The sequence below is a fragment of the Aquitalea sp. LB_tupeE genome, assembly GCF_013391415.1.
Lineage (GTDB): Bacteria > Pseudomonadota > Gammaproteobacteria > Burkholderiales > Chromobacteriaceae > Aquitalea.
In genome coordinates this window covers 170,831-223,270 of sequence record NZ_JACAXB010000020.1, presented here as the reverse complement: position 1 = coordinate 223,270, position 52,440 = coordinate 170,831, and the positions used below count along the sequence as shown (strand labels likewise).

At 58.7% G+C, this 52,440-nt stretch carries 48 protein-coding genes (1 of these 48 running past the window's edge); 29 read left to right on the top strand and 19 right to left on the bottom strand.

The genetic code is table 11. From position 1 onward, the window contains the following. The first annotated feature begins 68 nt into the window (after positions 1 to 68). Genes cheZ through HWX34_RS12380 form a run of 6 tightly spaced genes read left to right on the top strand, consistent with a single transcriptional unit; the run spans position 69 to position 5,985 of the window. A complete protein-coding gene (gene cheZ, locus HWX34_RS12405; RefSeq protein ID WP_178972530.1) occupies positions 69 to 809 on the top strand; it encodes a protein phosphatase CheZ in 741 nt (246 codons plus the stop codon). A gap of 43 nt (positions 810 to 852) precedes the next feature. Then, entirely contained in the window at positions 853 to 2,754 is a 1,902-nt protein-coding gene (locus HWX34_RS12400; RefSeq protein ID WP_178972529.1) for a chemotaxis protein CheA, read from the top strand. A 24-nt stretch (positions 2,755 to 2,778) separates the two neighbouring features. Next, on the top strand, positions 2,779 to 4,002 hold the full coding sequence (locus HWX34_RS12395) for an EAL and HDOD domain-containing protein (protein WP_178972528.1): 1,224 nt from the start codon (positions 2,779 to 2,781) through the stop codon (positions 4,000 to 4,002). A 32-nt stretch (positions 4,003 to 4,034) separates the two neighbouring features. Continuing rightward, positions 4,035 to 4,703 (top strand): tRNA (adenosine(37)-N6)-threonylcarbamoyltransferase complex dimerization subunit type 1 TsaB, encoded by a 669-nt coding sequence (tsaB, locus tag HWX34_RS12390; protein WP_178972527.1) that lies wholly within the window; start codon positions 4,035 to 4,037, stop codon positions 4,701 to 4,703. After that, positions 4,700 to 5,137: a ribosomal protein S18-alanine N-acetyltransferase gene (rimI, locus tag HWX34_RS12385; protein ID WP_178972526.1), complete on the top strand. Its 438-nt coding sequence runs from the start codon at positions 4,700 to 4,702 to the stop codon at positions 5,135 to 5,137. Before tsaB ends, rimI begins: the two co-directional genes overlap by 4 nt. After that, positions 5,134 to 5,985, top strand: a complete 852-nt coding sequence (locus HWX34_RS12380) for a uracil-DNA glycosylase family protein (RefSeq protein ID WP_178972525.1) — start codon at positions 5,134 to 5,136, stop codon at positions 5,983 to 5,985. The genes rimI and HWX34_RS12380 overlap by 4 nt, the downstream gene beginning before the upstream one ends. Positions 5,986 to 6,001: 16 nt before the next feature. Here HWX34_RS12380 and HWX34_RS12375 read toward each other — a convergent pair whose 3' ends face one another. The 3 genes from HWX34_RS12375 to rpmB all read right to left on the bottom strand — a co-directional run bounded on the left by HWX34_RS12375 (position 6,002) and on the right by rpmB (position 7,356). Continuing rightward, positions 6,002 to 6,715 carry a type 1 glutamine amidotransferase gene (locus HWX34_RS12375; protein ID WP_178972524.1) on the bottom strand — a complete coding sequence of 238 codons (714 nt, stop codon included), beginning with the start codon at positions 6,713 to 6,715 and terminating at the stop codon, positions 6,002 to 6,004. Between the two features lie 217 nt (positions 6,716 to 6,932). Beyond that, a complete protein-coding gene (rpmG, locus tag HWX34_RS12370) occupies positions 6,933 to 7,088 on the bottom strand; it encodes a 50S ribosomal protein L33 (protein WP_028453358.1) in 156 nt (51 codons plus the stop codon). Between the two features lie 34 nt (positions 7,089 to 7,122). Then, positions 7,123 to 7,356 carry a 50S ribosomal protein L28 gene (gene rpmB, locus HWX34_RS12365; protein ID WP_011137003.1) on the bottom strand — a complete coding sequence of 78 codons (234 nt, stop codon included), beginning with the start codon at positions 7,354 to 7,356 and terminating at the stop codon, positions 7,123 to 7,125. 268 nt (positions 7,357 to 7,624) lie between these two features. On the opposite strand from rpmB, the gene HWX34_RS12360 reads away from it, so the two are divergent. From HWX34_RS12360 to HWX34_RS12340, 5 genes are all read left to right on the top strand, one after another. Next, positions 7,625 to 9,265 carry a CTP synthase gene (locus HWX34_RS12360; RefSeq protein WP_045847410.1) on the top strand — a complete coding sequence of 547 codons (1,641 nt, stop codon included), beginning with the start codon at positions 7,625 to 7,627 and terminating at the stop codon, positions 9,263 to 9,265. A 2-nt stretch (positions 9,266 to 9,267) separates the two neighbouring features. Then, the gene (gene kdsA / locus HWX34_RS12355) at positions 9,268 to 10,119 is read left to right on the top strand and encodes a 3-deoxy-8-phosphooctulonate synthase (protein WP_178972523.1); all 852 of its coding nucleotides are present in this window, start codon (positions 9,268 to 9,270) and stop codon (positions 10,117 to 10,119) included. Between the two features lie 105 nt (positions 10,120 to 10,224). Further along, entirely contained in the window at positions 10,225 to 11,508 is a 1,284-nt protein-coding gene (eno, locus tag HWX34_RS12350; protein ID WP_045847412.1) for a phosphopyruvate hydratase, read from the top strand. A 10-nt stretch (positions 11,509 to 11,518) separates the two neighbouring features. After that, positions 11,519 to 11,809, top strand: coding sequence for a cell division protein FtsB (gene ftsB, locus HWX34_RS12345; protein ID WP_045847413.1), 291 nt, complete (start codon positions 11,519 to 11,521; stop codon positions 11,807 to 11,809). 76 nt (positions 11,810 to 11,885) lie between these two features. Beyond that, on the top strand, positions 11,886 to 13,679 hold the full coding sequence (locus HWX34_RS12340; RefSeq protein ID WP_178972522.1) for a GGDEF domain-containing protein: 1,794 nt from the start codon (positions 11,886 to 11,888) through the stop codon (positions 13,677 to 13,679). Positions 13,680 to 13,716: 37 nt separating this feature from the next. Here the strand turns inward: HWX34_RS12340 and HWX34_RS12335 are convergent, their stop codons facing one another. Both HWX34_RS12335 and HWX34_RS12330 read right to left on the bottom strand, forming a co-directional pair. Beyond that, a complete protein-coding gene (locus HWX34_RS12335; protein ID WP_178972521.1) occupies positions 13,717 to 14,022 on the bottom strand; it encodes an RnfH family protein in 306 nt (101 codons plus the stop codon). Continuing rightward, positions 14,015 to 14,452 carry a type II toxin-antitoxin system RatA family toxin gene (locus HWX34_RS12330; RefSeq protein ID WP_178972520.1) on the bottom strand — a complete coding sequence of 146 codons (438 nt, stop codon included), beginning with the start codon at positions 14,450 to 14,452 and terminating at the stop codon, positions 14,015 to 14,017. Before HWX34_RS12330 ends, HWX34_RS12335 begins: the two co-directional genes overlap by 8 nt. A 178-nt stretch (positions 14,453 to 14,630) precedes the next feature. On the opposite strand from HWX34_RS12330, the gene smpB reads away from it, so the two are divergent. The 4 genes from smpB (at position 14,631) to HWX34_RS12310 (ending at position 17,683) form a co-directional block, all read left to right on the top strand. Continuing rightward, the gene (gene smpB / locus HWX34_RS12325; RefSeq protein WP_045847417.1) at positions 14,631 to 15,086 is read left to right on the top strand and encodes an SsrA-binding protein SmpB; all 456 of its coding nucleotides are present in this window, start codon (positions 14,631 to 14,633) and stop codon (positions 15,084 to 15,086) included. After that, the gene (locus HWX34_RS12320; protein ID WP_178972519.1) at positions 15,083 to 15,439 is read left to right on the top strand and encodes a hypothetical protein; all 357 of its coding nucleotides are present in this window, start codon (positions 15,083 to 15,085) and stop codon (positions 15,437 to 15,439) included. The genes smpB and HWX34_RS12320 overlap by 4 nt, the downstream gene beginning before the upstream one ends. Positions 15,440 to 15,504: 65 nt before the next feature. Continuing rightward, positions 15,505 to 17,082 (top strand): glutamine-hydrolyzing GMP synthase, encoded by a 1,578-nt coding sequence (gene guaA / locus HWX34_RS12315; RefSeq protein WP_178972518.1) that lies wholly within the window; start codon positions 15,505 to 15,507, stop codon positions 17,080 to 17,082. A 232-nt stretch (positions 17,083 to 17,314) separates the two neighbouring features. Then, on the top strand, positions 17,315 to 17,683 hold the full coding sequence (locus HWX34_RS12310) for a 50S ribosome-binding protein YggL (RefSeq protein ID WP_178972517.1): 369 nt from the start codon (positions 17,315 to 17,317) through the stop codon (positions 17,681 to 17,683). Between the two features lie 87 nt (positions 17,684 to 17,770). Here HWX34_RS12310 and HWX34_RS12305 read toward each other — a convergent pair whose 3' ends face one another. After that, positions 17,771 to 18,538 (bottom strand): glycosyltransferase family 2 protein, encoded by a 768-nt coding sequence (locus HWX34_RS12305; protein WP_178972516.1) that lies wholly within the window; start codon positions 18,536 to 18,538, stop codon positions 17,771 to 17,773. Between the two features lie 433 nt (positions 18,539 to 18,971). Here HWX34_RS12305 and HWX34_RS12300 point away from each other — a divergent pair, with 433 nt between their 5' ends. From HWX34_RS12300 to HWX34_RS12290, 3 genes are read left to right on the top strand one after another with little or no spacing between them, the layout of a single operon-like run. Next, positions 18,972 to 19,286 carry a YqjD family protein gene (locus HWX34_RS12300; RefSeq protein ID WP_045847507.1) on the top strand — a complete coding sequence of 105 codons (315 nt, stop codon included), beginning with the start codon at positions 18,972 to 18,974 and terminating at the stop codon, positions 19,284 to 19,286. Between the two features lie 15 nt (positions 19,287 to 19,301). After that, complete coding sequence (locus HWX34_RS12295; protein ID WP_178972515.1) at positions 19,302 to 19,688, top strand: phage holin family protein; 387 nt, start codon at positions 19,302 to 19,304, stop codon at positions 19,686 to 19,688. A 1-nt stretch (position 19,689) separates the two neighbouring features. Next, complete coding sequence (locus HWX34_RS12290) at positions 19,690 to 19,968, top strand: hypothetical protein (RefSeq protein WP_178972514.1); 279 nt, start codon at positions 19,690 to 19,692, stop codon at positions 19,966 to 19,968. A 40-nt stretch (positions 19,969 to 20,008) separates the two neighbouring features. On the opposite strand, the gene HWX34_RS12285 is transcribed toward HWX34_RS12290, so the two are convergent. Next, positions 20,009 to 20,923, bottom strand: coding sequence for a hypothetical protein (locus HWX34_RS12285; protein ID WP_178972513.1), 915 nt, complete (start codon positions 20,921 to 20,923; stop codon positions 20,009 to 20,011). A gap of 127 nt (positions 20,924 to 21,050) precedes the next feature. On the opposite strand from HWX34_RS12285, the gene tadA reads away from it, so the two are divergent. From tadA to HWX34_RS12270, 3 genes are read left to right on the top strand one after another with little or no spacing between them, the layout of a single operon-like run. Next, positions 21,051 to 21,797, top strand: coding sequence for a tRNA adenosine(34) deaminase TadA (gene tadA, locus HWX34_RS12280; RefSeq protein ID WP_178972512.1), 747 nt, complete (start codon positions 21,051 to 21,053; stop codon positions 21,795 to 21,797). 34 nt (positions 21,798 to 21,831) lie between these two features. Next, the gene (locus HWX34_RS12275) at positions 21,832 to 22,449 is read left to right on the top strand and encodes a L,D-transpeptidase (RefSeq protein ID WP_255496696.1); all 618 of its coding nucleotides are present in this window, start codon (positions 21,832 to 21,834) and stop codon (positions 22,447 to 22,449) included. Between the two features lie 5 nt (positions 22,450 to 22,454). After that, positions 22,455 to 22,871: a DUF2721 domain-containing protein gene (locus HWX34_RS12270; protein ID WP_178972510.1), complete on the top strand. Its 417-nt coding sequence runs from the start codon at positions 22,455 to 22,457 to the stop codon at positions 22,869 to 22,871. A 45-nt stretch (positions 22,872 to 22,916) separates the two neighbouring features. Here HWX34_RS12270 and HWX34_RS12265 read toward each other — a convergent pair whose 3' ends face one another. Together HWX34_RS12265 and HWX34_RS12260 are read right to left on the bottom strand one after the other, a co-directional pair. After that, positions 22,917 to 23,669, bottom strand: a complete 753-nt coding sequence (locus tag HWX34_RS12265) for a class I SAM-dependent methyltransferase (RefSeq protein WP_178972509.1) — start codon at positions 23,667 to 23,669, stop codon at positions 22,917 to 22,919. A gap of 275 nt (positions 23,670 to 23,944) precedes the next feature. Then, entirely contained in the window at positions 23,945 to 24,397 is a 453-nt protein-coding gene (locus tag HWX34_RS12260) for a YaiI/YqxD family protein (RefSeq protein WP_178972508.1), read from the bottom strand. A 198-nt stretch (positions 24,398 to 24,595) separates the two neighbouring features. Here HWX34_RS12260 and HWX34_RS12255 point away from each other — a divergent pair, with 198 nt between their 5' ends. Further along, positions 24,596 to 25,744, top strand: a complete 1,149-nt coding sequence (locus HWX34_RS12255) for a PP2C family protein-serine/threonine phosphatase (RefSeq protein ID WP_178972507.1) — start codon at positions 24,596 to 24,598, stop codon at positions 25,742 to 25,744. 30 nt (positions 25,745 to 25,774) lie between these two features. Here the strand turns inward: HWX34_RS12255 and HWX34_RS12250 are convergent, their stop codons facing one another. From HWX34_RS12250 to HWX34_RS12240, 3 genes are all read right to left on the bottom strand, one after another. Beyond that, positions 25,775 to 26,470, bottom strand: a complete 696-nt coding sequence (locus tag HWX34_RS12250; RefSeq protein WP_178972506.1) for a DsbA family protein — start codon at positions 26,468 to 26,470, stop codon at positions 25,775 to 25,777. After that, entirely contained in the window at positions 26,464 to 27,342 is an 879-nt protein-coding gene (locus HWX34_RS12245) for an MBL fold metallo-hydrolase (protein WP_178972505.1), read from the bottom strand. The genes HWX34_RS12250 and HWX34_RS12245 overlap by 7 nt, the downstream gene beginning before the upstream one ends. Before the next feature lie 159 nt (positions 27,343 to 27,501). Further along, a complete protein-coding gene (locus HWX34_RS12240) occupies positions 27,502 to 28,725 on the bottom strand; it encodes a diguanylate cyclase (RefSeq protein ID WP_178972504.1) in 1,224 nt (407 codons plus the stop codon). A 364-nt stretch (positions 28,726 to 29,089) separates the two neighbouring features. On the opposite strand from HWX34_RS12240, the gene HWX34_RS12235 reads away from it, so the two are divergent. Next, on the top strand, positions 29,090 to 29,980 hold the full coding sequence (locus HWX34_RS12235) for a LysR family transcriptional regulator (RefSeq protein WP_178972503.1): 891 nt from the start codon (positions 29,090 to 29,092) through the stop codon (positions 29,978 to 29,980). Here the strand turns inward: HWX34_RS12235 and HWX34_RS12230 are convergent, their stop codons facing one another. After that, positions 29,981 to 30,925, bottom strand: coding sequence for a helix-turn-helix domain-containing protein (locus tag HWX34_RS12230; RefSeq protein ID WP_178972502.1), 945 nt, complete (start codon positions 30,923 to 30,925; stop codon positions 29,981 to 29,983). A 120-nt stretch (positions 30,926 to 31,045) separates the two neighbouring features. Here HWX34_RS12230 and HWX34_RS12225 point away from each other — a divergent pair, with 120 nt between their 5' ends. Further along, positions 31,046 to 31,573: a cysteine hydrolase family protein gene (locus tag HWX34_RS12225; protein ID WP_178972501.1), complete on the top strand. Its 528-nt coding sequence runs from the start codon at positions 31,046 to 31,048 to the stop codon at positions 31,571 to 31,573. 265 nt (positions 31,574 to 31,838) lie between these two features. On the opposite strand, the gene HWX34_RS12220 is transcribed toward HWX34_RS12225, so the two are convergent. The 4 genes from HWX34_RS12220 to HWX34_RS12205 all read right to left on the bottom strand — a co-directional run bounded on the left by HWX34_RS12220 (position 31,839) and on the right by HWX34_RS12205 (position 37,526). Then, positions 31,839 to 33,365 carry a fumarate hydratase gene (locus HWX34_RS12220; RefSeq protein ID WP_178972500.1) on the bottom strand — a complete coding sequence of 509 codons (1,527 nt, stop codon included), beginning with the start codon at positions 33,363 to 33,365 and terminating at the stop codon, positions 31,839 to 31,841. Positions 33,366 to 33,451: 86 nt separating this feature from the next. Then, positions 33,452 to 34,714, bottom strand: a complete 1,263-nt coding sequence (locus HWX34_RS21585; RefSeq protein WP_178972499.1) for an Hpt domain-containing protein — start codon at positions 34,712 to 34,714, stop codon at positions 33,452 to 33,454. A gap of 47 nt (positions 34,715 to 34,761) precedes the next feature. After that, positions 34,762 to 36,486, bottom strand: coding sequence for a GGDEF domain-containing protein (locus tag HWX34_RS12210; protein ID WP_178972498.1), 1,725 nt, complete (start codon positions 36,484 to 36,486; stop codon positions 34,762 to 34,764). A gap of 2 nt (positions 36,487 to 36,488) precedes the next feature. After that, positions 36,489 to 37,526 carry an extracellular solute-binding protein gene (locus HWX34_RS12205; RefSeq protein WP_370459737.1) on the bottom strand — a complete coding sequence of 346 codons (1,038 nt, stop codon included), beginning with the start codon at positions 37,524 to 37,526 and terminating at the stop codon, positions 36,489 to 36,491. 708 nt (positions 37,527 to 38,234) lie between these two features. Between HWX34_RS12205 and HWX34_RS12200 the strand changes: the two genes are divergently transcribed. Together HWX34_RS12200 and HWX34_RS12195 are read left to right on the top strand one after the other, a co-directional pair. Next, a complete protein-coding gene (locus HWX34_RS12200; RefSeq protein ID WP_178972497.1) occupies positions 38,235 to 39,437 on the top strand; it encodes an ammonium transporter in 1,203 nt (400 codons plus the stop codon). A gap of 162 nt (positions 39,438 to 39,599) precedes the next feature. Next, the gene (locus HWX34_RS12195; RefSeq protein WP_178972496.1) at positions 39,600 to 42,797 is read left to right on the top strand and encodes an EAL domain-containing protein; all 3,198 of its coding nucleotides are present in this window, start codon (positions 39,600 to 39,602) and stop codon (positions 42,795 to 42,797) included. A 20-nt stretch (positions 42,798 to 42,817) separates the two neighbouring features. On the opposite strand, the gene HWX34_RS12190 is transcribed toward HWX34_RS12195, so the two are convergent. Beyond that, positions 42,818 to 45,958: a bifunctional diguanylate cyclase/phosphodiesterase gene (locus tag HWX34_RS12190; RefSeq protein WP_178972495.1), complete on the bottom strand. Its 3,141-nt coding sequence runs from the start codon at positions 45,956 to 45,958 to the stop codon at positions 42,818 to 42,820. A 221-nt stretch (positions 45,959 to 46,179) separates the two neighbouring features. Here HWX34_RS12190 and HWX34_RS12185 point away from each other — a divergent pair, with 221 nt between their 5' ends. Further along, positions 46,180 to 47,217, top strand: coding sequence for a nitronate monooxygenase family protein (locus HWX34_RS12185; RefSeq protein ID WP_178972494.1), 1,038 nt, complete (start codon positions 46,180 to 46,182; stop codon positions 47,215 to 47,217). 83 nt (positions 47,218 to 47,300) lie between these two features. Here HWX34_RS12185 and HWX34_RS12180 read toward each other — a convergent pair whose 3' ends face one another. Then, a complete protein-coding gene (locus tag HWX34_RS12180) occupies positions 47,301 to 48,323 on the bottom strand; it encodes an adenosine deaminase (RefSeq protein ID WP_178972493.1) in 1,023 nt (340 codons plus the stop codon). A 275-nt stretch (positions 48,324 to 48,598) separates the two neighbouring features. Between HWX34_RS12180 and HWX34_RS12175 the strand changes: the two genes are divergently transcribed. Beyond that, positions 48,599 to 51,913 (top strand): EAL domain-containing protein, encoded by a 3,315-nt coding sequence (locus HWX34_RS12175; RefSeq protein ID WP_178972492.1) that lies wholly within the window; start codon positions 48,599 to 48,601, stop codon positions 51,911 to 51,913. Between the two features lie 172 nt (positions 51,914 to 52,085). After that, a protein-coding gene (gene nfsB, locus HWX34_RS12170) for an oxygen-insensitive NAD(P)H nitroreductase (protein ID WP_178972491.1) crosses the window boundary here: on the top strand, positions 52,086 to 52,440 show its 5' portion. 299 nt of this gene lie beyond the right edge of the window; the window shows 355 of its 654 coding nt (coding positions 1–355); it begins with the start codon at positions 52,086 to 52,088; its stop codon lies beyond the right edge, outside the window.

Here is a 52,440-nt window from a genome sequence, read left to right as displayed (position 1 = left end):
ACATGAATAAGTAAAACCAACAAGCAGAGCAAACACACTTGCCTGGTCAGTACTGAGGAGAGGCTATCGTGCCGGATCACATTCTGGAAAGTGGAGATTCCCCGGATCTGGAAGCACTGTTCGACAGCATTGCCGCCAGTCAGCAAAAAGAAGCTGACAGCGCCAGCAGCCCAGCCGACACAGTGGTAAACGCTGCGGAACCGAGCCCTGCCGTGATGTATGAGCAGATTGGCCTGCTGACCCGCAAGATGCACGATGCCTTGCGCGATCTGGGCTATGACAAGTCACTGGAAAAGGTGGCTGATGCGATTCCTGATGCCAAGGATCGCCTGGGTTATATCGCTTCACTCACCGAGAGTGCTGCCGAACGCGTGCTGAATGCTACCGATCTGGCCAAGCCCTATCAGGACGAGATAGAAAGCCGGGCCCTGGCCTTGCAGGCCCGTTGGGAACAGCTGTACGCCAATAAACTGTCCATTGCCGAATTCAAGAATCTTGCCGAAGACACGCGCCAGTACCTTGGACAGGTGCCCAAACAGACGCAAGCCACCAATGCCCAGTTGCTGGAAATTGTGATGGCGCAAGACTTTCAGGATTTAACCGGCCAAGTCATCAAGAAAATGATGGACATGGTGCATATACTTGAACAGGAACTGGTAACCTTCCTGATCGAGTTCTCGCCGGACTCGAAAAAGGCAGGCCTGGACAATAACCTGCTCAATGGACCGGTAATCAATCCGGAAGGCAGGACAGACGTGGTTTCCAGCCAACAGCAGGTTGATGACCTGCTGGAAAGCCTGGGCTTCTGAACAATAGCGGTGAACGTGTAAGCGGCATAAGCGGGGTGAGAATATGAGCGATTTTGGCGGCATGGAAGAACTGCTACAAGACTTCCTGATGGAATCCACCGACCTCTTGTCCGACGTGGACAACAAGCTGGTGGAACTGGAAAAGCGTCCTGAAGACAAGGCATTGCTCAACGACATTTTCCGGGGATTTCATACCATCAAGGGTGGTGCCGGCTTTCTGAACGTCGGCCCCATGGTCAACCTGTGCCATCGCACGGAAAACCTGTTCGACAAACTGCGTAATGGCGAGCTGCACATCACGCCGGAAGTGATGGACGTCATTCTGGATGCCACAGGTATCGTGCGTGACATGTTCGGCACACTGGGCCAGGGACTGATGGTTGCCGAGGCAGATGCAGACGTGCTGAACGCCCTGGATGCCGTTCTGGCAGGCCAGACCCCGACCAAAGCAGGTGCAGAAGTGCCTGCCCCCGCGGCCGTCAGCAGCCCTGCCACTGCCGCACCGGTCGCAGCGGACGGTCCGGACTGGAATGCACTGCACCAGGCCATCGTGCCGCAAGCAGCCGCCGCCAGCACAAGTCCGGCGGCAGCACCTGCCGCGCCTGTGGCTGCAGCCCCCGCCGCCGCCCCGGCCCACGAACTGATGACCGCTGCCGAGCACCTGCCGGTGGCCAAGCCGGCAGCCAAACCGGTTGCCAACAAACAACCAAGCAGCGCAGGCAACAGCAGCGGCCCGCAAGAAAACACCATTCGTATTGACACGGTTCGACTGGACATGGTGTTGAACCTGTCCGGCGAAATCGGCCTGACCAAGAACCGCCTGACCACCCTGCGTACGGAAATCCTGCAGGGCAATCGCGACGGCAACACCCTGCGTTCGCTGGATGAAGCCATCAGCCAGCTGGACCTGCTGGTGGGCGACCTGCAAAACGCGGTGATGAAAACCCGCATGCAGCCTATTGGCCGCTTGTTCCAGAAATACCCGCGTTTGGCACGTGACCTGGCCCGCCAACTGGGCAAGGAAGTCGAACTGGTGCTGTCCGGTGAAGAAACCGAGCTGGACAAGACCATGATCGAAGACCTTAACGATCCGCTGGTTCACCTGGTGCGCAATGCGGTTGACCATGGTGTCGAGTCGCCGGAAGAACGTATTGCTGCGGGCAAGAAGCCGCAATCGCTGATCCAGCTGACTGCCGAACAGGTGGGCGATCACATCCAGATCGAAATCACCGACGACGGCAAAGGCATGAACCCTGACGCCCTGCGTCGCAAGGCCATCGAAAAAGGCCTGATTGATCAGGAAACCGCCAATGGTCTGGACGAGAAGCAATGCCTGCAGCTCATCTTCATGCCGGGCTTCTCCACCAAGGACCAGATCTCCAGCGTGTCCGGTCGTGGCGTGGGCATGGACGTGGTACGTACCAATATCCAGAAGCTCAATGGTCGCATCGACATCAATTCGCTGCCGGGCGAAGGCACCCGCATCAGCATTTCGCTGCCGCTGACGCTAGCCATTCTGCCGGTACTGGTGGTGCGTGCCTGCAACCAGCCGTTTGCCGTACCGCTGGCCATGGTGCGCGAAATCATCACCATCGACCCGAACGCCATCCAGGAAGTATCGGGCAAGCCCACCATCGTGGTGCGAGATGAAATCCTGCCGCTGCGTACTCTGGCTGGCCTGCTAGGCTGGGAACCTACCCAGAAGCCCTATTTTGGCGTACTGATGCAATCGGCCGAGAAGTCTTTCATCCTGGCCATCGACTCCTTTGTCGGTCGTGACGATGTGGTCATCAAGCCGCTGCAGAACATTCGTCCGAAGGGCGTGGCCGGTGCCACCCTGTCTGGCGATGGTTCGGTGGTTCTGGTGCTGGATATGGAAGACCTGCTAAGTTCCAGCGACGGCACCAATGGCCAAGTCAGAACCTCGGAGCTGATTTCCGTATAAAAAAACCAAGACTGGCAAGCTTTAATGACCACTCAATGCGCCTTCATCGGAAGGCAAACGGTTCTCAACCGCAACCAGCAGCTCATCGGGTATGAGCTGCTTTTTCGTGCAAGCAAGGAAGCCAGTTCCGTCGGCCCACACAGCGAGCTGCAAGCTGACACCGACGTGCTGGTCAATACCCTGAACAATATGGGTACCAGTTGGCTGATCGGCAACAAGCTGGCTTTCATCAATGTTGGCGAAGCCATGCTGACCAGCGATTTTCTGGAGTTGCTGCCACCACGGCGCATCATTCTGGACATCGCGCCGAATATTTCACCTTCCAGTGAACTGTTGTCGCGCGCCCGCCACTTGCGTTCGCTGGGTTTTGGCATTGCACTGGATGATTTCAGTTTTGAAGCACAATCCGCTGCGTTTCTGGAATTTGCCAACTACGTGAAGCTGGATATCCAGAATCGCGACCCCAACCACTTCCAGGTACTGGCTGCACGTTTGCGCAGCTATCCGGTGATTCGCATTGCCGAGCGCGTGGAAACCCATGAGCAATATCATCTGTGCAAAGAACTGGGCATGGATGGCTTCCAGGGTTATTACTTTGCCAAGCCGGAAACCCTGTCTGCCAAGGTGATTCACCCTACTTTCAGCAATGCGCTGGAGCTGCTTAACTTGCTGCGGATGGATGCCGACCTGCGACAGGTGGAACAAATCCTGAAGCGCGATGTTGCCCTGTCTTACAAGCTGCTGCGCTATGTCAATTCGGCGGCTGCCGGTCTGAACACAACCATCAGCTCCTTCTCTCACGCCGTCACGGTACTGGGTTACAAAAAGCTGTACCGCTGGCTCACCCTGTTGCTGGTGACCGCATCTGACGACGGTCGTGCACCACCGGCGCTGCAAAAGACAGCCGTCACGCGCGGCCGCCTGATGGAGCTGTTGGGTGCAGAGCTGGGCATGAGCCCGGATGACTGCGACAACCTGTTCATTGTCGGTATGTTCAGCCTGCTGGACGTGTTGTTTGACATGCCGATGAACGCCATTCTGGAACATCTGCAATTGCCGGTTTGCATCATTGAAGCCCTGGCCGCACACAAGGGCAGGATGGGCATATTGCTGCAACTGACCCAGTCTTGCGAAGATGGCCAGCTCAACGGTGTGGATGCGCTGTGTCAGCAATTGGGCCTGAGTCCGGAACAACTCAACCAGTCCCACGTTGCCGCACTCGCTTGGGTGGAGGATCTGGGCTTATAATTGCCAGCCCTTCAGCCGGTCAGCACATCGCGATGAAACTGTTAGCCATAGACACCTCCAGCAGTTATTTGTCTCTTGCCCTCAGCCTGGATAATCAGTTACTGAATTTCCATGAGGAGATGGGGCAAAAGCATGCAGAACGCACGCTGCCGGAAATCCAGCGACTGCTGCAACAGGCTGATATTGCGTTGACCGATCTGGATGCCATCGTCTATGGCCAGGGGCCGGGCTCCTTCACCGGCCTGCGCATTGCTTGCGGGCTGGCACAGGGGCTGGCATTTTCTGCCGGGCTACCACTCATCGGCATTCCGACACTGGATGCAGTGGCCCAGCAAAGCGCTGCTGACCAGGTGCTGGTTTGCCTGGATGCTCGCATGCAGCAGGTATACTGCGCCAGCTACCAGACTGGCCCTGCATGGCAGCGTCTGACCCCCATCACCCTGCAAGACCCGCAAGATGTCACCTTGCCAGATGGCATCACCCTGCTGGCAGGCGATGGCTTCACCAATTACCCGGCACTGTTGCCTGCACAGCGCGGCAGCACACGACACACCGGCATTCTACGTGCCGATGCCCGCGCGCATATTGAGCTTGCCCTGTCTGGTCGCTACCCGCAGCAACACCCCAGAGAAGCCGAGTTGCTGTACGTGCGTAACAAGGTGGCACTCACCTCGCTTGAACAACAGGCGTTGAAGGGATGAGCCAGGTGCTGCGCCAGCAAGCTGTCGATGCCGAACAGCTGGCACAACTGGAAGCGTCAGCCACGGCCCATGGCTGGAGCACACGCCATTACCAGGATTCCATCCAGGCAGGGCATGTGTTTTATGGCCTGGAGCAACAAGCCCTTGGCTGTGCCGTGGTCATGCCGCTGCTGGACGAAGCGGAGTTGCTCAATATCTTTATTGCGGCCGGGCAACAAGGCCGGGGATTGGGTTTTGTCCTGCTAAGCGGCCTGATGCAAGACCTGAAACAACATGGCTGCCACAAATTGTTTCTGGAAGTTCGCGCCAGCAATCACCCTGCCCGCAAACTGTATAGCAACTGCGGTTTTCAGGAGATCGGCGTGCGCAAAAACTACTACTCCAGCACCAATGGCGAACGCGAACATGCGATTCTGATGGAGGCCGTGCTATGAATCGCAGCCGTTTCATCCAGCAAGCCATTGGCCTTGGCCCCATCTGGGAATCGCGCGAGGGCTGGTTTGCCGATCATCCTGCTGAAATTTCCAGACAGGCGCTGATACAGGCCCACCACGACCAAGCCATTGCCGAGCTACACCAACCGGCAAGCACTGCAACAGCCACAGCCCCCGCAGTACAGCCTGCCGCACCGATCCTGGCGTCGGAGAAGGACAAGCCGCAGCCAGTATCACCAGCCACTACAGTACTCCCCGCTGTCGCCAGCCCGATCGGCCAAATTCCCAGCTGGGAGCAACTGGAACAAACCGTTGCCAATTGCGAACGCTGCACCCTGTGCCGCACGCGCACCCAGACCGTCTTTGGCCGTGGCAATCCCCAGGCGCGCTGGATGCTGATTGGCGAAGCACCGGGGGAACATGAGGACAGACAAGGCGAGCCCTTTGTCGGCAAGGCCGGACAACTGCTGGATAATATGCTGGCGGCCGCCGGACTGGACCGAGACCGTGATGTCTACATTGCCAATGTCCTTAAATGCCGCCCACCGGGTAACCGCAACCCGGCACCGGAAGAAATCCTGGCATGTCAGGGCTATCTGCAACAGCAGATTCAGCACGTACGACCGGTGCTGATTGTGGCCTTGGGGCGCTTTGCCGTTCAAACCCTGCTGCAAAGCGAACAGGCGATTGGCAAACTGCGCGGTCAGGTACACCAGTATCAAGGCATACCGCTGATTGCCACCTATCACCCTGCTTATCTGCTACGCAATCTGCCTGACAAGGCCAAGGCATGGCAGGACATGGTGCTGGCCAAGCAGCAGTTCTCCCGCCTGACCCAAACTGCCTGAGCCTGCCAGGTAGCATTCAGCCATACACTTCGCGCAGCCAGCGCCGATAGATGGCATCCGCCTGGGCGTGACTTTGCGTCATGCCTGCGTCCAGAGAAGCATCAATCGCGTCGACAGACATCACACTGGGCAAATCATGTCCGTCAATTTCCTGATACCCCACCTGCAACCATTTGCGAATCATCGGTGCTTTCACTTCACAGTGGAACTGCATGCCCAGATGCTTTCCGCCATACAAAAACGCCTGGTTGGGGCAGTAGGCGCTGCTGGCCAACAAACAGGCCCCCTCAGGCAAGGCAAAGGTATCGCTGTGCCACTGAAACACGCGCAGGACCTGTCTATCGCCAAACCACTCCCCGACAACATCCGCAGCCGCTGGCTGCAAATCTATCCAGCCGATTTCAGGAATCTCTGCCTTGCTGACCTCGGCACCGAGTGCCAATGCCAATAACTGCCCACCCAGACAGTGACCAATCACCGGAACGTCTGCCGCGACAGCGCCGCGTAAAAATTCAATCTCAGGCAGGATCCACGGATGATCCGCCACATCACGCACACTCATCGGCCCGCCAAAACTAGCCACACCGGCATAGTCACGGACATCCGGTGGCAAGGCATCACCGGCATAGACCCTGAAAATATGCGATGGGATATCAGAACGATTCAGATAATCAAGAAAATACTCGGGACCATCCAGCGCAACATGCTGAATGATGGCAATGGGCTTCATGGCTATTCCTTTGCACAATCTGGCTTGGATCCGTAAAAATGATCACAAAGCGATAGAGAAGGAAAATATAGCCCAACAATATCAAATTTTGTAAATTTATTTGATCAAAAAAAGAATAAAGCAGGAAGAGAAAAGCGGTTGTGCACAAAAGACAGGCAATAAAAAACCCTTCTCCGTGCACCAGAGAAGGGCTCTTCGACGTTACCGAAAATCAAGCTTACTTCAGCTTGGTTTCCTTGTAGATAACGTGTTTACGGGCAACGGGATCAAATTTTTTGATCTCCATTTTTTCCGGCATCGTGCGCTTGTTCTTCGTAGTAGTGTAGAAGTGGCCAGTGCCGGCGGTGGATTCAAGCTTGATTTTATCGCGCATTGTATTACCTATCTGTCGCTATCTAGAGGACCGCTTAGATCTCGCCACGAGCGCGCAGATCTGCCAGCACTACATCGATACCAACTTTATCGATAGTACGCAGTGCAGCGTTGGATACGCGCAGGCGCACCCAGCGGTTTTCGCTTTCTACCCAGAACTTGCGGTACTGCAAGTTCGGCAGGAAACGACGTTTCGTCTTGTTGTTGGCGTGGGAAACATTGTTCCCGGTCATCGGACGTTTGCCGGTGACTTTGCAAACACGCGCCATGTTAACACTCCCAAAACCGGTAAAAGCTGGCTTTATACCATGAAAAAAGCCAGCGATTCAAGCATGATGCGCACTTTCCGTGGAAAGCACGATCTCGTATATGAAACAGTCGGGGCGCATTGTAACGGAATTACCACAAACTGGCGAGTACAAGCTGAAATCAGACGAGACAAGTGTTGCATTCATTGTTGCAACAAGCCGTGCCATGGCGGTTCAAATCCAAGCGATTTCAGGTTAAAATCCCGGATTCCCATAGAGCCGTAATTCCATGACCAAGTATATCTTCGTAACCGGCGGTGTGGTGTCTTCCCTTGGGAAGGGCATTGCCGCTGCGTCCATTGCTGCCATTCTTGAGTCGCGCGGGCTGAAAGTCACCATGCTGAAGCTCGACCCGTACATCAACGTCGACCCGGGCACCATGAGCCCCTTCCAGCACGGTGAAGTATTCGTGACGGAAGACGGCGCCGAAACCGACCTCGACCTTGGCCACTATGAGCGCTTCATCAAATCCAAGATGAAGAAGAGCAACAACTTCACCACTGGTCAGGTTTACGAATCCGTGATCACCAAGGAGCGCCGTGGCGACTACCTGGGTGGTACCGTGCAGGTAATCCCGCACATCACCGACGAAATCAAGCACAAGGTTCATGAAGGCGCGGGCGATGCCGACGTGGCCATCGTCGAAATCGGCGGCACCGTGGGTGATATCGAATCCCTGCCCTTCCTGGAAGCCATCCGCCAGATGCGGTCCAACCTGGGCCGCAAGAACACCATGTACGTGCATTTGTCCTACGTACCGTTCATTGCCACCGCAGGTGAAATCAAGACCAAGCCGACTCAGCACTCGGTAAAAGAGCTGCGTGAAATCGGCATCCAGCCGGACATCTTGCTGTGCCGCATGGACCGCGAACTGCCGGCTGACGAAAAACGCAAGATCGCCCTGTTCTGTAATGTCGAAGAAAACGCCGTCATCGGCTGCTATGACTCGGACTCCATCTACAAGGTCCCGGCCATGCTGCACGAACAAGGCATTGACGACATCATCACCGAGCACATGCAGCTGGACATCCCGCCGGCTGACCTGTCGGTATGGGCTGGCATCATCGACGCCATCGAGCATCCGGAACAAACCGTCAACATCGCCATGGTAGGCAAGTATGTTGATCTGACCGAATCCTACAAGTCGCTGTCTGAAGCGCTGAAGCACGCCGGCATTCACACCCGCTCCGATGTCAACATCATCTACGTTGACTCCGAAGACATCGAGCGTGACGGCGCCGAATCGCTGAAGGACATGGACGCCATCCTGGTGCCAGGCGGCTTTGGCAAGCGCGGCGTGGAAGGCAAGATCAAGGCCGTGAAATTTGCCCGCGAGAACAACATCCCTTACATGGGTATCTGCCTGGGCATGCAGATTGCATTGATCGAATATGCGCGTGATGTGGCCGGCCTTGCCGGTGCCAACTCCACCGAATTCGACCTGGACACCGACTACCCGGTAGTGGCACTGATCGACGAATGGGTCAATCACGACGGCAAGATCGAAAAGCGCGACGAGAACTCCAATATGGGCGGCACCATGCGCCTGGGCGGTCAGCACTGTGATCTGGTAGAAGGCTCGCTGGCAGCACGTGTATATGGCTCTACCGACATCGTCGAGCGCCATCGTCACCGCTACGAAGTGAACAATTACTACGTACAACGCCTGGAAGCAGCCGGCCTGACCATTTCCGGCCGCTCCGCCGGTCATGAAAAGCTGGTGGAAACCATCGAGTTGAAAGACCACCGCTGGTTCTTCGCTTGCCAGTTCCACCCGGAATTCACCTCTACCCCGCGCGATGGCCATCCGTTGTTCAAGGCCTATGTGCAGGCAGCCATCGACTATAAGGCTGAAAAGCAAGGGAAATAAGCATGAAACTGTGCGGATTCGAAGTCGGCCTGAACCAGCCTCTGTTCCTGATTGCAGGCCCCTGCGTCATCGAAAGCGAACAGATGGCACTGGACACCGCTGGTCAGTTGAAGGAAATCACCAGCGAACTGGGCATCAACTTCATCTACAAGTCGAGCTACGACAAGGCCAACCGCTCCTCCGGCAACTCCTTCCGTGGTTTTGGCATTGATGAAGGCCTGCGCATTCTGGACGAAGTAAAACGCCAGATCGGCGTTCCGGTCTTGACCGATGTGCATGCCGAGAGTGAAATCGCCCAGGTTGCCAGCGTGGTGGATGTACTGCAGACACCAGCTTTCCTGTGCCGCCAGACTGACTTCATCCGCGCCGTGGCCCAATGCGGCAAGCCGGTCAACATCAAGAAGGGACAGTTTCTTGCCCCAGGCGATATGAAAAATGTCATCGACAAAGCCCGTGCAGCTGCCAAGGAAGCCGGCTTGGCCGAGGACAGTTTCATGGCCTGCGAACGTGGCGTATCGTTCGGCTACAACAATCTGGTATCCGACATGCGCTCGTTGATGATCATGCGCGAAACCAACTGTCCTGTTGTGTATGACGCCACCCACTCGGTGCAGCTGCCAGGTGGCCAGGGAAGCTCTTCTGGTGGTCAGCGCGAATTCGTACCGGTCCTGGCGCGTGCTGCCGTTGCCGCCGGTATCGCCGGTATTTTCATGGAAACCCACCCCAACCCGGCTTGCGCCAAGTCCGATGGCCCGAACGCCTGGCCGCTGGGGCGGATGAAAGAACTGCTGGCCACGCTGCAGCAGCTGGACCGTATGGTCAAGCAAGGCGGCTGGCCAGAGCATTCACTCTGAGTCTTGTTGCAGTCCGAGTTGTGGTAGCAAGCATTCTTCAGCCCGCCAACATGGCGGGCTGACAGTGATACGGTTAACCAAGCAATGCAATTGAAGGGGACAAGTATGAGTTCGATCATTGACGTAGTAGCCCGCGAGATTCTCGACTCCCGTGGTAATCCGACTGTTGAAGCCGATGTACTGCTGGAATCCGGCGTCATGGGCCGTGCAGCCGTACCGAGCGGTGCCTCCACCGGCGAGAAGGAAGCACTGGAACTGCGTGACGGCGACAAGAGCCGCTACCTGGGCAAGGGCGTGCTGAAAGCTGTTGAAAACATCAATACCGAAATCTGTGAAGCCATCATCGGCCTCGACGCCGCCGACCAGGCCTTCATCGACAAGACCCTGATCGAACTGGACGGCACCGAAACCAAGTCCCGCCTGGGTGCCAACGCCATGCTGGCCGTTTCCATGGCCGTTGCCCGCGCTGCTGCTGAAGATGCCGGCCTGCCGCTGTACCGCTACCTGGGTGGTGCCGGCCCGATGGCCCTGCCGCTTCCGATGATGAACGTGATCAACGGCGGTGCGCACGCCAACAACACCCTGGACATCCAGGAATTCATGATCATGCCGGTGGGCGCACAAACCTTCCGCGAAGCCCTGCGCTGTGGTGCCGAAGTGTTCCACAACCTGAAAAAGCTGTGCGATGCCAAGGGTTACGCCACCACCGTAGGTGATGAAGGTGGTTTTGCCCCGAACCTGGCCAGCCACGAAGATGCTATCAAGCTCATCCTGGAAGCCATCGACGCTGCCGGTTACGTACCGGGCCAGGACGTGATGCTGGCACTGGACTGCGCCTCCTCCGAATTCTACAAGGATGGCAAGTACCATCTGACCGCCGAAGGCCTGCAACTGACTTCCGAGCAGTTTGCCGACTACCTGGAAACCCTGGTCAACAACTACCCGATCATCTCCATCGAAGATGGCATGAGCGAGCACGACTGGGAAGGCTGGAAGATCCTGACCGACCGCCTGGGCAAGCGCATCCAGCTGGTGGGCGACGACGTATTCGTCACCAACCCGAAGATCCTGGCCAAGGGCATCGAAGCCGGTATCTGCAATTCGCTGCTGGTGAAGGTAAACCAGATCGGCACCCTGTCCGAAACCCTGAAAGCGGTTGACCTGGCCAAGCGCTCCAGCTATACCAGCGTCATGAGTCATCGTTCCGGCGAAACCGAAGACAGCACCATTGCCGACCTTGCCGTTGCCACCAACTGCATGCAGATCAAGACCGGCTCCCTGTCCCGCTCCGACCGCATGGCCAAGTACAACCAGCTGCTGCGTATCGAAGAAGAACTGGGTGATGCCGCCTGGTTCCCGGGTCGTGCCGCTTTCTACCATCTGAAGTAAGCTTGAATCCATGCGCTGGCTGACCCTGACACTGGTAACCCTGCTGATCGCCTTGCAATGGCCCTTGTGGTTTGGCAAGGGGAGCTGGCTCAGGGTCTGGCAGCTGGACAAGCAACTGCAGGAACAGCGGGCTGTCACCCAAAAGCTGATAGCCCGTAACGCAGCCCTGGATGCCGAAGTTCGTGACCTGAAGCAAGGAACCGATGCAATTGAAGAGAGAGCACGTAACGAACTTGGTATGATTCGCAATGGTGAGGTATTTTTCCAATTACTGGATCCGGCGACTGCGACAAAACATTGACTAAGCCAGTCCAAACCGTCACCTTCCTGAACTAAGAATAACTATGGCTGGCTACAAAACTTCCAGGGTTTGGTCAATGACAACACAAAATCCGATAGAGGTTGCACGGGAAACGCTCAAACAGCTGAGTCTGCGCAAACTGCTACCAACACCGGAAAATTTCGAGCGCGTCTACCACGAGCTCACGCAAACACCCATTGAGCGCGACAACAAGCTGGGCACCCAGCTATTGCGTGCGCTGGAAACCATTCCGGCCGAATCGCCCCAAACCAAGACACTGCTGCTGCGCATCAAGCAGGCCACCGACGAATCGCGTTGGGAACTGCTGCCGCAGCTGGCCATCGATTTTCTCAAGCTGGCACTCAGCCAGACCAACCTGTCCCAACCCTGGGGCAGCCTGATCCAGAACCTGATCCGCAGCTGGGACTTGCGCCTGCCTGATCTGCCCCAGCATCACAAGCAAGCGGCACTGGAACGGGTGCTGATCAACTTCGGCAATCAGCCGGAAGAACTCAATCTCAAGCTATCAGCCCTGGTACGCAACTGGAGTGCGCCCGCCAGTCAGCGCGACCCCATTGAGGTACTGGACGCGGGTGACGCTCTGACGGACTCCCCGGCCCAATCCACCAGCCAGCCAGCCAGCAACAGCAACAGCTGGCCGCTTTGGCAACGCACCCTGGCCTTTGCCCTCAAGCACGGCCTGGAACCGCGCCTGATCAGCATGCCGGAAATGTGTGAGTCACTGGAAGCACTGATTCGCGAGCTTGATCAGGTAAGTGATGATGCCAGCCTGAACATCTACATGCCCAAGCTGCGCAGCTTCATGCTGAAACTGGAACTGCAAACCCAGCAAGAAGGCCGTCTGGTATCCGGCCTGACCAACCTGCTGCGCCTGCTGCTGGACAATGTGGCTGAAATCAATCGCTCAGATGACTATCTGGTTGGCCAAGTCCATTCCTTGCAGGAAGTCCTGTCGCACCAGCCGCTGTCCATGCAGCAGGTTTATCAGCTGGAAACCAGCCTGAAGGAAGTGATCCGCAAACAAGGCATGCTCAAGAGCACACTGGATGAAGCCACCAGCTCTTTGCGCACCTTGCTTGACCACTTCATTTCGCGCCTGGCGCAGATGACGGACTCGACCGACGACTTCCACAGCAAGATCAGCAAACACAGTGAAAAGCTGAAAAATACCAGCAATGTGGAAGAACTTGGCAGTGTGGTAGCCGCGCTGATGGAAGACACTTCACTGATGCAGCTGGACCTCACCCGCTCCCGCGACGAACTGCTGTCGGCGCGTGAGCAGGTAGAAGCTGCCGAGCAACGCATCACCGAGCTGGAAAGCGCACTGGAAGCCGCCAGCGCCAAGGTCAAGGAAGACCAGTTGACCGGTGCCTACAACCGTCGTGGCCTGGCCGAACACTTCCAACGGGAAATCAGCCGTGCCGAACGCACCAACAGCGACCTGAGCGTCGCGCTGATCGACGTCGACAACTTCAAGCAACTGAACGACCGCTACGGCCACCTGACCGGGGATGATGCCCTGAAATACCTGGTGGACGTGATGAAGCACAATATGCGTCCTGCTGATATTGTCGCGCGTTTTGGCGGGGAAGAATTCGTCCTCCTGATGCCGGACACCCCGGTGGATGAAGCCATCGACACGGTACAACGTCTGCAGCGCGAGCTCACACGCACCTTCTTCATGGCCAATAACGACCGGCTGGTCATCACCTTTAGTGCCGGCATTGCCAAATGGCACCTGGGAGAACAGGACATCGAAGTAATCGAACGTGCCGACCAGGCCATGTATCAAGCCAAAATCAGCGGCAAGAACCGCGTCATCTCTGCCGAACCGGACAGGATGATCTGAACGATAACAAAAAACCGGGGCTATCCCCGGTTTTTTATCACTCTCCGCCCTTGCTCATCCCCTTGCCTGCTTCCGCCCGCTGCCGCCGTACAGCCTTCGGATCCGCCTGCAAGGGGCGATAAATCTCCACCCGGTCCCCGGCCCGCAGTACTGTCTCCGGCTTGATGGCCTTGCTGAAAATACCCAGCTTGAGATTGTTGCTGTCTATCATGGAAAACTGCGCCAGAATCCCGGATTGCTGCACCGCCTCGGCGGCGGTACACCCCGTATCCACCTCCAGCGACATGAGGCACTGCCGCTGCGGCAAGGCACAGGCTACCTCTACCGTAATCCGCTCAGTCATTGCCGTACACCTTGTCGGCATGTTTGATGAAAGCATCCACCAGCGTGCCGGAAATATGGCCAAACACCGGGCCGATCACTTTTTCCAGAATCTTGCTGGAAAATTCGTAACGCAAGCTGAACTCCACCTTGCAGCCGAAATCACCCAGCGGCGTAAACTGCCACAAACCCTGCAAATGCTGGAAAGGCCCTTCCACCAGTTCCATCAGGATACTTTCCCCGTCACGCAGGGTATTGCGCGTGGTGAAATGCTGGCGGATTTTCAGGTAATCAATATGCAGGCTGGCCACCTGCTGATCACCCTCGCGTGAGTGCTCCTCCGCCTTGGCACACCAGGGCAGGAAACGCGGGTAATTCTCCACCTTGTCCACCAGCGCAAACATTTGCGCCGGGGTATGGGCAACCAGAACTTTCTTTTCAACAACCTGCATGGGACAAGCGCACACTGTGCAAAATGGTTCAAGCCCCGCAGTTTACCAAAAGCCATCCTCCCTGTCCGGCCCAGCCTTCATGCAACAGACAAGCCGCTGATTTTCAGGAATTTTGGCCTGCGGCCAGCTTCTGTTAGAATAGCCGATTCCCATTCAATGCCACGGAAACCTCAGGCGCATGAGCATCATCCAGAACCGCAAAGCCTTCCATGACTACTTCATCGAGGAAGAACTCGAGGCCGGGCTTGTGCTGGAAGGGTGGGAGGTCAAGGCCATCCGTGCCGGACGCATCCAGCTGAAAGAAAGCTATATCGACTGGAAAAACGGCGCATTCTGGCTGATAGGCTGCCATATCACCGCCCTGCAGTCGGCCTCAACCCACGTCAAGCCAGACCCGGTCCGCCCGCGTAAACTCTTGATGTCGCAATCTGAAATCAACCGTTTCATCGGCAAGGTGGAGCGTGCCGGCTACACCATGATGGCGCTGGACCTGCATTACAGCAAAGGCAATATCAAGGCCCAGGTAGGACTGGCCAAGGGCAAGAAGCTGCACGACAAGCGTGACTCGGAAAAAGACCGCGAATGGCAGCGTGAGAAACAGCGCCTGATGAAAAACCAGCGAGGTGGTGCATGAAAAAAAGTGCGGCACTCCCCATCGCACTGATTTGCCTGGGTGCAGTCTGGTTTCTGAAAAGCACAGCGCTGCTGCCCAGCACCAGCACCTTGCTGGCACTCTTGCTCCTCATTGCTGGCGTGCTACTGGGCCTGCTGGACGGGCTGAACAAATCCACCCTGGTCAGCTGCCCGCTGCTGATCTATGCCGGCGTCGCCATCTACCTGCGTGACAATATGGGACTACACTTGAGTCATCTGTTGTCGCTGGGCATGGTACTGGCCGGTCTGCTGATGCTGCTGTCGCGTAGCGACCGAATACCGGAGCGCAGCGCACGCTGGCGCTCCCTGCCGGATCAGCAGGACCTGCGCTGAAACGGCAAACCATTTACTCATTGAACGACAGGCCCACGGGCCAACGGAACCTACCAAGGACAGGCATGGACAAGATCCTCATTCTCGACTTCGGCTCTCAAGTTACCCAGTTGATTGCCCGCCGCGTACGCGAAGCTCACGTCTACTGTGAGCTTCATTCGTTTGACATGCCGATTGAAGAAATCCGTGCATTCGGCCCCAAAGCCATCATCCTGTCCGGCGGCCCCAACTCGGTATACGAATCCGACTACCAGGCGGACCCGGCGCTGTTCGAACTGGGCATCCCGGTACTGGGCATCTGCTACGGCATGCAGTTCATGGCGCAAAGCCTGGGCGGCAAAGTGGAAGCTGGCGACAAACGTGAATTCGGCTACGCCCAGATCCAGGCCCGTCACCACTCCAAACTGCTGGAAGGCCTGCAAGACCACGTTGACGACGCCGGCAACGGCTTCCTGGACGTGTGGATGAGCCATGGCGACAAGGTGACCGCCCTGCCAGCCGGCTTCCATGTAATTGCCGAAACCCCGTCCTGCCCCATCGCCGCCATGGCCGATGAAGACCGCGGCTTCTACGGCGTGCAGTTCCACCCGGAAGTCACCCACACCAAGCGCGGCACCGAAATGATCCATCGCTTTGTGCTGCACGTGGCAGGTGCCATTCCCAGCTGGACCATGCCCAACTACATCGACGAAGCGGTGAAGAAAATCCGTGAACAAGTCGGTGATGAAGAAGTCATCCTCGGCCTGTCCGGCGGCGTGGACAGCTCTGTTGCCGCTGCGCTGATTCACCGTGCCATCGGCCCGCAACTGACCTGCGTTTTCGTTGATCACGGCCTGTTGCGCCTGAACGAAGGCAAGATGGTGATGGAAATGTTTGCGCAGAACCTGGGCGTAAAGGTCATCCACGTGGATGCCACCGAACAGTTCATGAGCAAACTGGCTGGCGAAACCGATCCGGAAAAGAAACGCAAAATCATCGGCGGCGAATTCGTGGAAGTATTCCAGGCTGAATCCAACAAGCTGACCAATGCCAAGTGGCTGGCCCAGGGCACCATCTACCCGGACGTGATCGAGTCCGCCGGTGCCAAGACCAAAAAGGCCCACACCATCAAGAGCCACCACAATGTGGGCGGCCTGCCGGAAGACATGAACCTCAAGCTGCTGGAACCGCTGCGCGAGCTATTCAAGGACGAAGTGCGTCAACTGGGCGTGGCGCTGGGCCTGCCGCACGACATGGTGTACCGTCACCCCTTCCCGGGCCCGGGCCTGGGTGTGCGTATCCTGGGCGAAGTGAAAATGGAATACGCCGACCTGCTGCGCCAGGCCGACGCCATTTTCATTGAGGAACTGCGCAATACCGTGGACGAGAAAACCGGCAAAAACTGGTACGACCTCACCAGCCAAGCCTTCGCGGTGTTCCTGCCGGTCAAATCCGTTGGCGTGATGGGCGATGGCCGCACCTACGACTACGTGGTTGCCCTGCGTGCCGTCGTCACCAGCGACTTCATGACCGCCCACTGGGCAGAACTGCCGTATTCCCTGCTGGGCCGCGCGTCCAACCGCATCATCAACGAAGTACGCGGCATCAACCGCGTGGTTTACGATGTGTCGGGCAAACCGCCGGCAACGATTGAGTGGGAATAAAATCAGTTTAATATCAAACAGTTAAACACCACTCAATCAATTTTTGTTGAGTGCTAAGGTTCTGAAAAATTTTGCTCTAAATCGCTTTGCTGACCAAGCTGCTTGGACAGAATGTGGACAGCAAGCCTGCCATCTAAAGGCCCGGGAAACCGGGCTTTTTCTTTATAATCGGCCCATCATTGCATTTTGCCGGTGCCACAGATAGCGGCCTGGCCATCATTAAAGGTCAATAATGAACTATCTCGTCATCCCATCCCGTCGCCGCCTTGCCAACTGGAACCGCCGCCAGCGCAAGAAACACCACGCAGGTGAATTCACCGAGTTCGGTTTTACCTTGTCCGTGCAATTTGCTGCACCTATGGATAAAGCCGCACGGGAACAGTATGTTGCAGCCCTGATTGAACACGTTGAGGCTCTGGGGCTGACTTACGGTGGTGATGAAAACAGCGGCTTCCTGACCACCTATGCCAGCGGTAGTGTCACGCTGGCGCAACGGGACAGCCTGCACGCCTGGGTCAGTGCCTATCCTGCCGTTGTCAGAGCGGTGGTCAGCGAACTGCTGGATGCCTGGCATGACGACAGCTGGTTTGAGGCAGTCTGAAACATTGCCAGCCCTGAACCCGTAAACATGACAAAGCCGGTCAGTGACCGGCTTTGTCATGTACTAATCCACAGCGACGCGCTGGAATCAGAGACCTGCCTCACGCCTAATCTGTAAGGCCTTCTTGTATTTCTGATGGGCAAAGCGGGCGGCATACACGCCCAGAATCAGGCCCACCCGGCCATCCTTCCAGTTGCCACTTTTCACATACCATTTGAAAAACGCACCAATCGGGCTGGTCCATTGGCGCAGGGCAAAATTCTTGCGGGTACTCAAACGCGCCAGATCGCTGGCATCCAGGTTGGTGTACAGCGTCAGCTTGCGGTTGATTTCGTCCATGGAATGGAAGGTTTGGTGCTTGATGGGGAGTTCAATCCGGCCACGGCTGCGGTAGCCGACAAAATCTTCATGTACCGCCTGCTCGGAGAGCTTCACCCGGTTTTTCTCGATGATGCGTACCGGAAAATCCGGGCAGCCCACCGGGTACAGCGCATGCACCTGCCGCCCCATCACGATCCAGTCACGCTGGATCGCATAGGCATCATGCAGGAACCCGCTCTGCTTGAGTTGCTGGATGTGGGCCACCAGCTCGGGACTGGGAATCTCGTCACTATCCAGAAAGAACACGTGATCATGCCGGCACTGTTGCTGGGCAAAATCACGTTGCTGGCGAAAATCATCAAACGGACGGTGCAGTACCCGTGCCCCGTACTGCGTGGCGATGGCCACGGTCTGGTCGGAACTGCCACTGTCCACCACCAGCAAATCATCTGCCAAAGGGGCGACTGCCTGCAAAATGGCAGACAAGTATTTTTCGCTATTGAAGGTCAGAACATAAATGGACAGTGGTGTCATGCTGCCATGGGCCCTATCGGAATCTTTAAACCAGCAAGTCAGCCGCCGCAGATCAAACAACAGAAGCCCGGTTTGCAGCATGGGCGGGCTGACGCTTATTGTCACCAGGCAAATTCACTTGCAAGGTGCATGCAAATGAAAAGTTCCCTGAAATTGGCGATGTATTATCCTGATTAGCTGCAAACAGAACAAATAATATCTGTAGCAAAGTTGTCACCATGCTTGGCAATGTTCAGGTACATACAATTTCATTCTCCCTGCATGCATCATGTCGCCAGAATATGTCGCGCCGCAGCATCAGCTAAACCGCCAGCATTTGACTGACTGGCGTACCACTGATACGGTCAAAGGGCGTAGTCTATGCAGGGAACCATCCCTTCTGCATTGCAGTCTGATTTTTTTTACCCGTTTCAATTTCATCGAGGAAATCACCATGTCCGATGCCGCACTGAATCAGGAAAAAGAACAACTGCTGGATGACGTTCGTCAGGTACTGTCCAGTACCGAGGACCTGCTGGGTGCAGCGGGTGACGAAGGCGGTGAAAAGGGCCGCGAACTACGCAAGCGTCTGGCAGAGAATATCCGTCTGGCCAAGTCTCGCCTGCTGGAGGCTGAAAAAGTGGTGGTTGGCAAGGCCAAGGTAGCGGCCAAGGCCACCGACGACTATGTTCACGAAAATCCGTGGAAGTCGATTGGCATTGCCGCTGGCGTGGGCTTCCTGCTGGGCATGCTGGTTTCACGCCGTTAAGCGCGCAGCTGCTGCATGTCTGCCAATTCCTCACGCCCGCCCCGTCCCGGCAGCTTGCGTTCGCTGTTGGGCGGGGTATTTTCCTTGCTGCTTACCCGTATTGAACTGCTGGTGCTTGAGGCGGAGGAGCAAAAGGACGCCCTGCTGTTCAGCCTGTTCTTAGGTGGCCTGGCATTGATCCTGCTCTTGGTCGGCCTGCTCTCCGCCTTGCTGCTCATACTGGTGCTGACCCCTGACAGCTGGCGTCCCTTGCTGCTGGGCGGCCTGCTGCTGTGCAGCACAGGAGGTGGCGTGGCCCTGCTGTGGCAGCTGCGCCAACGCGCCCGACGCAGCCCTTCCCCCTTTACCGATACCCTGACCGAAGTCCGCAAGGACTGGGACAGCCTGAGCGGAAAGCTTTGACATGAAACCGCAGGATCGCGCCATCAAGAAACAGTTGCTGCTGATGAAGGGAGAAGTGCTGCGCGTCAAGCTGAGCCTGGAAATGGAGCAATTGCGCAAGCACCCACTTGGCATAGCTGGCGAAGGGTTCAAGGCCTTTGCCGATGGCGGGCGTCTTGGCGGCATCCTGTCCACCCTGGCCGGAGTACTCCCTTCCGAAGCACTACGTCGCTGGCTGCGTCGTGGTACTCGGCTGATGTTGTTATGGAAATTGGCCAGCAAGTTCTGGCCAGCACGCTGACCGCCTGGCTGATGTGCAAGACGGGCTCCAGCAGATGGTTTCAGGCCTGAACATTTACATTGCCGGCACTGCCGGCATCTGACGTCGCGCTTTCTCCCGCATCACCACCCGTGGCAAGCTGGATGCTGACACTCAGCTCACCCTGAGCGTTATTGCTTCCACCTGCCAGCATATGGTCGATGGCTGCCAGATCCTCCTGACTGCCATCCAGCCACTTTTTCAGCCCTTCATCCTGCCCCTGGCTCTGCTGGCTACGCTGCTTCAGCCACTGGGCAATGGCCTTGATGCTGTTGAGCAAGGCCTGTAACTCCATATTGCCGCCCAAGCCCTGATTGCCAGTACTAGCGCTACTGGCCATGGCCGCCTGCGCGGGTTCCGCTGTACTGCTGTCTGATGACGCCATGGCAGCATCATCGGTGCTGGCGACAGCACTATCGGCCTGATCCGCGGCATGGTCGGTCTGATCACTGGAGACACTGCCGCTGATGGTGACATTAACGCTTACTTCCATGACGGACGCCTGCCCTTGCCCGCTGGCATTGGCCACCATCTGCCGTAACTCGGCTGTGATTTGTTTCAATTGCAGGGCAATGGCACGCAAACTGCCTTTGTCCTTGCCCACCAGCATCTGCCGTAGGTTTTTCACTCTTTCCTTCAGCATTTTCATGCGATTGGCATCCAGTGGCTGACTATTGCTCTGCTTGCGTTGCTGCGCCTGCTTGAGCTGGCTGGACTGCTGCTGTTGCCATAGCGCCAGCGCCTGCTGCAGCGACTGGCTGACGGCCTGCCGGGCCGGATCGCTAGCGGACCAGACTGCCGGTCCGGACGATACGTTGCCGGATGCTGCGCCTGAGGTATTCATGACCGGGCTGGTGGCAGCAGGCTCAGACGGCTGGCGGTTCACGCGGGACCACAAGCTGGCAATACCGGATTCACTGACAGAAGGCAGGGACATGGGCTGGGTATCAAGAGGATGACCAGAATTTATCGGCATTTTGGGCTGTTTCTTTAAACAGCCATCACGAAGTACGGGCTGGATCAGGCTAAAATGGTGGTATTTCCGTTTGCCACCGCCACCCGACATGTCCTCCTTGCCAGACTCCCCGCTTGCAACACCGCCCCTGCCCCCGGCAGCGGTGCAATGGTTGCAGCAAATGGGCATTTGCACACGGCACCAACTGCAGCGTCAGGGCAGTGTCTCGACTTTTCTGCAACTCAAGGCAACAGGGCATACCGTCACCAAGCGTTTGCTGTATGCACTGGAAGCGGCAGCCCGCGGCATACATTGGTCGGCATTGACCGAGCCAGACAAACAGGAACTGCACCGCCAACTGGCTGCTCATCCACCGGTTGCCATGCCGCCAGATCGTGCAGTCAGCCTGCACTACATGCAACTCGCACTGGAACAGGCTGCGCTGGCAGCAGCACAGCAGGAAGTCCCGGTAGGTGCCATCGTGGTGAAGAATGGTCAGATCATCGGCCGCGGCTTCAACCAGCCGGCCGGGTGTCGCGACCCGAGCGCGCATGCCGAGATACAGGCCTTGCGCGCAGCAGCACTGCATGAGGGTAATTACCGACTGGACGGCTGCGACCTGTATGTCACACTGGAACCTTGTGCCATGTGCAGCGGTGCCATCTTGCAAGCCCGCCTGGCCCGAGTGATCTATGGTGCCAGCGAGCCCAAGACCGGCGCTGCCGGCAGTGTGCTGAATCTGTTCTCCCTGCCGCAGCTCAATCACCATACCGCAATCTGGGGTGGTGTGATGCAAGAAGAATGCAGCCAGCAGCTCAGCCGCTTTTTTGCTGCACGTCGCACGGTACGGGAATGATGAGATGCGTCATTTATCACTTGTATTATTACTGATGAGTACCGCCACGCTGCCCATGCAGGCTGAAGCCCTGTCACCAGACAGCAGCAATGATGCCGCCTTTGTACTGCAGCAGCAGGCTGTGCCATTGCAAGCGACCCGTGCCAATCTGCGACATTACGGCCAGCCCTGGATATTGGTTGGCATCCGCAGCCAGAGCCTGAGCCTGTTTGATGAATGGGGTCGCCTGCAGCAACATTATGTGGTTTCCACCGCCCGGCGTGGCGTGGGAGAAATGAGCAACAGCTACCAGACCCCGCGCGGCTGGCACCATGTTTGCGACAAGCTGGGTGCGGGCGCAGAGGAAAACACCATCATTTTCCGCCGTCGGGTCACCCCCTGGAAGTACACGGCGGAACTGCACCGGCAATATCCGGAAAAAGACTGGATTCTGACGCGTATCCTGTGGTTATGCGGTGACGAACCCGGCAAGAACCAGGGTGGCAATGTAGACAGCTACGACCGTGCCATCTACCTGCATGGTGCGGGCGAGCATGTTGCCTTTGGCACCCCGACCTCGCTGGGTTGTGTGCGGATGAAAAATCCCGACATCATCCAGCTGTTTGACCAAACGCCCAACGGCATCGACGTTTTGATAGACGAGAACTCCTGAATACCATGCATGCTGCACTGAACCTGACCACCCCGGCCTTGCTGTTCCCTGCCATTTCACTGCTGTTGCTCGCTTATACCAACCGTTTTCTCGGGCTGGCCAGCATCATCCGCAATCTGTACACCGACTACAAAGCCGAGCAGAACCCCAAGATCCTGTTACAGATTGGCAATTTGCGTACCCGCATCCAGCTGATCAAGTGGATGCAGTTTCTGGGGATAGGCAGCCTGTTCCTCTGCACCATGGCCATGTTCCAGATTTACACTGGCTGGCAGCAACTGGGGGAACTTTCCTTCGGCATCAGCCTGCTGTTGATGATTGCCTCGCTGGCAACCTCGCTGTGGGAACTGGTGCGCTCCTCGGATGCGCTGAACATTCTGCTTTCAGACCTGGAGGCGGAATCCAGCCGCCAGTACCCCTGATATTTGCTGACATGAAAAAACCGGCTTTGCAGCCGGTTTTTGTGTTCAGGCAGGCTTGCGCCCGGCGATGAAATGCAAAGGCATGACCACCCGCCGCACGGTGGCAGGGTCGCCCCAGCCGCGTGCCAGACGCTGTCGCGCATCGTTAAGCACATGGCTACCCAGGCTTTGCACACACAGCTTGGTGGCAGACCAGGTATTGAGATAGCCAAGCAGCTGTTCCAGATTCCACTGCATGGCGATCTGGTAGCACGGCGTATCCAGCACAGGCAGAGGCATGCCGACATGGCGGTAGCCATCCCACAGCAGCTGACTGCAGCTGGACCAGAACGGTTCGATGACAGCACGGAAAAAGCGCATGGCGTCATCCACTTCCGGTGTCACCTGGAACCAGTCGTAACCCCATGCGGCAAATACACCACCGGGCTTGAGCGTGCGCTCCACCTGCGGCCAGAAGCGTGAGAAATCAAACCAGTGCAGGGACTGCGCCACGGTAATGAGGTCGAAAACGGCATCCCCGTAAGGGGATTGTTCCGCCGCACACTCCAGGTAGAACACATTGGCAGCCTGTTCGGCAGCTTCCAGCTGGCTATGGTTGAGGTCACAAGCATCGACACGATCGAACATCAAGGCCAGCTTGCCAGCCGCCTGCCCGGTACCGGTTGCACAATCCCAAGCCCGTTGATGATGCGGCACCGCAGCCTGCAACCAGCGAAACAGCATGTCCGGGTATTGCGGGCGGTAGCGCGCATATTGCTCGGAGTGCAAGTCGAAAGTGGCGATGGCACGCGTATCCATGATTGGGCTCAAGTGAACACTCTCTGGTCTAAGCGGTGCGTCGGACCATTCCGCCACACCCCCTTGCAGGCAAGGCAAATATGATAATAGCATCACACGCCTCGCCAAGCTAAAACTATTTCAATTTTAAATTTATATATAAAAATATCGCCATGAAAATTGGCTGATATTTAAAATCAAGCTAATAACCAAGTTTTTACTCTTTATCGTCAGTCTGATAAAAAACTTGTGGAGAGATAAGCAGGGGCATGCGGTCTGCCCTCCTGGCCATAGCGTCAGCCTGTATGGCCAGTAGCCAGCCAGCGGTCCAGTCTGGCAGCAAATTGCTGACGATCCGCCTGGCTAAAAGGCGGAGGTCCGCCACTCTGGATACCGCTGGCGCGCAAGGTATCCATGAAGTCGCGCATGGTGAGCTGCCCTTCTATGGTGTCCGCAGAGTAGGGCTCACCACGAAAATTGATGGCAGCGGCACCTTTGGCCAATACCTGTGCAGCCAGGGCAATATCCGCACTCACCAGCAGATGCCCCGCCTCACACTGCCTGGCAATTTCGGCATCTGCCACATCAAAGCCCTTGGCCACCACGATGGCGCGCAAGTAAGGACTGGCAGGCAAGGCCGTCATGCGATTGGCCACGAATACCGCGCTACTGGCAGTTCGCTGTGCCGCCCGGCAGATGATGTCGCGCACCACGGCCGGACAAGCATCCGCATCAACCCAGATGGTCATCAACATCGCTCCAGTTAAAAATAGTGCGGCAAGCCTACAACAGTCGTGCGCATCTGCCCACGCGGTTTATTAAAGTTTGCAGATTCACTGCCAAGCTAATGGCATAAACTGTCGGAGCGCTCTATAGTAGCTACACATGCGACCGCTTATGTCACAGGCAGCACCGTGCCCTGCCCTTTCCCCCACAAGGTTTGTTGAATGACCCGCGCGCTGACCATTCTGGTTGCGGAAGACAGTCCGACATCCCGTCAGATCCTGATTGATTACATCCGGCTCTTGGGTCACGAGGCCGTGGCCGTGTGCAATGGCCAGGAGGCTGTGGATTACTGCTGCCATCAACGCCCTGACGTCATTTTCATGGATGTCACCATGCCGGTGATGGATGGCTTTGCCGCCACCAGCGCCATTCGTCAGTTACTGGGCGAACACTGGATTCCCATCATTTTCCTTACCTCCTTGTCTGACCGCAGCCAGTTGCTGCGTGGCCTGACCATGGGGGCGGATGACTACCTCACCAAGCCGATTGATCTGGATATCCTCACGGCCAAGCTGCATGTGCTGATTCGTATCTCCGAGATGCAGCAGCGCATCGCGCATGACAGTGAACGGCTGGAAGCGTATTACCGCATCAACGAGCAAGAGCAGATGTTTGCCCAGATGGTGCTGGACCGCTTCACGCGCCGTGCCGAGCAGACACCACCCAATATCCAGCAATGGCAACGCCCGGCGATGAACTTCAGCGGCGATACCATTTGCATCCGTCGTAGCCGTCCTGGTCTGGATCGCATCATGCTGGCTGACAGTACGGGTCACGGGCTGGCTGCTGCCATTTGCGGCTTGCCGGCAGTGGATACCTTTTTTGCCATGTGCGACCGCAACCTGCCGGTGCAGGAAATCGCTCGCACCATCAATCGCAAGCTGCACACCATTTTGCCGATAGGACGCTTTGTTGCCGCCGCCTTGATAGAAGTGGACTACCAGCTGCACCGTATTGCGGTGTGGAATGGCGGCATTCCCTGTGCCATGTATGTAGACCGCAATGGTGAGGTAAAGAAAAACTTTGCTTCGCGTTCACCACCGCTGGGTATTTTGCCGGACAGCGATTTCGAATCCACGCTGGATTATTTCAGCTGGCAGGACAGTGGCGCACTGGTGGTGTGCTCGGATGGCGTAACCGAAGCAAGCAATCCCGCCAAAGAGCCGTTCGGGCTGGACGGTGTGCTGCAGGCCATGCGCGAGGCTGGCTCGCTGGACATTCAGGGTGCCATCACCCAGGCAGTCAACCGGCATCTGGCCGGGAATGAAAACCACGATGACATTTCGCTGGTGGTGGTGCGCTGCGCCTGAGCCGGCGCAGCATCCCTCCTGACTATCCGCTTAATTCGGAAGCTGGCACCCATCGGCCGAGCAAGCCGGGCCGGCCTGTTCTGCCGCAGGCAACAACGCTTGTTGCAAAGCGGCTGCAAAGGCGTCTGGCTGCCCCAGCCATGACGAGACATCCAGCCGTTGCCACTGTCCATCACGCTCCAGCAACAGACTGGGAAAACCCTGCAGACGGTATTGCTGCATCAGGCTGCGGCTGGTCTGGATATGCTCTTCTGCCTGCTGCATTGCCTCACCCAGACGGGCGGCAAACACCGCGGCATCCAGCCCTTGTTCACCGGCAAGCGCTGCCAGCACCGCCAGATCAGCAATGCGTAGTCCGCGCTGGTAATGGGCACGCTGCAACACCGACAGCATGGCCAAGGCGGGCAGGCCCAGCTGTTCTGCCAACAGGATGGCGGCGATGGGGGGCGTCGAATCAAAGATTGCCGTTTCATCCCGCAACAAGCCATCGAAATAGTCCTGGCCAAACGGCAAACCGGTGAGGCTGGCAATACGCTGGTCGTGGGGCATGACATAGTCGCGCAGTGCCGGAGTGACAGCTTGACGGCGGCTACCGCTCATCATTCCGCCAGCATGCAGCTGCACATCGAGGCCGGGCAGGCTGGCAGTAGCCTGTAATAGCGGCGAAGCGGCATAGCACCAACCGCATAGCGGGTCGTAGAAGTAATGCAGGGTGGCGTTTACCATTTCATTTCACCTTTGTTGACTTTGGCACCGATTTCCAGCGACATGGCTTCACCAGCATTAGGGAAAGCCTGCTGCATACGCTGGATCAACTCGCCGCTATTACCCGACAGCGCCAGATTCTGTTCAAACTGCTGCAGATAACTGCGGGTGTAACGGATGCTGGCGAGGCCCGTGGGGGCATTGGCTGCCATATGGCCGGGAATCACCTCTTTGGGTTGCAATGCTTCCATTTCATCCAGTTGGGCCAGCCATGCCTGACGCTCTTCCTTGCGCTGGGTATCGGCCGTCCACACATGCAGACCGGAGACCACGCCTACATTACCCACAATGGCGCGAATGGACGGAATCCAGACATAACCGCGGTGTGCCAGAACACCGCTGGTGCCACGCACTTCCAGGCTCTGCCCTTCCAGCATCAGCCGGCCTTCCTTGAGGGCCTGCGGCAGGGTCAGCGGCGTGGCCGGGGCATTGTCACCCATTTTCGGCCCCCAGAATGCCACCTTGCCAGCGACATTAGCCTGGATACGCGCCAGCGTGGGCGCAGCGGCCACTAGCTCTGCCTTGGGGAAAATCTGCTTGAGCGTGGTCGCGCCAAAGTAATAATCCGGGTCGGCCTGGCTGATGTAAATGGCCTTGAGCTGCTTGCCGCTATCCAGAATGCGGGCGGCAATGCGGTAGGCGTCGGCACGGGTAAAACCGCTGTCGATCAAAATGGCATCGTGCTGGCCACTGACCAGTACCGAGGTGACATCGAAGCTGTTGTCATCTGCCTGATAAACCGACAATTGCAATGGCTCTGCCGCCTGGGCAAGGCTGGCGGACAAGCCGGCAAACAGGGAAAGCGACAAGAAGAGTGTGGTGTGACGTGCCATGATGTGCTCCGTTAGCACCGCCGGTGGCAGTGCGTGATGAATGATGGCTCGTACTTTAGCGGCTGGATAAAGACAGATAAATCCATCAAACCGGGCAACATTGTTTCACAAAACAGACTAATGACCAGGCCATGGCTGGTGCAAGCCACCTTATTGCACTCAACCCGGTAAGGGCTGGCAGGAGTGCATGGTGACAATGCAGTTACGCCCCTGCTTCTTGGCCTGGTACAGGGCTGCATCCGCGGTGCGCACCAGCCATTCCGGTTTCTGGCTGATGCTGGAGTGTGCCACGGCCAGACCAATGCTGATGGTGACCACCGAGCTGCATTGCGAGGTGGGGTGCGGTAAGGCCAGCGCTTCGACATCCTGACGGATTTGCTCGGCCAACTGACCTGCCTGACGCAAATTACAGGCGGACAACAGCAAGACAAATTCTTCTCCACCATAGCGCGCAGCGCAGCCATGGCAGGCGTCCGCATGACGACCGATCACCCGGGCCACTTTGATCAGCGCATCATCGCCCATCTGGTGCCCCTGGCTGTCATTGTATTTCTTGAAATAATCGACATCGAAAAACAGCAGGGCGATGTCCGACTTCTGGCGCAAGCGTGCTTCCCATACGGTTTGCAGTTGCTGGTCAAAATAGCGCCGGTTGTGCAGGCCGGTCAGGCCGTCTGCACTGGATAATTGCTGCAAATAACGAAAACCCTGCTGTAACTGGCGATGATCGCGCTGTAAGTGCTGGGAAAGTACATAGCTGCGACGTGCTTCTTTTTCCAGCTGGAACAAACCCAGCAAGCCGAGCAGCACGCAGGAAATCACCAGAATGAAGATCAGCGAACGCGTGCTTTGCTGGAGGAAGGGCCAATCCACCAGTACCCAGCCAAGGTACAACAGGCTGACCACGCTGCTATAACAGGCAAGCCGGAATGGAATGCGCAGACCGAACATCAGGAATACAAGACACAGCATCACCCCGCCATAGTAATGCTGGGCGGTTGGCATGCGGCTGATGGAGAAAAACCAGATCAGCCCCAGCACAAACGTGGTACCGGCGATCATGACCGTGTATTCGTACCAGCGATGCAATCGGGGCCAGAAACTGCTGAGGATGGATGCCACCCCGATACCAGGCAGAATCAGCCAGCGCCACATCCAGATACGGCCATAGACATCAGCCAGATAATATTTGTCGATCAGGCCGTACATCATGAACACGACTATGCCCAGCGCACCAAATACCCGATAACGGCGCATGCGTTGTTCAAAAGTGGAGTCCAGGAAAGATTGCTCCAGCACAGGGGGGAAACGCAGCTGGAACCAAGGCTGCTTCTCGGCTGAAGCCAGCTCTTGCTCAAGACGGGATGCGGGGTGATCGGTCATGCTGTCACTCCAGGTACGGTCTGCCCACAGAGGAGGATGCGTTGGGCATCAGTCATGAGAAAATTCTCTGCATGCCCAGCCGGGCATGAATTAAAAACAGCGCTTGCAAACAGGATAGAAAAATGTGCTGATTTGTAAGTCATACAAAAGTATAACGAAAATCGGGCCGGGTAAATCCGTGTAAAGCGAAGCTGGCGATTTTCGATGACATATGCAGAAAAAGCCGTAAACCATGGCATTAAACGTGAAAACAAGGCAATTACCGGCACATTTTCACCGATACCCCGTTGGCATGATGGCTTTATCGCCTCGTATCATGCCGCACTTTTACTGCCGGAACACCTGAACACATGCAAGGAATACGATGGACAGACTGACCGCCATGCAGGTTTTTGTCGAAGTGGCACGCCGGGGCAGCTTTACCGCAGCCAGCCGGGAGCTGGACCTGTCACGCGCCATGGTGACCCGGCATATCGCAGAACTGGAAGACTGGCTGGGTGCGCGCCTGCTGCAGCGCTCCACCCGCAGTGTCACGCTGACCGACGCGGGCAACAGTTGCCTCGCACATTGCCAGCAAATGCTGGAACTGGCGGCGCAGACCCGCGAGGAAGTCGGGCTGCTTGACGGCCAGTTGCGCGGCCAGCTACGCATCACCACCAGCATGTCATTCGGCATGGCGCAGCTGGCGCCGGCCATTACCGACTTCATGACCCGCCATCCGCAACTGCGCATCGACCTGCAACTGGGCGACCGGGCGGTGAATCTGATCGAGGAAGGCATAGACCTGGCCATTCGCATCACCAACGACCCGGAACCCGGCCTGGTGACACGACGGCTGGCAGAATGCCATTCGGTCATCGTGGCTGCCCCGGCTTATCTGGCACGTTACGGTCAGCCGCAACAACCTGCCGACCTGAAAGAACACCATTGCCTGAGTCATAGCCGCGTCGGCCGCAGCGAGTGGCGGCTGTATCGCGACAATAAAGAAGAGGTGGTCAGCGTGAATGCGCGGCTCAGTGCCAATGAAACCGTGGCACTGCTGCAAGCCTGCCGCCATGGTGCCGGGCTGGCCATGCAGCCCTTGTATCTGGTACAGGATTTGCTGGCGCAAGGCGAGCTGATTGCCATCCTGCCAGACTGGCAGCCCGCCAGCATGGGGATTCACGCACTGTACCCGTCACGCCGCCAGTTGCCGCTGGCCATGCGCAGCCTGCTGGACTTTCTGCAGCAGCACTTCAGCCAGAACCCGTCCTGATCAGGACTGGAAATTCTGTCGCCACTGCCAGGGTGATACGCCGTAATGCAGGCGGAAATGATGGCGCAAGGCGGCAGCAGAACCAAAGCCGGCCAGTGCCGCCACTTGTTCCACACTGTATTCGGCACTTTCCAGCAAACGCTGGCTGTAACGCAGACGCTCGCTCACCAGCCACTGCCCCACCGTGCTGCCGGTAAGCTGGCGAAAGTGCCGGGTAAAGCTGCGGCGACTCATGGCCATGCGGGCGGCCAGGCTATCCAGGGTATGGGTTTGGGCCAGATTGGCCCGCACCCAGTCAAGCAAGGCCGCCAAGCGGGCATCACCGGCCGACACCGGCAGCGGCTGGGCAATGAACTGCGCCTGCCCGCCCTGCCGATGCGGCGGCACCACCAGGCGCCGCGCCACGCCATTGGCCAGCTCCGCTCCGTAACGTTGACGCAGCAGGTGCAGGCAGCAATCCAGCCCGGCCGCCGTACCGGCGGAGGTCAGCAGCGGCCCGTCTTCCACATACAGTACTGCCGGGTCCAGCCGCACTTGCGGGTAGCGACTGGCAAAGTCCTCGGCATAGGCCCAGTGGGTGGTGGCGTTGCGGCCATTCAGCAAACCAGCTTCGGCCAGCACATACGCTCCCAGGCACAGGCCGACTATCTGCACACCAGCCTGACTTGCCTGCTGCAAGGCTTGCACCAGTGCGTCCGGTACCGGCCTGCCTACTTGCCAGCTGGGCAGGATGATGATGTCCGCGCCATCCAGCCCTTCCAGTCCGTAATCGCAGGCAATGGAAAAGCCGGCCGAGGTACGGATGGGACCGGCATCCACTGCGCACACGCGCAAGGTGAAGGCCGGCAGGCCCGGATGCGCATCGCCAAACACCACACAAGGCACTGACAAATGAAACGGACTGATGTGCTGGAAAGCCAGCACGGCAATGACGGGGGGTGACAAGGGGCATTTCCGGCGAATGGAATTGGCCCGATCTTAACGCATTCTGGAAATCGGGCCACTTTTTCCCAAACCAGTGACTACCGATAATGGCTGCACCAACCGCCACAACCGGAGCACATCATGCCGCACACACAACGCGCACTCATCGTCATCGACCTGCAAAACGATTACTTTGCCAACGGCAAATACCCCTTGTGGAACACCGAAGCGGTACTGGACAACTGCGTGGCCGCCATAGAACGAGCACATGCGCTGGGCATGCCGGTGATTCTGGTGCAACACGTGGCGGACAGCAGCAAGGGCATCGCCCCCTTCTTCAATGCAGGCAGCGCAGGCGTGGCCATTCACCCGCGCATTCTGGCCGCTGCGCAGCAGGCTCCGGTGGTGGTGAAACGGGCGGCCGACAGCTTTCATGAAACCAGCCTGCAAGCCACGCTGACTGAGCTGGGCATCCGCCAGCTGCTGCTGTGCGGCATGATGACGCAAAACTGCGTCACCCATACCGCCCTGTCACGCGCAGCCGATAAGTATGAAGTAGCCGTGCTGGCCGACTGCTGCACCACGGTGGACCAGATGCTGCATGCCATCGCGCTCAATGCCCTGTCCATCCGCGTGCCACTGCTCACAGCCGCAGAAGCACTGGCCTGAAGCACCCCACACTCAGCCCAAATAGAAAAACCGCCCAGTTCAGGGCGGTTTTTCTATTCTTCCTCTCGCTTCCTCAAAGGAAAGCGAGGCTCCCTTGCAGGGCAATGGCGGGGGGATTGGGATTAGATGGGAAGGCTGCGGAATCAATCAGTCCGGTATAAGGCCCGGCTTTGCCGGGTCCAGTACAATCGCACCGAATAACTTTATCAGCAGCAAAAAACCCGCCGGATGGCGGGTTTCTGCTTACTGCAAAGTCACGTCAGGCTCAGGCCTTGTTGACCGGAATCTTGCCGATCTTGACGCGCCATTCCGCCGGGCCGGTGTTGTGCACCGAAATACCGTTGGAATCGACTGCTACCGTCACCGGCATGTCTTTGACTTCGAACTCGTAGATGGCTTCCATGCCCAGGTCGGCAAAGCCAACCACCTTGGAGGCCTTGATGGCCTTGGACACCAGATAGGCCGAACCGCCTACCGCCATCAGGTACACCGCCTTGTTGTCCTTGATGGCTTCAATGGCAGCCGGGCCACGCTCGGCCTTGCCGATCATACCGAGCAAGCCGGTCTGTTCCAGCATCTGACGGGTGAACTTGTCCATGCGGGTGGCGGTGGTAGGGCCGGCCGGGCCAACCACTTCGTCACGTACCGGGTCAACCGGGCCCACGTAGTAGATGAAGCGGTTGGTGAAGTCCACCGGCAGCGCCTCGCCCTTGTTCAGCATGTCCACCATGCGCTTGTGCGCGGCATCGCGGCCGGTGAGGATCTTGCCGTTGAGCAGCAACACATCGCCCGGCTGCCAGCTGGCCACTTCTTCCTTGGTGATCTTGTCCAGGTCAACGCGCTTGCCATTGCTGGTGTCGTAGGTGATTTCCGGCCAGTCTTCCAGGCTGGGCGGGGCCAGATGGGCCGGGCCGCTGCCATCCAGATGGAAATGGATATGACGGGTGGCGGCGCAGTTGGGGATCATGGCAACCGGCAGGCTGGCGGCGTGAGTCGGGTAGTCGAGAATCTTCACGTCCAGCACGGTGGTGAGGCCGCCCAGGCCTTGCGCGCCTATGCCCAGCGCATTGACTTTTTCGAAGATTTCCAGGCGCAGCTGTTCAACGCGGGTCAGTTCGGCACCGCTCTCGGCCTTGGCTTTCAGCTCGTGGATGTCCACGTGCGACATCAGGCTTTCCTTGGCCAGCAGCATGGCTTTTTCCGGGGTACCGCCAATACCGATACCCAGAATGCCCGGCGGACACCAGCCCGCGCCCATAGTGGGCACAGTCTTGATGACCCAGTCGACAATGCTGTCGGACGGATTGAGCGCGTAGAACTTGGACTTGTTCTCCGAGCCGCCGCCCTTGGCCGCACAGGTCACTTCCACGCCATCGCCTTCGACGATTTCGAAGTGCACCACGGCCGGCGTGTTGTCCTTGCTGTTCTGGCGCTTGCCTGCCGGGTCCAGCAGCACGGAAGCACGCAGCTTGTTGTCCGGGTTGTTGTAAGCGCGGCGCACGCCTTCGTTGACCATTTCCTGTACCGACAGGGTGGCGTCCCACTGCACATTCATGCCCACTTTCAGGAATACCACGGCAATGCCGGTATCCTGGCAGATCGGGCGACGGCCTTCGGCACACATGCGGCTGTTGATCAGGATCTGCGCCATGGCGTCCTTGGCCGCCGGGCTTTCTTCATGCAGATAGGCCTGGTACAGGGCGTCGATGTAGTCCTTGGGGTGGTAGCAACTGATGTACTGAAAAGCATCGGCGATGCTTTGAATGAAATCATCCTGACGGATAACAGCCATGAGCGGTCTCTCCAGCGTAGGGGCTTTAGGAATTGTCGGGACATTTTAGGCGCTTGTGCCGCATTGCGCCATGCCCGCTCCGCCCATCAGCGCTGCAGATGACCGACAAAATCCTCCAGCGCCTGTTCCAGCTCCAGCAGCAAGCCCATGTCGGCGGCCAACAAGCCAACCCGCGCCGCCTGCTCCAGCTGTGCGGCACAATCGGCCAGCCTGGCGGCACCCACCGTACGGCTGGCGCCCTTGATACGGTGGGCCAGCAGAATCACATTGGCTTGATCGCCTTGCTGCCAGGCTTGCAGCAGTTGCAATAAATCTGCCTGCTTGTCACGGGCAAAATCCTGCAGCAAGGGCAGCTCCAGCGCCCAGTCGCCCTGGCTCAGCGCAAACAGTACCTGTCGGTCCAGTACCGGCAAGGGGGCGGCTCTAGGCGCTACCTCCGGCAGGCAGGCAGTCACTACACGCCGCCAGGCTGCGTCATCTGGGGGCCATGGCAAGCCTGCATCCAGCAAAGGCAAACCGCTTGCGCCTTGCGCGAGAGGGTAGCCCCCCGCCAGCAGCACGGGCGTATGGCCACGCCATGGTTCGGTAGCTTCAAGCTGGCGCATGGCTTGCACCAGCTCCAGGCCCGCAGCCAGCCATTGCCGCTCGCTCACCAGCAGCAAGGCCAGCGGGCCCTGCTGCCAGCGCTGCCTTGCAGCAGCCACGGTATCCACGACCTCGCATGGATGCCCCAGCTCTTGCCATTGCCGGGTGAGTGCAGCCGCGCGGTCGGTATCCGGCTCCAGCAGCAGAATGGGCCATTGCCAGGGGCTGGGCTGGGCAGTTGGCGGGGCCAGCGGCACATGCAACAACACGCTGTGCTGCTGACCGACATCCAGGTATGCACTGTGCTGGCGGCTACCCAGCTGCCGCACCAGTTGACGGGCGATAAACGCAGCAGACAAGCCGCCACTCCTGGCCGTCTTGTGCGCCCGGGCTGCGCCACCACAGGCGATATCCTGCACCTGCGTATGGCCTTGCGTGATGATTTCCACGCTGAGGATCTGCTGCATTTGTTGCTGGGCCAAGAGCTGTACCCGCAAGCTGATTTGTCGCAGTTGGCCATCTTGCAGGGCTGCCGCCAGCCAATGGCGGACCAGCGCTTGCAGCAGCATCGGCTCTAGCATCAGCGGCGCGGTGAGTGCCGGGTCCAGCTCCAGCTGGAACTCCACGCCCTTACGCTGGCATGGCTGGCGAAAACAGTGATGCAGCTGGCGCAGTAATTCCGGCAGCGCTTGCGCGGTGCCGGGGCTGGTGTGCCCCTGACGGCAAGCCGTCAGCAAGGGAAAGCGGAAAGACGTGGTCGCCACGTGGTCGGGCCTGGACATGTCAATGGGAATAGAGGGCTGGGCCGTGCTTAGTTGTAAGGCAGTTGCCGGGTATGTCCATCACGCTGGATGGCCTTGACATGATACATGGCATGGTCGGCCTGGTTGACCAGTTGTTCGGCCGTGGTGCCATCGCGCGGGTACAGGCTGTAACCGATACTGGCCCCGACTTCCAGCTTCTTGCCTTCCACAACCATGGGTTCGCCAATACTGAGCGACAGCTTGGACAACAGCTCAGACAAGCCATCCGTGGTGAAGCTGCCTTGCAGCAGGATCAGGTATTCATCCCCGCCCATGCGCGCCACCATATCGTTGCCACGCACCGCATGCAGCAGGCGGCGCGCCACGATCTGCAATACCTGGTCGCCAATGGCATGGCCATGCTGGTCGTTGATTTGCTTGAAGTGGTCCAGGTCGACAAACAGCACGGCAAACTGGCTGGCATTGCGTTGCGCTTGCTCCAGCAATTGTTCCAGCCGCTGGAAAAACAGCGCTCGGTTGGCCAGGCCGGTCAGGCTGTCGTGGTGTGCCAGATAGCTCAATTCGCGCTGGTTGTCGTACAGGCTGGCCATATGGCTGTTGATCTGCCGCTGCATGCGATCGAAATTGCGTGCCAGCACGCCGATTTCATCATTGCGCTCTACCGGCAGTGCCTGCTGCAGTTGCGTGGTGGAGAAACTGCTGGCCGCCTGCGCCAGGGTGTTGATGGGTCGCAGCATGGCACGGGCAAACACCACCGCCAGCATGATGGCAATCACGCTGAAAGCCAGCACCATGTGGATGATGCGCTGCCCCAGTGGTGCCGCACCGGCCACCGCGGTATCCAGCGGTTGCACCAGGCCGGTGACGATGAAGTCGTCACGATTGCCACGGCCAAGCGGATGGCGGACAAAGGCCATCACCTGTCCGGCGGCTTGTTGCGGGTCGTCCAGGCCGCTGAGCGCCAGCTGGTTTTGCTTGCGTTCGAACAAGGCTTTGGTGGCGGCAAAGCTGTCCTGCATCAGCACCCGCCTTCCCTTGTCAAAACCGAAGGTCTGGGCCAGGTCCGGGTGAACCAGAAAATCCCCCCAGCGATTTGCCAGATACAGCTGGTAATCCTTGGGCAAATCACGGCGCAACTGGCCCAGCAAGCGTTCCAGATCCAGATTGATCACCAGCAAGCCGCCAGGCTGGCCATCGCTGCGCGGCAGCGGAGTGGCCACCATCAGGCCGGGGCGTCCTTCGGGATCATGGGAGGCACGCTCGTGATTCACTTCGATAGACGATTGGTAAATTTGCCCGGCAGGCAGTGCCAGGGTTTCAAACACATAGGGGAAGTGGCCTTTTTCCTGCAAATTACCGCCATCCACCCGCAGGGTCAGCCCGGACTGGCTATCCACCCGCACCAGCTCGAGGCCATTGTCCGCGGCACCGATCAGCCGCACTTGCAGGTATTCCGGATGCAGGGCCAGCATGGCAGCGAAGGCCTGAGCCAGTTCGTCCCGCTCGCGCTTGGCTTCAGGGCCGTTGCGCTGGTTGATCACCACGGATACTTGAACCAGACGCGACAGCAACAAGGCATCGTCTGCGGCTTCGTCCTCCCATTGCACGATGCGCCGGTTCACCCCGCTCGCGGCGGTCAGCAAATCGCTTTGCGTAGCCGACACCAGCATGGCGCGATTGGCGGTATAGGCGTAATAGCCGGTAATGCCGGAGGACAGAATGCCAAAAATGGCCAGCAGCAAGGCGAGCTTAAGCAACAGACCGGAGCGCATGGTCAGAAGCTCCCCGGCAAGTCGCCAGAATAGATTTTTTGCCACAGCGCTTCACGCTGGTTGGCATTTTCCACCGGCTGCAGCCATAACACCCGCGAGCCAGGCGGCAGGTCGGTACTGGCACTGAGCGTATTGGCCAGCCCCTGCCGGATGGGCAACAGCGCACTGACGGCAGGCTCCAGCATGTAGTTGATCCATTGCTGCGCCAGCTGCGCTTGCCTGGCCGAGCGCGTCATCGCCCAGCAATCCAGCCAGGCCAGCACGCCCTCGCGCGGAATGGCATAGCCGACATCGGCCCCGGCCTGGCGTAGCGAGTTGAGCTGCTGGGTGCCGTAATTGCCAAACATCACCGCCACCTTGTGACGGATGAACAGCTCGGTGGCTTCTTCAGGCAGGCTGTAAAAGGTGAGCAGATTACGCCGCAGGTCGATCAGCCGTTTCACCATGGCGGCCTGCTGTGCAGTATCGAGTTGAAACGGCTGGGCAATGCCGCTGGCCAGCGCGGCAAAGGAAAAATTGTGCTGCCCGCTGTTGAAATCCAGCACTTTATGGCGGTAACGAGCGTCCCACAGCACATTCATCGAATCCGGCGGACGTGCAAACTGCCGCTTGTCGTAAATGATGCCCATGGTGGAATAGGTATACGGTACGGCATACAGCTGCCCCTGCTGCTGCAAGCCCGGAATGGCGGCACGGTTGCGAAAGCGTGGCAGTTGACGTTGCAGGTTGGGAATCAAGGATGGATTGAGCGGCAACAGCAAGCCGGCAGCATGATAACGCTGCATTTCGGCGGTGTTGGCAGCCACCACATCAAAACGCGGCCCGCCCGCCGCATGCATGCGCGCCCACAGTGCCTCGTCCGAATCGACAAAGGTCACTTCGACACTCGCCTTGTAGCGCTGCTCGAAATCATGCACCACATCCGGGTCGGCATAACCCGGCCAGGCCAGCACGCGCAGCACGTCCTTGGCCATGACCGACTGGCAACACAACAGGCTGATCATCACCCCCGCAAGCAAGCGGATTGCTCTTGATGTCACGTTGATTTTCTTTTTTTCAAGCCACCGTTTGAATGTAGCTGTTTATACGCATTTCTACTTGTTTTTTTCATTCAATCATCCTGCTTTGTCAGGCTTTCCCGCTACTGTGTTGCCTGCTGCAATAACCAGTCGGCAAACGCCCGGAGGGGTAGTGATTGCTGACGGTCCGGCAGACAAACCAAGTCATAGCCATTGTCGCCGGGCAAGGAGATATCACAGGGGATGAGCAGATTGCCACTGCTGACTTCCTGCGGCACCAGAAAGCGCGGCACCAGGGCAAGCGGCTTCCACCAGCATGGAAAACAGCGGCTAGCGCGCCACCCATCGCCTGCGGATTATCCCCCTCAGCCATTACAAACCGACGTTGCCAAACCTCATGCCGTGCCGATCAAGGCAGCAAGGGATATTGTGCGATGTATGCTGCCGGCACCGCAGCCACGGACACCAGTTGCAGGTTAGGAGTAACCGGCACGGGGCGGGCAATGCGCTTATTACGCACCAAATCATTGCATTACCACCCGAAAACACACCACTTTGGTGCGCATGCACCGTTTTTGCGCCGACACCGCCCTGCCTGATGTTCACCAATTAAGCGCCAAATACAGCCATTTTCGGGCATGCCATGACCAAATTGGTGCAAATCAGCACCAGCTGGCATTCGCCTTGCTTTACACAGTCCCACAACAGCCGATAACAACGGGACTCGCCATGCCAACTGCCAACGCGCCATCAGACGTACTGTTCCTGCTCCTCGGGGCCATCATGATTCTGGCCATGCACGCCGGTTTTGCCTTTCTGGAACTGGGTACCGTGCGCAAGAAAAACCAGGTGAATGCCCTGGTGAAGATTCTGACCGACTTTGCCGTCTCCGCCATTGCCTACTTCTTTGTCGGTTACACCGTGGCCTACGGGGTCAACTTCCTGGGTGATGCGCGCCATATCGCCGATCATCACGGTTATGAACTGGTGAAGTTTTTCTTCCTGCTGACCTTTGCCGCCGCCATTCCGGCCATTGTGTCCGGCGGCATTGCCGAACGCGCCAAATTCCACCCGCAGTCGGCCGCCACCTTTTTGCTGGTTGGACTGGTGTATCCCTTTTTCGAAGGCATTGCCTGGAACAACCACTACGGCGTGCAGGACTGGCTGAGCCACAGCTTTGGCCAGCCCTTCCATGACTTTGCCGGTTCGGTGGTAGTGCATGCGGTGGGTGGCTGGATTGGCCTGGCTGCCGTGCTGAACCTGGGTGCGCGCCGTGGCCGCTACAGCAAGGAGGGCCGCATCTCCGCCCATCCGCCCTCTTCCATTCCGTTTCTGGCTCTGGGCGCGTGGATTCTGATTGTCGGCTGGTTCGGCTTCAATGTGATGAGTGCGCAGCGTCTGGACGGTATTTCCGGCCTGGTGGCCATCAACTCGCTGATGGCCATGGTGGGCGGCACCCTCAGCGCCATGTGGGCGGGCAAGAACGACCCGGGCTTCATTCACAACGGCCCGCTGGCCGGGCTGGTGGCGGTATGTGCCGGTTCGGACATCATGCACCCGCTGGGTGCGCTGGTGGTGGGGCTGGTGGCCGGTGGCATGTTTGTCTGGCTGTTCACCCAGACCCAGAACCGCTGGAAAATTGACGACGTACTGGGGGTATGGCCGCTGCATGGCATTTGTGGTGCCTGGGGTGGCATTGCTGCCGGTATTTTTGGCCAGAGCGCGCTGGGCGGTCTGGGTGGTGTCAGCCTGATTTCCCAGCTGCTGGGCACAGTCGCCGGCATTGCCATCGGTTTTGGCGGCGGTTATGCGGTGTATGCGCTGCTGCGCAAAACCGTAGGCATTCGTCTGGATGAAGAAGAAGAATTCAACGGTGCCGACCTGACCATTCACCAGATCAGCGCCACTCCAGACCGCGAAACCACCTGGTAAGTCCTCTGCGGGCGGGTCTGGTCTACCGCCCAGGCCCGGCCCGCTTGTCATAAGCTTGATCAGCCTCAGACTTTGGCGGTTTTGTCCGACAAGAGGACACACAGCGCGTAATGCCTCCGCTATGCTGACAGTCAGCAAGAATCGTGGATTGCACGCAGAAACATGAGTCCTTCTTTTTCCCTGAACGGCAGGCGCACCCTGCGTACCCGCCTTACCCTCGGCATGTTGCTGGCACTGGTGCTGACACTGTGGCTGGCTACCTTGCTGATCAGCCACACCCTGCGCCAGCAGATGGAAAACACCATCTCCACCCAGCAACTTTCGGCCGTTTCGCTGGCTGCGCACGAGGTGGATCGCTCGGTCAATGAGCGTATTCAGGCACTGCATTCCCTTACCGTACAGTTCAAGGACAAACCACTCACCACCGCTGCCATCCAGCCCGAGCTGCAACGCCGTCCCATTTTGCTGATGATGTTCAACTGGGGCATCGTGGTGATGGATATGAAGGGAACGGTTCAGGCCAGCATTCCGGAAAACCTGGGCCGACTTGGCCGCACCTACCAGCAGCACACTTTTTTCCGTCAGGCCTTGCAGCATGGCGGTCATTACATCACCGAGCCGGTTTACGGCCAGTTCACCGGCCAGCCGGTGGTTTCGATGCTGGAACCCATGCTGGACAGCCACGGCAAGCTGGTCGGCTTGATCATGGGGGTGACCAATCTGGCACGGCCCAACTTCCTGGATGCCATCAGCGATGCACGCTATGGTGCCACCGGCAATTTCTTCATTACCGCCCCTGCCAGCCGGCGCTACATCATGTCGTCCGACAAGGCGCGCCTGCTCAAATCCGGCCCGCCACCGGGCATCAACCCGGTGTATGACCGCTATATCAACGGTTACGAGGGCTCCGGCATTGCGATCAGCTCACGTGGTGTGCTGGAGCTGTCTTCCAGCGTGAAAATAAAATCCACCGGCTGGCTGATGCAATCGGTACTGCCGGCAGCAGAAGCCTTTTCCTCCATCCGCGCCTTGCAACAGCAGTTGTTCGGCATGGCCTTGTGCCTCACCGTGCTGGCAGGAGGCATCAGCTGGTGGTGGCTGCGCCGCCAGTTACTGCCACTGACCGAAGCCACCCGGCTGCTCAACCGGATGGGCGATGGCGAACTGCCCAGACAAGCCTTGCCAGTCTGCCATCAGGATGAAGTGGGTTTGCTGGCCACCTCGTTCAACAGTCTGTTAAAGCGGATTCAGCGCGAAGAAGAACAAGCGGCCGAGCATGCGGCCAACCGCCTGTTGCGCAAGATCGTGTCGCAGATTCCCGGTGTGGTGTTCCAGTACCGGCTATTTACCGATGGTCACGGCTGTTTCCCTTTTGCCAGCGAAGCGTTTTACGACATCTACGGCATTCGCCCGGAAGCGGTGCGCCAGTGTGCCGACCCGATTCGTGAAATGGTGCACCCCGACGACTACGAAAATTTCCTGGCTGCCTTGCAGAATTCGGCCCGCACGCTGACACAATGGCGGACTGAATACCGCATCTGCATGCCGGATGGCAGCATCAAATGGCTATTGGTGGACGCCATGCCGGAAGCGGAAGACGATGTGGTGCTGTGGCACGGTTTTGTCATGGACATTACCCAGAACAAGGCTATGGAAGATGAACTGCGCATTGCGGCCACCAGCTTCCAGACCCAGGAAGGCATCATGGTGACCGACAACCAGGGCGTCATCCTGCGGGTCAACCCCTCGTTCTGCAAAATCACCGGCTACAGCAGCGCGGACGTGGTGGGCAAAACGCCGGCGGTCCTCAGCTCGCACCGTCACCCGCCAGCCTTTTACCAGCAAATGTGGCAAGCTCTGCTGGCACAGGGGGTGTGGCAGGGTGAAATCTGGAATGCCCGGAAAAATGGTGATGTCTTCCCGGAATGGCTCACCATCACCGCAGTGGTGGACGGACAGGGTGCCACCAGCCATTTCGTCGCCATTTTCCAGGACATCACCGAGCGCAAGGCGGCGGCAGACAAAATCCAGACGCTGGCCTTTTACGACCCGCTCACCCACCTGCCCAACCGTCGCCTGCTGCTGGAACGCTTGCAACATGCACTGGAAAACGCAAAGCGCAAACAGCAGTACGGCGCCCTGCTGTTCCTGGACCTGGACAATTTCAAGTCGCTGAACGACACCATGGGCCACGATATGGGTGACATCCTGCTGCAACAGGTGGCCGTCCGCCTGCTGGAGGGCCTGCGTATTGGCGACACCGTGGCCAGACTGGGCGGGGATGAATTCATCGTGATGCTGGAAAACCTGGGTGAGGAACGCGAGCAGGCACTACGCGAGGCGGAAACCGTGGGCCGCAAGATCCTGCTCTCCCTGCACCAGCCCTATAGCCTGAATGGCCATGCTTACCGCAGCAGCTCCAGCCTGGGTATTGCCTTGTTTGCGCGGGAACATGCCTGTAGTGAAGACATTCTCAAGGAAGCCGACCTGGCCATGTACCAGGCCAAGGCGGCCGGTCGCAATACCCTGCGCTTCTTCGACCCCTTGATGCAAGCTGAAATCAATAACCGCACCCGGCTGGAAGCCGAACTGCATCAGGCGCTGGAACAAGGCCAGTTCGAGCTTTACTTCCAGCCGCAGGTTCACCACCAGCAGCCATGCCACAGCGTGGAAGCCCTGTTGCGCTGGCACAATCCGCAACACGGGCTGATGCTGCCCGGCAGCTTCATCACACTGGCCGAACAGAGCAATCTGATTCTGGCCATTGACCACTGGGTATTGCAGCAGGCCTGTTTGCAACTGGCGCAATGGGCCGGGCAGCCACACTTGTCGGCCTTGAGCATTGCCGTCAATGTCAGTGCCCGCCAGTTCCACCAGACTGATTTTGTCGAACGTGTCAGCCAGTTACTGAGCAACACCGGGGCCAACCCGGCCTTGCTGAAGCTGGAAATCACCGAAAGCCTGCTGTTGATGAAGCTGGATGACGCGGCCAACAAGATGAACCAGCTGCGCGCACTGGGCGTGACCTTTGCGCTGGATGACTTCGGCACCGGGTATTCGTCACTGTCCTATCTGAAAACCCTGCCGCTGGATCAGATCAAGATCGACCGCAGCTTTGTGCGCGATGTGCTGGACAACCCCAACGACGCGGCCATCTGCAAGGCCGTGATCGCACTGGGACACAGCCTGGGTCTGACCGTGATTGCCGAGGGCGTGGAGCAAAGCAGCCAGTACCACTTCATGCTGCAACAGGGCTGCCAAGCACAGCAGGGTTACCTGTTCAGCCCGGCCCTGCCTGACACTGAGCTACAACACTGGCTGCAACATGAGCAGCCCTACAAGCCGCTGGCCATGGTGTGAACGGTGCGCACTACCCGGCCTCAAACCGTCAGCAAGGGCGTTGGCGTTTGACTGGCCAGCGCGAAGAAATCGGCCGGCGGCAAGGGGCGGCTGAACAGATAGCCTTGCATCTCCTGACAGCCCTGTTCACGCAGCAGCGTGTACTGCTCGGCGGTTTCCACCCCTTCGGCAATGGTCAGTAAGCCCAGATTGGCCGCCATGTCGATGATGGCAGCCACAATGGCCCGGTCTTCCGGGTCGGTGACAATATCCCGTACGAAGGTCTGGTCGATTTTCAGTTTGTAGACGCGGAACTGCTTGAGCAGGTTGAGCGAGGAATACCCGGTGCCGAAATCGTCAATCGCCATGCGCACGCCCTTTTCATGCAGGGCATTCATCATCGCCACCGCCTGCTGCGGGTCGTACATGGCCACGCCTTCCGTCAGTTCCAGCTCCAGGCAATCGGCCGGCAAATCCTCTTCTTGCAGAATGCGGGCCACCAGTGCGGGCAGGTCTGGCTGGCGGAACTGCACCGCCGACAGATTGACCGCCATGCCCAGCTGCAAGCCCTGATCACGCCACTGACGGGCCTGCCGCACTGCCTGGCGCAGCACCCATTCGCCTAGCGGCAGAATCAGGCCGCAATCTTCCGCCACCGGAATGAATTCGCCCGGCGACACATGGCCCAGCTCGGGATGATGCCAGCGCAACAAGGCCTCGGCCCCCAGCAACTGGCCATCGCTCATGGATATCTGCGGCTGGTAATGAATGGTGAATTGCTGCTGCTCCAACGCCACCCGCAAGGCGTTGACCAGCTGCAAGTGGCGTGCGGTTTTGGCCTGTAGCGCGGCGGTATAAAAACGATAGCAGCTGCGTCCGGCCTTTTTGGCCTGATACATGGCCGCATCGGCACGGCGGGACAAGGTTTCCAGATCCTGCCCATCCCGTGGATACAGGGCCAGGCCGATGGAGGCGGAAATATTCAGATCATACGGTGCCACCCGATAGCTGCGGGCCATGTCCCGCAGCAGGGTTTCTGCCAGATCGCCAGCCGCATCGGCCGCCATGCCGGGCAGCAGCAGGACAAATTCATCCCCGCCCAGGCGTGACAGTAAGGCAGCCGCCGGTGTTGCCTGACGCAAGCGTGCCGCCAGCTGCACCAGCAGGGCATCGCCCACACTGTGGCCCAGCGAATCATTGATGTCCTTGAAGTGGTCCAGGTCCATGAACATCAGGGTCAGCACATCGTCCGCTTCATCCAGCCCGGCCAGCATTTGCTCGGCGTCCTCCTCCAGCTTCACCCGGTTGGGCAGGCCGGTCAGCACATCGTAGTGCGCCAGGTAACGGATATGCTGTTCATTCTGCTTGCGCTGGGTGATGTCGCGGGTGATGGCCAGCAGCATGCTGATCTCCCCCTGCTCGTCGCGCATCGGCGCAGCGTGGGACTCCAGCCAGCGCCGCTGGCCTTGCAAGCCGGTGATTTCAAATTCCAGCGTGCCGCTTTCCCCGTTCATCACCTGCTGGTGCAAGTGCAAGAAGGTGGCGTGATAGTCCGGCATCACGAAATGCAGTACGCCATACCGACGCACTTGCTCCACGCTGTCCGCCTGCAGCATGGCCATGCCGGCGCGGTTGATTTCCAGCAGCCGCCCATCCCGATCCAGCACCTTGATGCATTCAGGCTCGGTTTCAATAATGGTGCGCAAACGCTGTTCGCTTTGCTGCAAGGCCGCTTCAGCCTGCTGGCGCTGCTGTTCGCGCTGGAAACTGTCCAGCGCGTAGTCCAGGTCCATCACCATTTCTTCAATCAGCTTGCGCGCATCGGCATCAAAGGCATTGGGCTCGGCACTGTACAGCGTCAAGGCCCCCACCACGCGCCCCTTGCAATGCAGCGGCAAGGCGGCGGAAGCCCCCCAGCCATATTGGGCCGCGCGGGCATGCCAGGGTGCGGTAACCGGGTGGTGCATGAAGTCGGCCAGCCATTGTGCCTGACCGCTCAGTACCGCCTGACCGGTGGGACCCTGACTGTGCGGGTTGGCCGGATCGGTGGGTAACACCAGATCGATCAGGTAGTCGGTGCCCTGCCCCCAGGCACACAAGGGGCGGATGGATTGCCCGGTTTCATCCAGCAAACCGACCCACACCATTTTCATGCCACCGTGTTCAACCGCCGCCTGGCATATCTGTTCGAACAACTCGCGCTCGTTACGGCTGCGCACAATGGCCTGATTGCACTGACTCAAGGCGTTGTACAGACCGCTGAGCCGCTGGTTACGGACATCAGCCGCTTGCTGTGCCTGCGCCATGAGGCTCAGTTTCAGACGGGTCTGGGCCAGCCAGCCCATCACGCTGTCCTCCTGTTCGGGCCCAGGCGCAATGCTTTGCGAGAAATCTCCTCGCCCCAGACGAGCAATGCTGGCATGCAGTTCGCCGACACTGGCCCCCAGTATTCCCTGCAGATTACGCCGCAGCGACCAGAACAACGGCAACAGCAACAGGCCGAATGTGATGAACACGATGCGCAGCTGCCAGGCATAGCGTTCGGCATCGTGGATGGCCTGCTCGGTACGTTGTGAAGCCAGCCGGTTGAAGCGGGCGATTGGCTCCATGATGCTGGCCTTGGCGCGGTGATAGGCCTCATCGTGCAGCATGCGGATGGCGAAGAGGCGCTGGGGGGAATCCAGCGGCGGATTGTCTGCCACCAGTTGCATGGCCGCCCATTCGGTGCTGGTCAGCGCATCGGAATTGGCCTTCGCCCTGGCCAGGAGGGCCAGCTCGGCACGGGTAACACCGGCATCCTGCATGCGCTGCAGCAAGGAAGGCGTGGCAACAGCCGTTTGCGGGCGATGGTCATCACCCAAAACAAGATCCCAGTAAATGTTCTGGTAATCCACCGGCCGAGCTGCCTTGCCGTCCCGAATGGCAAGGATTTCCCGATAGTGCTGCTGATACAGCGGATTGCCGGTCACCACATAGCTACGCACCATGCGGGTGAGATCGTCCGAGGACTGGCGCAGCTCATTGGCCAGCTGGATGGATGTTTCGCGCAAATCATTGGCGTGGTCGATGGCCTTTTCTGCCCGCACATACAGCACAAAGCTGGCCACAAAAGCCAGGAATAGCAGCAGGATCAACCAGAAATAGCGAGAAAGCAGCAACAGTTTGCGCTTGACAGTCAGCATGGCAGGGCAGCCCTTTGTTATCTTCTGTATGGCCCTGCAGGCAGCATGGGCGGGCATTTTGTCTGGATTATGGCGCAAATCCTCCAGAATGACAGGAGAAGCAAAGCCATTTGCAACAGAAACAGCCCCCAGGTAGCACGCATGCTACAAATTGCACAGTGCTTGCCAATAGCTAGGACAATTAGCTTAAGCTGATGGCTTTTAGCAAATCGGGAGCACACATGCACCTGTCGCAATGGCTGAACATTTCCCACTCTCTGATTCAAGCCCCGATGGCGGGCGTACAGGGCAGCCGCCTGGCGCTGGCGGTTTGCCAGGCCGGCGCCTTGGGCTCTCTTCCCGCCGCCATGCTCTCGGCCAGTGCCTTGCAGCAGGAACTGGAAGCCATGCGTACGCTGGACGGGCGCCCCTACAATCTCAATTTCTTTTGTCATCAGCCGCCCGGTGCAGACCCGCAGCAACAGGCTGACTGGCAGGCCGCGCTGACACCCTACTACCAGGAAATGGGCATCACACCGCCCCCCGGCAGCGGCCCTGGCCGCACCCCCTTCAACCAGGAGATGGCGGATATCGTCAGCCGCTACCGCCCGGCAGTGGTGAGTTTTCACTTTGGCCTGCCCGCCGCGTCCTTGCTGGCGCAGGTCAAGGCTGCAGGCTGCAAGGTGCTGTCTTCGGCCACCACGGTGGCTGAGGCACGCTGGCTGGCGGCGCACGGCGCTGATGCCATCATTGCCCAGGGGCTGGAAGCAGGCGGGCATCGCGGCATGTTTCTCGACATGGATCTGGACAAGCAGCTGGGCAGTCTTGCCCTGTTACCACAGATTGTCGCAGCGGTGGATGTGCCGGTGATTGCCGCTGGTGGCATTGCCGATGCCCATGGCGTGGCCGCCGCCATGCGGCTGGGCGCTGCCGGCGTACAGGTGGGCACGGCGTATCTGCTGTGCGATGAAGCCGATACCACGCCTTTGCACCGCGCGGCGCTGGCCAGCCCGCGAACCGAGCACACCGCCCTCACTACCCTGTTTACCGGCAGACCGGCACGCGGCATCGTTAACCGGGTGATGCAGGAGCTGGGCCCGCGCCCGGCCTGCGTACCGGACTTCCCGCTGGCCACTGCCCGCATCGCCCCCTTGCGTGCGGCAGCCGAAGCGCAGGGGCGGGACGACTTCACCCCGCTGTGGTGCGGGCAGAATGCCAGTGGCTGCCGCGCCATTCCTGCTGCACAGCTGACACAGGCGCTAGCCACCGGACTGGCCTGACCCACAGGCCGCGGGCTTGACAATGCAACAGCCCCGCTGGGCGGGGCTGTTGAAACGTCGCTGGCAAAGCCATACCGGCTGGATCAGTCAGCAAAACCGTCGGCAATGCGCTGGCATTCGGCCATCCAGTGCGCCTTTTCTTGCGGCGACAACCAGCTGGCTTCAAAACCGTTCTGGCACAGCTGGACGATTTCCGCCTTGCTCAGGCCCAGTTCGCGCGCGCAACCCAGATAGTTTTCCTGCACATAACCACCAAAATAGGCCGGATCGTCGGAATTGACCGTGGCACACAAGCCCGCCTGCAATAGCTGGCGCAGGTTGTGGTCTTGCAGTTGGTCGAACACGCGCAGTTTGATATTGGAATACGGACACACCGTCAGCGGCATGCGCTCGGCAGCCAGACGCGTCACCAGGGCGGCATCCTCCAGCGCACGCACACCATGGTCGATGCGGCTCACCTTCAGCAGGTCCAGCGCCTCCCACACATAAGCGGGCGGGCCTTCTTCACCGGCATGCGCCACACAGGGCAGGCCCAGTTGGTGGCAGGCCGCAAACAGCCGGGCAAACTTGGCCGGCGGGTGGCCCACCTCGCTGGAATCCAGACCGAAACCATCAATACCTGCCAGATACGGACGGGCCTGCTCCAGCACGGCAAAGCCGTCTTCTTCGCTCAAATGGCGCAGAAAAGACATGATCAGCCGCGAACTGATATCCAACTGTGCGCGGGCATCATCCAGCGCCCGGCGAATACCCTGATACACGGTGCCAAAGGCAATGCCGCGTTCGGTATGGGTTTGCGGGTCGAAGAATATCTCGGTATGGACCACATGGTCGTCCCGGCAACGCAGCAGATAGGCCCAGGTCAGGTCGTAGAAATCCTGCTCGGTCTGCAACACACCGGCACCGGCATAGTAGAGGTCGAGAAAGGATTGCAGATTGTCAAAATCGTAGGCGGCGCGAATGGCTTCCACCGTGGGATAAGGCAGCTTGATACCGTTACGTTCGGCCAGCCGGAACATCATTTCCGGCTCCAGGCTGCCTTCTATGTGCAAGTGCAGCTCGGCCTTGGGCAAGGCGCCAATCAGCGCCAGATGAGGTTGAGTCATGGAGTTTCCTGACAATGGCCCGTACGCCAGGCAGCCAGTGCCTGTCGCTTCATGTCGAGCAAAAGCAGCATGATACCCATTGCCAGGCGGGGACAGAAGCCCGTTTTGCCTCAGGCAAGCGCCGGACAGGCAGGGAAGCAACAACGGCTTGCCCGTTTCCTGGCAGCGGGCAAGGCAGCGAACGTGGTTTGGAGTAAAATCGGTGCTGGACACGCGCACAGGACTGCCCCGTCATCCAGCCTGCGGCCTCTTGCCGCCGACTGTCGGACCCGACCATGAACGAACTCACACTCCAGCAAGCACTGCAACAAACCTCACAGGCTTTTGCCATTCTGGATGCCAACCGCAGCATCCGCTATGTCAATCCGGCATTTTGCACCCTGTTTGGCTATGACTTGCAGACCGTGCAGGGACAGAGCATCGACCTGATCATCCCGCCGGATGCCAGCGATGGTGTGGGAGATCGCGCAGGGGATTGTCAGCAGCTGTACGCCCAACCCTTTCAGGGCGAAGTGCGACGCATGCGGCAAGATGGCAGCACCCTCACGGTGATGCTGCATTGCAGTGCGCTGTGCAATGCAGAGGGTCAGGCTGAAGGTTATGTGCTGACCTATACCGATATTGCCGACCGCAAAGCCACCGAACTGGCCTTGCAACAAGCCAACGAACAACTGTCACTGGCACTGGACGCCTCGCAACTGTCGCTGTGGGACATGGATATCCTGCAGGATACCGCCAGCGTCGATGCCCGCTGGGGCCGCATGCTGGGCTACCCGGCCACGGCGCAAACCATGCGCGCCACCAGCATGCTGGAAGCCGTGCACCCGGATGACTACCCGCGCATTTATCGCGCCTCGATGGAAGTGCTCAAGGGGCAGAACAGCCGCTTCCAGCAGGAATTCCGTGTGCGCAATGCCCAGCATGGCTGGACCTGGATCCGTTGCACCGGCAAAGTGGTTGCCCGTAGCGACGCGGGCGTGGCACTGCGCGCCATTGGCACCAACCAGGACATTACCGAACGCAAGAGCAGCGAAGCGCTGATTGTCAACGCGGCCAACCACGACTGGCTGACCGGCCTGCCCAACCGCTTCTCGCTGACCCATCACCTGGCGGCCGCCTTGGCCCGCGCCCAGCGTCATGACAAGCTGGTGGCGGTGTGCATGATTGACCTGGACGACTTCAAACCGGTCAACGACACCTGGGGGCATCAGGCTGGTGACTATCTGCTGCAGGAACTGGCCCGCCGCCTGCAAGGCCTGCTGCGCAAGACCGACTTTGTCGCCCGCCTGGGCGGGGACGAATTCGTGATCGTGATGGAAGACCTGCCGGAAGAAGGCACCCTCACCCAGCTGGAAGCCGCGCTGCAACGACTGCATCGCGCAGTGGAATCGCCCTTCCTGCTGGGCAAGCACATCGAGGCTGAGGTCGGCATGACCGTGGGCCTGTCCTTGTTTCCGCACGACGGCATCGAGCCGGATGCGCTGATGCGGCAGGCCGATGCCGCCATGTATCAGGCCAAGCAGCACAAATCCACCCGGCCGCGCTGGTGGCATATGGTGGGAGAAGAAAACGGCTACGCGCCGGAAGAAAGCAGCCATTTTGAAGTGTATGGCAGCGAAGCCGCCCAGTTGCTGCGCAAATCCGTCCGCCTCATTCACACCGCTGCCGACCACTATGTGCAGCAGTTTTATGCACAAAGCAACAGCAATACCGCCATTCAGAGCGTGCTTTCCAGCCTGGGCCCGGAAGAACTGCAAGGCCTGGAAGCTGCGCATCGCAATTTCATGCTTGAAATACTGTCACCGGACAATACCGCCGAGAAAATCGGCCAGGACAGCCGCCGTCTGGGCCATACCCATAGCCTGGTCGGTGTCACCCCCATCATGCTGGTGCAAAGTGTGGAGCTGTTTCGCCGCACCTTCAGCGAGCAGTTGAACCAGACCCTGCTGCCCATCCGCCAGCGCTATCGCCTGCTGGAAATCATCGACCGCCGCCTGCAAGACCAATTGCATGCCCAGCTGGAAGCCTCGGCCCTGGTGCATGCCCGCTATCTGGACAGCATCGCGCTGCCCATGCCCCATCAGGGCAGCTTGTGGGCCGATGCGGTAAACAGTGAGCTGGAACAGCTGGGCAGCTTGCCCGGCATGCAGGCCGTACTGCTGATGCGGCTGATGTCCAATGGCGTGTTCGTACCGGAAAACAGCAGTGGCCCGCTGGGCGAACTGGTGGCTGGCCGCCTGCAAATGCCGGGCTCGGAGGCCGTGGTTGACCCCAACTCCGAGCGTGGCCAGGGCCTGACCGCAGTCGCCTGGCGCAGCGGGCGCATTTGCACATCGGCCTCCTACGGCAAGGACAAGCGCTATACCCTGTGGCACCAGCAGGCCAGCGCAGTACAAATACGTTCCACCATGAGCATTCCGGTGCGCAATGCCGAAGGGCTGACCGTGGCGGTCATCAGCTTGTTCGGTGCTTACCCTAACCAGTTTGAATCCGCCAGCATGCTGCAATTTGCCCAGGGCTTGCAGCACCGCTGGGAGCTGATTCTGGCTGCCTGCACCAAACCTGCGGCCGCCATCCGGCAGAATCTGGCCGTGGCGCTGCGCGAGCGGCTGTTTGCCGGTGGCCTCACCATGTATCTGCAACCTCTGGTCGAGCTCAACAGCGGCAAAGTGCTGAAAGTGGAAGCACTGGCCCGGCTGATCAAGGAAGACGGCCAGGTGGTCAGCCCCGGTGTCTTCCTGCCACTGCTGGGTGATGCCGACCTCGATCATCTGTTCCGGCTGGGGTTGGACAAGGCACTGGTGCAACTCTCCGAACTGGACCGGCAAGGCATGCAGATTGGCATCTCGCTGAATATCGCCCCCAGCACCTTGCAAGACGAAGACTGCCCGCACTGGGTGGCCGAAGCACTGCGCCGGCACCACATTGCCCCGCACCGGCTCAGTCTGGAGCTGCTGGAAACCGGTGATATCGCACCGCTGGCACAAGACCGTGCCATTGAGCGGCTGCGCCAGACCGGCATCAAGCTGGCCATGGATGACCTGGGTTCGGGCTACAGCAGCCTGCAACGCCTGAGCACCCTGCCGTTTGACACCATCAAGATCGACCAGAGCCTGACGCTGAACCTGCGCAAGACACCATTGACCAGCCTGGCCCTGATGCGCGCCATCTTGCAACTGGGGCAGGACCTGGACCGGCAAGTCGTGGTGGAAGGCCTGGAAGACCGTGGCATGCAAGAGGCCTCGCGTATTCTGGGTGCCAGCATCGGGCAGGGCTACAGCCTGGCCCGGCCCATGTCGCAAGCCGACTTCATTCATTGGCAGCGTCACTTCCGGCTACCCAGCGACAGCGGGGACATCACCACCTATCTGGGAGCCCTGGCACAGCACTGGTTGTATACCCAGCCTTCCCACACGCATGGCAAACGCGCAGTGCAGGACTGCCCATTGCAGCACTTCCTGCTACGCCAGCTGCAACCGGATGCACAAGCACTGGCCTGGCATGCCGCCTGTCATGCGGCACAACACGATGCCGCAGCCAGCCAGCAGCTGACCGACTGGCTGGTGACGCAAATGCTGCTGGAAAGCTGAAGTCGGGGCGGGAGAATCTGCCGGCTGAATCTGCGTCCTGACACCGGTAATCGCGGCAAAAGCGGTTTCATTTTCAAAAAAAAACATAAACTGCTTCCCGCCAGCGCGGCTTCATTGCCGGGTGCGCTTTGGCAATAATGGCTGCTGTTGAACCCACACCGAGGAATCCAGCATGAACATTGCCGACCTGGTCCAGACCCGCTACACCACCAAGGCTTTCGACCCCAGCCGTCAGCTGAGTGCCGAACAAGTCGCACAGATCGAAACCCTGCTGCGCTTCAGCCCGTCGTCCACCAACTCCCAGCCCTGGCATTTCTTCATTGCCGGCAGCACCGAAGGCAAGGCACGCGTGGCCAAGGCCACCAGCGGTGCTTATGCTTTCAACGAAGCCAAGGTGTTGAATGCCTCCCACGTGGTGGTGTTCTGCAGCCGTGCCAGCATTGATGAGACCTATCTGGAAGGCTTGCTGAACCAGGAAGAGGCCGATGGCCGTTTTGCCAATGCCGACGCGCGTGCCGGCCAGCACC

Excerpts from the sequence above, each read along its gene's own strand:
- HWX34_RS12335 (WP_178972521.1), bottom strand. The coding sequence starts at position 14,022 with ATGACTGAGCGGATTACGGTAGAGGTAGCCTGTGCCTTGCCGCAGCGG.
- HWX34_RS12290 (WP_178972514.1), top strand. The coding sequence starts at position 19,690 with ATGAAACCGCAGGATCGCGCCATCAAGAAACAGTTGCTGCTGATGAAG.
- HWX34_RS12320 (WP_178972519.1), top strand. The coding sequence starts at position 15,083 with ATGAAAAAAAGTGCGGCACTCCCCATCGCACTGATTTGCCTGGGTGCA.
- tsaB (WP_178972527.1), top strand. The coding sequence starts at position 4,035 with ATGAAACTGTTAGCCATAGACACCTCCAGCAGTTATTTGTCTCTTGCC.
- HWX34_RS12260 (WP_178972508.1), bottom strand. The coding sequence starts at position 24,397 with ATGACCATCTGGGTTGATGCGGATGCTTGTCCGGCCGTGGTGCGCGAC.
- HWX34_RS12295 (WP_178972515.1), top strand. The coding sequence starts at position 19,302 with ATGTCTGCCAATTCCTCACGCCCGCCCCGTCCCGGCAGCTTGCGTTCG.
- HWX34_RS12200 (WP_178972497.1), top strand. The coding sequence starts at position 38,235 with ATGCCAACTGCCAACGCGCCATCAGACGTACTGTTCCTGCTCCTCGGG.
- HWX34_RS12285 (WP_178972513.1), bottom strand. The coding sequence starts at position 20,923 with ATGTCCCTGCCTTCTGTCAGTGAATCCGGTATTGCCAGCTTGTGGTCC.
- HWX34_RS12250 (WP_178972506.1), bottom strand. The coding sequence starts at position 26,470 with ATGGTAAACGCCACCCTGCATTACTTCTACGACCCGCTATGCGGTTGG.
- HWX34_RS12275 (WP_255496696.1), top strand. The coding sequence starts at position 21,832 with ATGAGTACCGCCACGCTGCCCATGCAGGCTGAAGCCCTGTCACCAGAC.
- smpB (WP_045847417.1), top strand. The coding sequence starts at position 14,631 with ATGAGCATCATCCAGAACCGCAAAGCCTTCCATGACTACTTCATCGAG.
- rpmB (WP_011137003.1), bottom strand. The coding sequence starts at position 7,356 with ATGGCGCGTGTTTGCAAAGTCACCGGCAAACGTCCGATGACCGGGAAC.
- HWX34_RS12195 (WP_178972496.1), top strand. The coding sequence starts at position 39,600 with ATGAGTCCTTCTTTTTCCCTGAACGGCAGGCGCACCCTGCGTACCCGC.
- eno (WP_045847412.1), top strand. The coding sequence starts at position 10,225 with ATGAGTTCGATCATTGACGTAGTAGCCCGCGAGATTCTCGACTCCCGT.
- HWX34_RS12265 (WP_178972509.1), bottom strand. The coding sequence starts at position 23,669 with ATGGATACGCGTGCCATCGCCACTTTCGACTTGCACTCCGAGCAATAT.
- HWX34_RS12240 (WP_178972504.1), bottom strand. The coding sequence starts at position 28,725 with ATGACCGATCACCCCGCATCCCGTCTTGAGCAAGAGCTGGCTTCAGCC.
- HWX34_RS12255 (WP_178972507.1), top strand. The coding sequence starts at position 24,596 with ATGACCCGCGCGCTGACCATTCTGGTTGCGGAAGACAGTCCGACATCC.
- HWX34_RS12175 (WP_178972492.1), top strand. The coding sequence starts at position 48,599 with ATGAACGAACTCACACTCCAGCAAGCACTGCAACAAACCTCACAGGCT.
- HWX34_RS12380 (WP_178972525.1), top strand. The coding sequence starts at position 5,134 with ATGAATCGCAGCCGTTTCATCCAGCAAGCCATTGGCCTTGGCCCCATC.
- HWX34_RS12220 (WP_178972500.1), bottom strand. The coding sequence starts at position 33,365 with ATGGCTGTTATCCGTCAGGATGATTTCATTCAAAGCATCGCCGATGCT.
- HWX34_RS12330 (WP_178972520.1), bottom strand. The coding sequence starts at position 14,452 with ATGCAGGTTGTTGAAAAGAAAGTTCTGGTTGCCCATACCCCGGCGCAA.
- HWX34_RS12235 (WP_178972503.1), top strand. The coding sequence starts at position 29,090 with ATGGACAGACTGACCGCCATGCAGGTTTTTGTCGAAGTGGCACGCCGG.
- ftsB (WP_045847413.1), top strand. The coding sequence starts at position 11,519 with ATGCGCTGGCTGACCCTGACACTGGTAACCCTGCTGATCGCCTTGCAA.
- HWX34_RS12270 (WP_178972510.1), top strand. The coding sequence starts at position 22,455 with ATGCATGCTGCACTGAACCTGACCACCCCGGCCTTGCTGTTCCCTGCC.
- HWX34_RS12300 (WP_045847507.1), top strand. The coding sequence starts at position 18,972 with ATGTCCGATGCCGCACTGAATCAGGAAAAAGAACAACTGCTGGATGAC.
- HWX34_RS12400 (WP_178972529.1), top strand. The coding sequence starts at position 853 with ATGAGCGATTTTGGCGGCATGGAAGAACTGCTACAAGACTTCCTGATG.
- kdsA (WP_178972523.1), top strand. The coding sequence starts at position 9,268 with ATGAAACTGTGCGGATTCGAAGTCGGCCTGAACCAGCCTCTGTTCCTG.
- HWX34_RS12180 (WP_178972493.1), bottom strand. The coding sequence starts at position 48,323 with ATGACTCAACCTCATCTGGCGCTGATTGGCGCCTTGCCCAAGGCCGAG.
- rpmG (WP_028453358.1), bottom strand. The coding sequence starts at position 7,088 with ATGCGCGATAAAATCAAGCTTGAATCCACCGCCGGCACTGGCCACTTC.
- HWX34_RS12210 (WP_178972498.1), bottom strand. The coding sequence starts at position 36,486 with ATGCGCTCCGGTCTGTTGCTTAAGCTCGCCTTGCTGCTGGCCATTTTT.
- HWX34_RS12360 (WP_045847410.1), top strand. The coding sequence starts at position 7,625 with ATGACCAAGTATATCTTCGTAACCGGCGGTGTGGTGTCTTCCCTTGGG.
- HWX34_RS12245 (WP_178972505.1), bottom strand. The coding sequence starts at position 27,342 with ATGGCACGTCACACCACACTCTTCTTGTCGCTTTCCCTGTTTGCCGGC.
- HWX34_RS12375 (WP_178972524.1), bottom strand. The coding sequence starts at position 6,715 with ATGAAGCCCATTGCCATCATTCAGCATGTTGCGCTGGATGGTCCCGAG.
- HWX34_RS12305 (WP_178972516.1), bottom strand. The coding sequence starts at position 18,538 with ATGACACCACTGTCCATTTATGTTCTGACCTTCAATAGCGAAAAATAC.
- HWX34_RS12395 (WP_178972528.1), top strand. The coding sequence starts at position 2,779 with ATGACCACTCAATGCGCCTTCATCGGAAGGCAAACGGTTCTCAACCGC.
- HWX34_RS12185 (WP_178972494.1), top strand. The coding sequence starts at position 46,180 with ATGCACCTGTCGCAATGGCTGAACATTTCCCACTCTCTGATTCAAGCC.
- HWX34_RS12225 (WP_178972501.1), top strand. The coding sequence starts at position 31,046 with ATGCCGCACACACAACGCGCACTCATCGTCATCGACCTGCAAAACGAT.
- HWX34_RS12190 (WP_178972495.1), bottom strand. The coding sequence starts at position 45,958 with ATGCTGACTGTCAAGCGCAAACTGTTGCTGCTTTCTCGCTATTTCTGG.
- HWX34_RS12310 (WP_178972517.1), top strand. The coding sequence starts at position 17,315 with ATGAACTATCTCGTCATCCCATCCCGTCGCCGCCTTGCCAACTGGAAC.
- tadA (WP_178972512.1), top strand. The coding sequence starts at position 21,051 with ATGTCCTCCTTGCCAGACTCCCCGCTTGCAACACCGCCCCTGCCCCCG.
- guaA (WP_178972518.1), top strand. The coding sequence starts at position 15,505 with ATGGACAAGATCCTCATTCTCGACTTCGGCTCTCAAGTTACCCAGTTG.
- rimI (WP_178972526.1), top strand. The coding sequence starts at position 4,700 with ATGAGCCAGGTGCTGCGCCAGCAAGCTGTCGATGCCGAACAGCTGGCA.
- HWX34_RS12340 (WP_178972522.1), top strand. The coding sequence starts at position 11,886 with ATGACAACACAAAATCCGATAGAGGTTGCACGGGAAACGCTCAAACAG.